The 55,716-nt window shown below is 46.5% G+C and carries 65 protein-coding genes and 1 pseudogene (1 of these 66 cut by a window edge); 28 read left to right on the top strand and 38 right to left on the bottom strand.

Annotated elements, in window-relative coordinates; genetic code table 11:
- Positions 1-291 precede the first annotated feature (291 nt).
- The 5 genes and pseudogenes from NFHSH190041_RS03040 to NFHSH190041_RS03060 all read left to right on the top strand — a co-directional run bounded on the left by NFHSH190041_RS03040 (position 292) and on the right by NFHSH190041_RS03060 (position 4,568).
- A complete protein-coding gene (locus NFHSH190041_RS03040) occupies positions 292-1,014 on the top strand; it encodes a DMT family transporter (protein WP_261925017.1) in 723 nt (240 codons plus the stop codon).
- A 17-nt stretch (positions 1,015-1,031) separates the two neighbouring features.
- Positions 1,032-1,805: a creatininase gene (locus tag NFHSH190041_RS03045; protein WP_261923847.1), complete on the top strand. Its 774-nt coding sequence runs from the start codon at positions 1,032-1,034 to the stop codon at positions 1,803-1,805.
- A 73-nt stretch (positions 1,806-1,878) separates the two neighbouring features.
- Positions 1,879-2,271, top strand: coding sequence for a BCCT family transporter (locus NFHSH190041_RS03050; protein WP_261923848.1), 393 nt, complete (start codon positions 1,879-1,881; stop codon positions 2,269-2,271).
- 68 nt (positions 2,272-2,339) lie between these two features.
- Entirely contained in the window at positions 2,340-3,290 is a 951-nt protein-coding gene (locus NFHSH190041_RS03055; protein WP_261921717.1) for an IS30 family transposase, read from the top strand.
- A 24-nt stretch (positions 3,291-3,314) separates the two neighbouring features.
- Positions 3,315-4,568: pseudogene (locus tag NFHSH190041_RS03060) on the top strand (BCCT family transporter).
- A gap of 116 nt (positions 4,569-4,684) precedes the next feature.
- Here NFHSH190041_RS03060 and NFHSH190041_RS03065 read toward each other — a convergent pair.
- Together NFHSH190041_RS03065 and NFHSH190041_RS03070 are read right to left on the bottom strand one after the other, a co-directional pair.
- Positions 4,685-4,984, bottom strand: a complete 300-nt coding sequence (locus NFHSH190041_RS03065; protein ID WP_261923849.1) for a hypothetical protein — start codon at positions 4,982-4,984, stop codon at positions 4,685-4,687.
- A 281-nt stretch (positions 4,985-5,265) separates the two neighbouring features.
- Entirely contained in the window at positions 5,266-5,517 is a 252-nt protein-coding gene (locus NFHSH190041_RS03070; protein WP_261923850.1) for a DUF4282 domain-containing protein, read from the bottom strand.
- Positions 5,518-5,890: 373 nt separating this feature from the next.
- Here NFHSH190041_RS03070 and NFHSH190041_RS03075 point away from each other — a divergent pair, with 373 nt between their 5' ends.
- From NFHSH190041_RS03075 to NFHSH190041_RS03100, 5 genes are all read left to right on the top strand, one after another.
- Positions 5,891-6,616 (top strand): basic amino acid ABC transporter substrate-binding protein, encoded by a 726-nt coding sequence (locus NFHSH190041_RS03075; RefSeq protein WP_261923851.1) that lies wholly within the window; start codon positions 5,891-5,893, stop codon positions 6,614-6,616.
- Positions 6,617-6,748: 132 nt separating this feature from the next.
- On the top strand, positions 6,749-7,426 hold the full coding sequence (locus NFHSH190041_RS03080) for an amino acid ABC transporter permease (RefSeq protein ID WP_410010847.1): 678 nt from the start codon (positions 6,749-6,751) through the stop codon (positions 7,424-7,426).
- A complete protein-coding gene (locus NFHSH190041_RS03085) occupies positions 7,419-8,144 on the top strand; it encodes an amino acid ABC transporter ATP-binding protein (RefSeq protein ID WP_261923852.1) in 726 nt (241 codons plus the stop codon). Before NFHSH190041_RS03080 ends, NFHSH190041_RS03085 begins: the two co-directional genes overlap by 8 nt.
- A 1,148-nt stretch (positions 8,145-9,292) precedes the next feature.
- Positions 9,293-10,576, top strand: a complete 1,284-nt coding sequence (locus NFHSH190041_RS03095; protein WP_261923853.1) for a DUF3137 domain-containing protein — start codon at positions 9,293-9,295, stop codon at positions 10,574-10,576.
- Between the two features lie 6 nt (positions 10,577-10,582).
- Positions 10,583-11,149, top strand: coding sequence for a LemA family protein (locus tag NFHSH190041_RS03100; protein WP_261923854.1), 567 nt, complete (start codon positions 10,583-10,585; stop codon positions 11,147-11,149).
- Positions 11,150-11,152: 3 nt separating this feature from the next.
- On the opposite strand, the gene NFHSH190041_RS03105 is transcribed toward NFHSH190041_RS03100, so the two are convergent.
- Positions 11,153-12,001 (bottom strand): patatin family protein, encoded by an 849-nt coding sequence (locus tag NFHSH190041_RS03105; protein ID WP_261923855.1) that lies wholly within the window; start codon positions 11,999-12,001, stop codon positions 11,153-11,155.
- A 201-nt stretch (positions 12,002-12,202) separates the two neighbouring features.
- Here NFHSH190041_RS03105 and NFHSH190041_RS03110 point away from each other — a divergent pair, with 201 nt between their 5' ends.
- Entirely contained in the window at positions 12,203-12,559 is a 357-nt protein-coding gene (locus NFHSH190041_RS03110; RefSeq protein ID WP_261923856.1) for a hypothetical protein, read from the top strand.
- A 139-nt stretch (positions 12,560-12,698) separates the two neighbouring features.
- Here NFHSH190041_RS03110 and NFHSH190041_RS03115 read toward each other — a convergent pair whose 3' ends face one another.
- The 4 genes from NFHSH190041_RS03115 to NFHSH190041_RS03130 form a co-directional block, all read right to left on the bottom strand.
- Positions 12,699-13,910 (bottom strand): MFS transporter, encoded by a 1,212-nt coding sequence (locus NFHSH190041_RS03115; protein ID WP_261923857.1) that lies wholly within the window; start codon positions 13,908-13,910, stop codon positions 12,699-12,701.
- A 149-nt stretch (positions 13,911-14,059) separates the two neighbouring features.
- Complete coding sequence (locus tag NFHSH190041_RS03120) at positions 14,060-14,782, bottom strand: LytR/AlgR family response regulator transcription factor (RefSeq protein WP_261923858.1); 723 nt, start codon at positions 14,780-14,782, stop codon at positions 14,060-14,062.
- Positions 14,776-16,437: a sensor histidine kinase gene (locus NFHSH190041_RS03125; RefSeq protein WP_315972963.1), complete on the bottom strand. Its 1,662-nt coding sequence runs from the start codon at positions 16,435-16,437 to the stop codon at positions 14,776-14,778. The genes NFHSH190041_RS03120 and NFHSH190041_RS03125 overlap by 7 nt, the downstream gene beginning before the upstream one ends.
- A 244-nt stretch (positions 16,438-16,681) precedes the next feature.
- Positions 16,682-16,993, bottom strand: coding sequence for a cation diffusion facilitator family transporter (locus tag NFHSH190041_RS03130; protein ID WP_261923859.1), 312 nt, complete (start codon positions 16,991-16,993; stop codon positions 16,682-16,684).
- 414 nt (positions 16,994-17,407) lie between these two features.
- Between NFHSH190041_RS03130 and NFHSH190041_RS03135 the strand changes: the two genes are divergently transcribed.
- Positions 17,408-18,130: a YebC/PmpR family DNA-binding transcriptional regulator gene (locus NFHSH190041_RS03135; RefSeq protein WP_261923860.1), complete on the top strand. Its 723-nt coding sequence runs from the start codon at positions 17,408-17,410 to the stop codon at positions 18,128-18,130.
- Between the two features lie 92 nt (positions 18,131-18,222).
- Here NFHSH190041_RS03135 and NFHSH190041_RS03140 read toward each other — a convergent pair whose 3' ends face one another.
- Both NFHSH190041_RS03140 and dmeF read right to left on the bottom strand, forming a co-directional pair.
- Positions 18,223-18,648 carry a MarR family winged helix-turn-helix transcriptional regulator gene (locus NFHSH190041_RS03140; RefSeq protein ID WP_261923861.1) on the bottom strand — a complete coding sequence of 142 codons (426 nt, stop codon included), beginning with the start codon at positions 18,646-18,648 and terminating at the stop codon, positions 18,223-18,225.
- Positions 18,645-19,673: a CDF family Co(II)/Ni(II) efflux transporter DmeF gene (gene dmeF, locus NFHSH190041_RS03145; RefSeq protein ID WP_261923862.1), complete on the bottom strand. Its 1,029-nt coding sequence runs from the start codon at positions 19,671-19,673 to the stop codon at positions 18,645-18,647. The genes NFHSH190041_RS03140 and dmeF overlap by 4 nt, the downstream gene beginning before the upstream one ends.
- Before the next feature lie 179 nt (positions 19,674-19,852).
- Here dmeF and mnmD point away from each other — a divergent pair, with 179 nt between their 5' ends.
- A complete protein-coding gene (gene mnmD, locus NFHSH190041_RS03150) occupies positions 19,853-20,533 on the top strand; it encodes a tRNA (5-methylaminomethyl-2-thiouridine)(34)-methyltransferase MnmD (protein ID WP_261923863.1) in 681 nt (226 codons plus the stop codon).
- A 47-nt stretch (positions 20,534-20,580) separates the two neighbouring features.
- Here mnmD and rarD read toward each other — a convergent pair whose 3' ends face one another.
- The gene (gene rarD / locus NFHSH190041_RS03155) at positions 20,581-21,486 is read right to left on the bottom strand and encodes an EamA family transporter RarD (protein WP_261923864.1); all 906 of its coding nucleotides are present in this window, start codon (positions 21,484-21,486) and stop codon (positions 20,581-20,583) included.
- A 383-nt stretch (positions 21,487-21,869) separates the two neighbouring features.
- Between rarD and NFHSH190041_RS03160 the strand changes: the two genes are divergently transcribed.
- Positions 21,870-22,538, top strand: coding sequence for an OmpA family protein (locus NFHSH190041_RS03160; protein WP_261923865.1), 669 nt, complete (start codon positions 21,870-21,872; stop codon positions 22,536-22,538).
- 98 nt (positions 22,539-22,636) lie between these two features.
- Here the strand turns inward: NFHSH190041_RS03160 and NFHSH190041_RS03165 are convergent, their stop codons facing one another.
- From NFHSH190041_RS03165 to NFHSH190041_RS03215, 11 genes are all read right to left on the bottom strand, one after another.
- On the bottom strand, positions 22,637-22,909 hold the full coding sequence (locus tag NFHSH190041_RS03165; protein WP_261923866.1) for an HPr family phosphocarrier protein: 273 nt from the start codon (positions 22,907-22,909) through the stop codon (positions 22,637-22,639).
- On the bottom strand, positions 22,899-23,750 hold the full coding sequence (gene rapZ, locus NFHSH190041_RS03170; protein WP_261923867.1) for an RNase adapter RapZ: 852 nt from the start codon (positions 23,748-23,750) through the stop codon (positions 22,899-22,901). The genes NFHSH190041_RS03165 and rapZ overlap by 11 nt, the downstream gene beginning before the upstream one ends.
- The gene (ptsN, locus tag NFHSH190041_RS03175; protein ID WP_261923868.1) at positions 23,747-24,190 is read right to left on the bottom strand and encodes a PTS IIA-like nitrogen regulatory protein PtsN; all 444 of its coding nucleotides are present in this window, start codon (positions 24,188-24,190) and stop codon (positions 23,747-23,749) included. The genes rapZ and ptsN overlap by 4 nt, the downstream gene beginning before the upstream one ends.
- 2 nt (positions 24,191-24,192) lie before the next feature.
- Positions 24,193-24,480 (bottom strand): ribosome hibernation promoting factor, encoded by a 288-nt coding sequence (gene hpf, locus NFHSH190041_RS03180; RefSeq protein ID WP_261923869.1) that lies wholly within the window; start codon positions 24,478-24,480, stop codon positions 24,193-24,195.
- A 29-nt stretch (positions 24,481-24,509) separates the two neighbouring features.
- Entirely contained in the window at positions 24,510-25,973 is a 1,464-nt protein-coding gene (locus tag NFHSH190041_RS03185; protein WP_261923870.1) for an RNA polymerase factor sigma-54, read from the bottom strand.
- A gap of 109 nt (positions 25,974-26,082) precedes the next feature.
- Positions 26,083-26,814: an LPS export ABC transporter ATP-binding protein gene (gene lptB, locus NFHSH190041_RS03190; protein ID WP_261923871.1), complete on the bottom strand. Its 732-nt coding sequence runs from the start codon at positions 26,812-26,814 to the stop codon at positions 26,083-26,085.
- Positions 26,814-27,368, bottom strand: a complete 555-nt coding sequence (lptA, locus tag NFHSH190041_RS03195; RefSeq protein ID WP_261923872.1) for a lipopolysaccharide transport periplasmic protein LptA — start codon at positions 27,366-27,368, stop codon at positions 26,814-26,816. The genes lptB and lptA overlap by 1 nt, the downstream gene beginning before the upstream one ends.
- A complete protein-coding gene (lptC, locus tag NFHSH190041_RS03200; RefSeq protein ID WP_261923873.1) occupies positions 27,355-27,915 on the bottom strand; it encodes an LPS export ABC transporter periplasmic protein LptC in 561 nt (186 codons plus the stop codon). Before lptC ends, lptA begins: the two co-directional genes overlap by 14 nt.
- Positions 27,912-28,463, bottom strand: a complete 552-nt coding sequence (gene kdsC, locus NFHSH190041_RS03205) for a 3-deoxy-manno-octulosonate-8-phosphatase KdsC (protein WP_261923874.1) — start codon at positions 28,461-28,463, stop codon at positions 27,912-27,914. The genes lptC and kdsC overlap by 4 nt, the downstream gene beginning before the upstream one ends.
- A gap of 1 nt (position 28,464) precedes the next feature.
- Entirely contained in the window at positions 28,465-29,442 is a 978-nt protein-coding gene (locus tag NFHSH190041_RS03210; RefSeq protein ID WP_261923875.1) for a KpsF/GutQ family sugar-phosphate isomerase, read from the bottom strand.
- Positions 29,443-29,469: 27 nt separating this feature from the next.
- Positions 29,470-30,432: a calcium/sodium antiporter gene (locus NFHSH190041_RS03215; RefSeq protein ID WP_261923876.1), complete on the bottom strand. Its 963-nt coding sequence runs from the start codon at positions 30,430-30,432 to the stop codon at positions 29,470-29,472.
- Between the two features lie 215 nt (positions 30,433-30,647).
- Between NFHSH190041_RS03215 and mlaF the strand changes: the two genes are divergently transcribed.
- The 8 genes from mlaF to NFHSH190041_RS03255 all read left to right on the top strand — a co-directional run bounded on the left by mlaF (position 30,648) and on the right by NFHSH190041_RS03255 (position 35,703).
- Positions 30,648-31,460, top strand: a complete 813-nt coding sequence (gene mlaF / locus NFHSH190041_RS03220; protein ID WP_261923877.1) for a phospholipid ABC transporter ATP-binding protein MlaF — start codon at positions 30,648-30,650, stop codon at positions 31,458-31,460.
- A complete protein-coding gene (gene mlaE / locus NFHSH190041_RS03225) occupies positions 31,450-32,229 on the top strand; it encodes a lipid asymmetry maintenance ABC transporter permease subunit MlaE (RefSeq protein WP_261923878.1) in 780 nt (259 codons plus the stop codon). Before mlaF ends, mlaE begins: the two co-directional genes overlap by 11 nt.
- 33 nt (positions 32,230-32,262) lie before the next feature.
- Positions 32,263-32,733, top strand: a complete 471-nt coding sequence (gene mlaD / locus NFHSH190041_RS03230; protein ID WP_261923879.1) for an outer membrane lipid asymmetry maintenance protein MlaD — start codon at positions 32,263-32,265, stop codon at positions 32,731-32,733.
- Positions 32,734-32,742: 9 nt separating this feature from the next.
- Complete coding sequence (locus NFHSH190041_RS03235) at positions 32,743-33,402, top strand: phospholipid-binding protein MlaC (protein ID WP_261923880.1); 660 nt, start codon at positions 32,743-32,745, stop codon at positions 33,400-33,402.
- Positions 33,399-33,689, top strand: a complete 291-nt coding sequence (locus NFHSH190041_RS03240) for a lipid asymmetry maintenance protein MlaB (protein ID WP_261923881.1) — start codon at positions 33,399-33,401, stop codon at positions 33,687-33,689. The genes NFHSH190041_RS03235 and NFHSH190041_RS03240 overlap by 4 nt, the downstream gene beginning before the upstream one ends.
- Before the next feature lie 107 nt (positions 33,690-33,796).
- Positions 33,797-34,054, top strand: a complete 258-nt coding sequence (locus NFHSH190041_RS03245) for a BolA family protein (protein WP_261923882.1) — start codon at positions 33,797-33,799, stop codon at positions 34,052-34,054.
- A gap of 9 nt (positions 34,055-34,063) precedes the next feature.
- Positions 34,064-35,332 carry a UDP-N-acetylglucosamine 1-carboxyvinyltransferase gene (gene murA, locus NFHSH190041_RS03250; protein WP_261923883.1) on the top strand — a complete coding sequence of 423 codons (1,269 nt, stop codon included), beginning with the start codon at positions 34,064-34,066 and terminating at the stop codon, positions 35,330-35,332.
- Between the two features lie 233 nt (positions 35,333-35,565).
- Complete coding sequence (locus NFHSH190041_RS03255) at positions 35,566-35,703, top strand: hypothetical protein (protein ID WP_261923884.1); 138 nt, start codon at positions 35,566-35,568, stop codon at positions 35,701-35,703.
- Between the two features lie 224 nt (positions 35,704-35,927).
- On the opposite strand, the gene rraB is transcribed toward NFHSH190041_RS03255, so the two are convergent.
- The 6 genes from rraB to NFHSH190041_RS03285 all read right to left on the bottom strand — a co-directional run bounded on the left by rraB (position 35,928) and on the right by NFHSH190041_RS03285 (position 40,471).
- A complete protein-coding gene (gene rraB / locus NFHSH190041_RS03260; RefSeq protein WP_261923885.1) occupies positions 35,928-36,317 on the bottom strand; it encodes a ribonuclease E inhibitor RraB in 390 nt (129 codons plus the stop codon).
- A gap of 34 nt (positions 36,318-36,351) precedes the next feature.
- Positions 36,352-37,086, bottom strand: a complete 735-nt coding sequence (locus NFHSH190041_RS03265) for a 1-acylglycerol-3-phosphate O-acyltransferase (protein WP_261923886.1) — start codon at positions 37,084-37,086, stop codon at positions 36,352-36,354.
- Between the two features lie 103 nt (positions 37,087-37,189).
- Entirely contained in the window at positions 37,190-37,966 is a 777-nt protein-coding gene (locus tag NFHSH190041_RS03270) for a metal ABC transporter permease (RefSeq protein ID WP_261923887.1), read from the bottom strand.
- Positions 37,963-38,874: a metal ABC transporter solute-binding protein, Zn/Mn family gene (locus NFHSH190041_RS03275; RefSeq protein ID WP_261923888.1), complete on the bottom strand. Its 912-nt coding sequence runs from the start codon at positions 38,872-38,874 to the stop codon at positions 37,963-37,965. Before NFHSH190041_RS03275 ends, NFHSH190041_RS03270 begins: the two co-directional genes overlap by 4 nt.
- Positions 38,858-40,102, bottom strand: coding sequence for a hypothetical protein (locus NFHSH190041_RS03280; protein WP_261923889.1), 1,245 nt, complete (start codon positions 40,100-40,102; stop codon positions 38,858-38,860). The genes NFHSH190041_RS03275 and NFHSH190041_RS03280 overlap by 17 nt, the downstream gene beginning before the upstream one ends.
- A 72-nt stretch (positions 40,103-40,174) precedes the next feature.
- Positions 40,175-40,471, bottom strand: coding sequence for a hypothetical protein (locus NFHSH190041_RS03285; RefSeq protein ID WP_261923890.1), 297 nt, complete (start codon positions 40,469-40,471; stop codon positions 40,175-40,177).
- A 227-nt stretch (positions 40,472-40,698) separates the two neighbouring features.
- Here NFHSH190041_RS03285 and NFHSH190041_RS03290 point away from each other — a divergent pair, with 227 nt between their 5' ends.
- A complete protein-coding gene (locus NFHSH190041_RS03290; protein ID WP_261923891.1) occupies positions 40,699-40,824 on the top strand; it encodes a hypothetical protein in 126 nt (41 codons plus the stop codon).
- A gap of 10 nt (positions 40,825-40,834) precedes the next feature.
- On the opposite strand, the gene NFHSH190041_RS03295 is transcribed toward NFHSH190041_RS03290, so the two are convergent.
- The 3 genes from NFHSH190041_RS03295 to NFHSH190041_RS03305 all read right to left on the bottom strand — a co-directional run bounded on the left by NFHSH190041_RS03295 (position 40,835) and on the right by NFHSH190041_RS03305 (position 44,031).
- Positions 40,835-41,164 (bottom strand): hypothetical protein, encoded by a 330-nt coding sequence (locus tag NFHSH190041_RS03295; protein WP_261923892.1) that lies wholly within the window; start codon positions 41,162-41,164, stop codon positions 40,835-40,837.
- A 100-nt stretch (positions 41,165-41,264) separates the two neighbouring features.
- Positions 41,265-42,977, bottom strand: coding sequence for a formate--tetrahydrofolate ligase (locus NFHSH190041_RS03300; RefSeq protein WP_261925020.1), 1,713 nt, complete (start codon positions 42,975-42,977; stop codon positions 41,265-41,267).
- A 196-nt stretch (positions 42,978-43,173) separates the two neighbouring features.
- Positions 43,174-44,031, bottom strand: a complete 858-nt coding sequence (locus tag NFHSH190041_RS03305; RefSeq protein WP_261925021.1) for a MaoC family dehydratase — start codon at positions 44,029-44,031, stop codon at positions 43,174-43,176.
- A 226-nt stretch (positions 44,032-44,257) separates the two neighbouring features.
- Between NFHSH190041_RS03305 and NFHSH190041_RS03310 the strand changes: the two genes are divergently transcribed.
- Positions 44,258-45,025: a methyltransferase domain-containing protein gene (locus tag NFHSH190041_RS03310; RefSeq protein ID WP_261923893.1), complete on the top strand. Its 768-nt coding sequence runs from the start codon at positions 44,258-44,260 to the stop codon at positions 45,023-45,025.
- A gap of 11 nt (positions 45,026-45,036) precedes the next feature.
- Here the strand turns inward: NFHSH190041_RS03310 and cheD are convergent, their stop codons facing one another.
- Together cheD and NFHSH190041_RS03320 are read right to left on the bottom strand one after the other, a co-directional pair.
- Positions 45,037-45,669 carry a chemoreceptor glutamine deamidase CheD gene (gene cheD, locus NFHSH190041_RS03315; RefSeq protein ID WP_261923894.1) on the bottom strand — a complete coding sequence of 211 codons (633 nt, stop codon included), beginning with the start codon at positions 45,667-45,669 and terminating at the stop codon, positions 45,037-45,039.
- A gap of 98 nt (positions 45,670-45,767) precedes the next feature.
- Positions 45,768-46,637 (bottom strand): TraB/GumN family protein, encoded by an 870-nt coding sequence (locus NFHSH190041_RS03320; protein WP_261923895.1) that lies wholly within the window; start codon positions 46,635-46,637, stop codon positions 45,768-45,770.
- A gap of 49 nt (positions 46,638-46,686) precedes the next feature.
- On the opposite strand from NFHSH190041_RS03320, the gene NFHSH190041_RS03325 reads away from it, so the two are divergent.
- Complete coding sequence (locus NFHSH190041_RS03325; protein ID WP_261923896.1) at positions 46,687-46,992, top strand: prephenate dehydrogenase; 306 nt, start codon at positions 46,687-46,689, stop codon at positions 46,990-46,992.
- 104 nt (positions 46,993-47,096) lie between these two features.
- On the opposite strand, the gene NFHSH190041_RS03330 is transcribed toward NFHSH190041_RS03325, so the two are convergent.
- The gene (locus NFHSH190041_RS03330; protein ID WP_261923897.1) at positions 47,097-47,636 is read right to left on the bottom strand and encodes a DUF3016 domain-containing protein; all 540 of its coding nucleotides are present in this window, start codon (positions 47,634-47,636) and stop codon (positions 47,097-47,099) included.
- A 340-nt stretch (positions 47,637-47,976) separates the two neighbouring features.
- The gene (locus tag NFHSH190041_RS03335; protein ID WP_261925022.1) at positions 47,977-48,486 is read right to left on the bottom strand and encodes a DUF4240 domain-containing protein; all 510 of its coding nucleotides are present in this window, start codon (positions 48,484-48,486) and stop codon (positions 47,977-47,979) included.
- 249 nt (positions 48,487-48,735) lie between these two features.
- On the opposite strand from NFHSH190041_RS03335, the gene NFHSH190041_RS03340 reads away from it, so the two are divergent.
- The 3 genes from NFHSH190041_RS03340 (at position 48,736) to NFHSH190041_RS03350 (ending at position 51,686) form a co-directional block, all read left to right on the top strand.
- A complete protein-coding gene (locus NFHSH190041_RS03340; protein ID WP_261923898.1) occupies positions 48,736-49,533 on the top strand; it encodes a response regulator in 798 nt (265 codons plus the stop codon).
- A 390-nt stretch (positions 49,534-49,923) separates the two neighbouring features.
- On the top strand, positions 49,924-50,103 hold the full coding sequence (locus NFHSH190041_RS03345) for a YhfL family protein (protein ID WP_261923899.1): 180 nt from the start codon (positions 49,924-49,926) through the stop codon (positions 50,101-50,103).
- A 422-nt stretch (positions 50,104-50,525) separates the two neighbouring features.
- Positions 50,526-51,686, top strand: coding sequence for a sugar transporter (locus tag NFHSH190041_RS03350; RefSeq protein WP_261923900.1), 1,161 nt, complete (start codon positions 50,526-50,528; stop codon positions 51,684-51,686).
- A gap of 56 nt (positions 51,687-51,742) precedes the next feature.
- Here NFHSH190041_RS03350 and NFHSH190041_RS03355 read toward each other — a convergent pair whose 3' ends face one another.
- From NFHSH190041_RS03355 to NFHSH190041_RS03370, 4 genes are all read right to left on the bottom strand, one after another.
- Complete coding sequence (locus tag NFHSH190041_RS03355; RefSeq protein ID WP_261923901.1) at positions 51,743-52,348, bottom strand: HAD family hydrolase; 606 nt, start codon at positions 52,346-52,348, stop codon at positions 51,743-51,745.
- A 326-nt stretch (positions 52,349-52,674) separates the two neighbouring features.
- Positions 52,675-53,193 (bottom strand): hypothetical protein, encoded by a 519-nt coding sequence (locus NFHSH190041_RS03360; RefSeq protein ID WP_261923902.1) that lies wholly within the window; start codon positions 53,191-53,193, stop codon positions 52,675-52,677.
- 63 nt (positions 53,194-53,256) lie between these two features.
- Complete coding sequence (locus tag NFHSH190041_RS03365) at positions 53,257-54,000, bottom strand: fumarate reductase iron-sulfur subunit (protein WP_261923903.1); 744 nt, start codon at positions 53,998-54,000, stop codon at positions 53,257-53,259.
- Positions 53,997-55,716, bottom strand: partial view of a fumarate reductase flavoprotein subunit gene (locus NFHSH190041_RS03370; RefSeq protein ID WP_261923904.1) — the 3' portion only. 278 nt of this gene lie beyond the right edge of the window; the window shows 1,720 of its 1,998 coding nt (coding positions 279-1,998); the start codon falls outside the window, past its right edge; the stop codon is at positions 53,997-53,999. The genes NFHSH190041_RS03365 and NFHSH190041_RS03370 overlap by 4 nt, the downstream gene beginning before the upstream one ends.

Raw genomic sequence — 55,716 nt, forward strand, 5'->3', positions numbered from 1 at the left:
TACTGCTTTTTGGGACAAAAATGAGATACTTATAATAAAAATTAGAGTGTAATACCTCTAAAAAGGAGGTTGCCATGCAATACAATTGTACGAAGTTAAAGGGCTTTGCCTTTATGTTCTTATCCTCCAGTTTGATGGGGGGGATTGGTGCATTTGCAAGGTACATTAATACCAGTGGTGATGTTATTTCATTCTTTAGAAACTTTCTTGGATTTGTTTGTATCTCATTAATTATTATGTCGATGGGGAATATTAAGAAAGTAAAATCAATTAAAAATTTCTCCTGCAATTATTTTTTCTGGGATATTTTTGGGTTTGTTATCGATGCTATATGTGATTTCAACTCAAAAAACAACATTGTCAAATGCTGCTTTCTTAATTTACACCGGCCCAATTTACTCAACAGTATTAGCTTCATTATTCTTAAAAGAACCATTTACTAAAGTTACCTTTTTTATGTTGTTATCAGTATTTATTGGTTGTTTACTGATTATTGGTGTGGTGGTTTATGATCCGGCTACCTTAATTGCAGTGAATCTTGAGTTAGACCCTCAATATGCAACGGGAAATTTTATCGCTCTGATGTCTGGGGTTGCATATGGTTTATTCTTGTTTGCCAGCCGCTTCAGAACAGATGTAGATGGTGATGTGCGCTCTTTTTATAACTTTACCTTTGCCTCATTAACGATTGGGGTATATTTGGCGATTTCAATTCCAGATTTATCAGCGATGGATACAAGCTCTTGGGGCTGGTTAATTGCTGCTGCAGTGATTACCGGTTTTGGCGCGTTTTTCCTGTTGACCATTGCAGCTAAATACCTGCTTGCCAGTGAATTAGCCTGTATTTCTTATCAAGAAACCGTTATGGCAACTCTACTTGGCGTCATGCTGTTCAGCGAGCCAATTACATTAATGCAATCTATTGGTGGATGTTTGATCATTTTCAGTGGATTAGGACAAGTGCTTTTCAGTACCAGAAAATCAAAAATTGCGACAGAACCAGTACCCAATTAGTCATTTTGGAGGTAAGTATGCCTAATAGTGTTCACATTGCCGAACTAGACAGTTTTACTTATAAAAATCTGATTCAGGGAGACGTTGAGGTGTTATTAATTCCCGTTGGTGCGGTAGAGCAACACGGTCCTCACATGTCTATGAATGTTGATATTTTGCTACCGACCAAAATGGCTGAACTCGTCGCTAAGAAAATAAATGCCTTGGTGGCGCCTGCCATTAGCTATGGTTATAAATCGCAGCAACGTTCTGGTGGTGGAAACCATTTGATTGGTACCGCTAGTCTGGATGGAATAACCTTGATTGAGTTGGCAAAAACTATCATCAAAGAGTACTGTTCCCACGGATTTAAAAAAATTGTTTTTGTTAATGGCCATTATGAGAACAATTACTTCCTTATTGAAGGGATTGATTTGGCGCTTCGAGAGTTGAAATGGTCCAATATTGATGATGTCCGAATTATGAGTTTATCTTATTGGGATTTTGTCGATCAGATTGCTATCGATAAGATTTATCCGGATGGTTTTCCTGGCTGGGATATAGAGCATGGTGGTGTGCTGGAAACATCAATGATGCTATATTTTTATCCTGAGTTAGTACATATGGATAAAGTTGTTGATATTGAACCTGCGAAAATTAGACCTTATGACATTTATCCTGAAGTGAAAGAATATACGCCTGATTCAGGTTGCCTATCTTCGGCAAAAGCATCGACAGCTGAAAAGGGCTCAATTTTAGCTGAAGTTGCAGTTGCTGGGATCGTGAATGCTGTAAATGCCGAATTAAGATAAAAAAATTAAGCACTGCTTAGGCAGTGCTTATTTTTTCAAGACGGCAAATTCAACCGATACAAGGATGGACAGTATGAATGGGAAAAATAATGCCTCTTCCGGAGATTCTGGTCCCTCGAGAGATAAATCATCAATTATTATTCTAATTATTTCAACATCATTGGTTATTTTAATTTTGTCTGGGATTTTATTTTATCGAGATGAACTTTTTGTGATTACAGATAAAATCCGAGACTGGATTACCTTTAACCTTAATTGGTATTATGTTTTCTTTTCATTGCTTTGTGTTTGTTCTTGTATTTACTTGCATTTCGGGCGTTATAAAGATATTAGAATTGGCGGGAAAAATGCAAGGCCAAAATATACTGATTTTTCATGGTATTCGATGTTATTTGCCTGCGGACAGGGGGTCGGATTAATCTTTTGGTGCTTGAATTCAGATAATAAGTGCACCACTCATGGTTAAACGGTAAGAAGAGATCAACTGCCTGTAGGTGGTACTCTATCGTCGCCAAACAAATAGAAGTCATTACCATGAGTTACAAGCAGTTGATCGAAGGGCAACGATACCAGATCGAAGCCTACCTACGCGAGGGCTTCAGCTATCGAGCAATCGGCAAACGCTTAAAAGTGAGCCACAGCACGGTGAGTAGAGAGGTTCGTCGTAACCGTATTCGTGACAATCATTATTTGCCTGAAGTTGCACAGGCCAAGACAGTTAAGCGCCGCTGCCAGGCTGCCAAAAATCGAGTGTCTGTAACGACCGTCACTTTCGTTGAGTTCGGACTGAAGCAAAAGTGGAGTCCAGAACAAATCGCGGGCGTAGGTCAACTTATCGGTTACCCTGTCAGTCATGCATGGATTTATGGCTTTGTTCAGCAGGACAAGCAGCGTGGCGGAAAGCTCTATAAAGCGCTGAGACGCGGTCATCGTAAATACCGCAAAGGCTGTCGTGCGAAACGGGTTATCATTCCAAATCGCATAGGTATTGAACACCGGCCGGCAGTTGTCGACGAAAAAGCACGATTAGGTGATTGGGAAGCCGATACGGTGTTGGGAAAACAAGGCACTGGCGCTATAGTCAGTTTGGTTGAACGCAAAAGCAAACTGTATCTAATCCGTAAAGTGCCCGCCAAAAGCGCAGCCGATGTGAGCCGAGCCATGATAGGCATGCTTTGGCGGTATCGCAGTCACGTTCACACTATCACAGCGGACAATGGCAGCGAGTTCTGTGACCATCAAAAGGTTGCACAAGCACTGAAGGTAGATATCTATTTCGCCAACCCATACTCATCATGGGAACGTGGGTTGAATGAGAATTTCAATGGTCTGTTGCGGCAGTATATCCGCAAGGGAACTGATTTACGCACGGTAACGGATAAGCAAATTGCTGACATCGAACGAGCACTTAACTCACGTCCGAGAAAGTGCCTTGGTTTCAAACAGCCTGCTGTAGTATTCGATGAATTACGAAAAGCAGCTTAATGAAGCGAGTGGTGCACTTCGGGGTTGAATGCGCGGTGTGTATCTGAACCTATCTTGTTGAGTCAAAATAATAATGGACTGACGATTTCAGATAATCCAGCCGTTAACGCATTAGGTGTCAGTTATTTTCATTGGGCGATTAATGCTTGGTCTATCTACTGCATTTTGGCATTAGCTTTAGCTTTTTTGCATTTTAATACTAAAAAGCCATTAAGTGTACACAGTGCTTTTATTTCTGATATAAATCAGACAGGGCGATTTTCTATCCCTACCGTTGTGCAGGTATTTACGATTATTGCAACAGTATTTGGTTTAGTCACATCATTTGGTTTTGCAGCTTCTCAGACAGGTTCTGGTTTAAACTATATTTTTTCAATGCTAGCAATAGATAGCGATATTGTTGAATTGGGTGTTGTTGGCGTTATTTTTATTATTACATGCTTTTCCCTTGCTCGAGGTGTCAGCAGAGGTATGCGACGGGTAAGTGAATTGAATTCTATTTTGAGTATTTTTATTTTGGTATGTTTTATTTTATTCGGTCCGTTGAATTATATATTGAACATATTTTTAGAAAGTGTATGAGTCTATATTTCTGGTTTTGTGACGAGTAATTTTTGGACCGATGGTGATCAGTTTCTGAGTCAATCTACAGAGTGGGAACAATCCTGGAATGGTATTTGGACAATATTTATTTGTAGTTGGTGTATTTCGTTTTCGGCTTTTGTTGCTACATTTATTGCGGGGATATCTTATGGCAGGACCATTAAACAGTTTATTTTTGGTGTTGTCATGATTCCATCACTTATTGTTATATTGTGGATTGGGATTATCGGTGGTGCTGCATTAAGTTATGATATTAATTCTGGTGGTGTAATTTATGATGCTGCGGTAATGGATCCTGCTAATGGAATCTTTTCTATGATAGGGCTTATGCCAGGAACTGTATTACCTTTATTATTATTTTCACTGACGTCTATATTAATTGTGACTTATTATGTCACATCGCTAAATTCTGGGATTCATGCAATATCTAACTTTATCTTTTCTTCCGAGCATAAATTAATACTTAAAGTAGAGTTACTGTATGCTATGTTAATATCTTTGACAACCATATCATTAATCATAATAGGGGGGGAGGCATTATTATCATTAATTCAGACTGGGGTGATTATTTGTTCATTGCCTTTTTCTATGATATTCATTGCTGTGGTTGTGATTTTTATTAAGAAGCTAAGACAAACTTACCACAAACAGGACCACAGTATTAGTAAGTCGTGAAATAGCGGCACGGGAAGCAAGCTACCGTGCCAATTCATTTATTCATTATCTGTTAGGGTATAAGTTGATGAGTATCAGTGAATCATTATTAATATGGTTCTGATGTTTAATTAATATTAACTCTGTTTTCCCAATACAGAGGTTTTGAATGCATCAGAGATGTCTTGCGGTGTGAACTCTTTAGACTGATATTGTCTATGAAAAAACACAGCGCGCTTTTCTGGTCTATGTGTCTGATTATTATATATTATTTTCTTTCCAGTCTTTAATTCAACTTCATAATTCGGCAGCTTATTTTCTTTAGCCTGTTCAAATCGGATATAAACAGTGTTATCACATAGGTTTTTCTTGACACCAGACAAGAAGTGAAAATGTAGTAAAGATAACTTTTCTATACTGTCAATTTGTATTTTCATTTTTTCCTTTTTATACATATCCAAAAAGCTGTTTGTTCAGAATTAAATAAATTGGTCTACATATAAAGCGTCCAAGAAGCTTAAAAAATTTAATTTTTATATAAATTTTATTCTCGGGTTTAACTTTGATTTCTGATTAACACGAAAATCACTCTAGTGACGTTTGTACTTGTGTTTCTGTTGATGGCTTGGGGGAAAGCCTATTTTTCCACTTGGCAAGTGGGAGCGTTGGGGGAGGAATTGGCCATCACATAGTGGATGGCCCAAGCCGTTAGGTAAGATTACTCTACGTTTTTGTCGGCTATTTTTTGTAGGTTTTCATTAATTTTGAATAGCACAATCATCAGTTCACACCAGATTCTGGCAATGATACTGCCGCCGATGATAGCACCTATGCCATAGAAAAAATTATGGAATAACTGACTGATCCCGCCAATCACTGTTATCGCTAGCAATAGCCAATAGATAGCGATGATCAATTTTGGGGTCAGCATGGCATTAAAAAAGAAAATAGATTTTAGATTTATATTCACCAAGGGCTCAATCAAATACATTGTTTAGTGATACGTATATTAACTTATTGTTTCAAATGGATAGGTGACTGCAGTCAAAATTACCGCAAAATGAGTTACTTTGTTCAAATGATGGCTTATCTACGCGTTTGCGTAATCTCGGTGTAACACAGCATTACCGCAATGATTACTGAATATTCATACAATTTTTGCTCTATTGAGATTTACGTTTCATTAATTTAACCATGACTTAATAGACATTCTTGAGAGTTGTATAGGTCGATACTTTCGCGATGATTAAAAATGCACTTAAAGTGAATTTATATTGACAGTGCTTTTTGTGTGGGTTTATAGTCGCCGACAGAGAGATTATTCCGAATTCACAGAGCAGATTATGAAAAAAATCATTACAGTATTGAGCCTCGCTTTAGTGTGTTTGTCAGGTTGCGGTAAACAAGCGAATGAATTGGTCGTTGGTACTAACGCGACCTTCCCGCCATTCGAATATATGGGGGGGACCGGCGGGGATGAAGTGAAAGGGTTTGATATTGATATTGCCCGCCAGATTGCGAAGGATGCGGGGAAGACATTAAGGGTGGAGAATATGAATTTTGATGCCCTGATCGTGGCATTAAACAGCGGTAAAATCGATATGATTGCTGCGGGCATGACGATTACCCCTGAGCGGGAAAAAACGGTCAGTTTTTCGACGCCATACTATGAAGCTACTCAGGTGGTGATTACCCGCAAAGACGATAACCGTATTACACAGATTTCTGATCTAAAAGATAAAAAAATTGCGGTGCAATTGGGCACCACGGGCGATGTAATGGCTAAGGATTTTAGCCAGCAAGTGGTGGCGTTTAATTCTGGTTTTGAAGCATTGATGGAGCTGAAAAATGGCCGGGTAGATCTGGTGTTGTTTGACAGTGCGCCAGCGGCTCATCATCTGGCAAAAAATCGCCAATTGAAAATGCAACAAATGGATTTTAAGCCGGAATATTATGGCCTGGCTATGGCCAAAGGGAATGATGCATTAGTGCGGCAAGTCGATGCTTCGCTGGCCAAAATGCAGGCCGATGGGCAGTTAGATACCCTGTTAGATAAATATATGAAATAACGACTTCTCTAGGGGCTGATAAGCCGCGATTAACATGCTTTTGTCCCGAACAAAATTTCATCATAACAAGTGAATAGGCTCTAGGCAGATTATGCGGCCTAGCCTAACTGATACAGAAAAGAGAAGTGGATTATGCACGCCATTATTGATTCATTATTTACCCCCATCGGTGACGATGGAATGATTGGCATATTGCTGATTTTAAATGGCTTAAAAGTTACTTTGTTCGTGACCTTTTTTGCCGTTATCCTCGGCGCTGTGCTGGGGATTTGCACCACGCTGATGAAAATGTCTGGTCGTTGGTATTTGACTTGGCCTGCCCATATTTATGTCAGTGTGATCCGCGGTACACCCGTTGTCGTGCAGTTGGTCATTCTTTACTTCATCGTGCTATCAGCACTCGATGTAGACAAAATTACCGCTGCGGTGATTGCGTTTGGGCTCAATAGCGGTGCGTATATCTCGGAAATTATCCGTGCTGGGATCCAAGCTGTGGATAAGGGGCAGTTGGAGGCGGCCAGATCGCTAGGTCTGTCACAGGGGCAGGCAATGAAAGAGGTCATTTTGCCGCAAGCGGTGAAAAATATTCTGCCGGCATTAGGTAACGAATTTATTGTACTGCTGAAAGAGACGGCCGTTATTGGCTTTATCGGTGGGGTTGATTTAATGCGGGCTGGTGAGATTATCCGTAGCAGAACTTTTGAAGATGTGGTGCCCCTGTTTACCTGTGCAGTGATATATCTGTTGCTGACCTATAGCTTTACCCTGCTGTTGTCCAGATTTGAAAAGAGGCTGAAACAAAGTGATTGATATCCGGGATTTGCATAAAAATTATGGTGATGTCGAGGTACTTAAAGGTATCAGCGAACATATTAATGCCGGGGAAGTGGTCAGTGTGATAGGACCATCTGGTAGTGGTAAAAGTACTTTCCTGCGTTGCCTTAATCTGCTGGAAACCCCGAGCAGTGGCGAAATTGATATTGATGGGGAAGCCATTACGGCTCCGGGAGCCAATATTGATAAGTTGCGGCGTAAAGTGGGAATGGTATTTCAAAATTTTAACCTGTTTCCCCATAAGACAGTGCAGCAAAATATTACCTTAGCACCGGTAAAGTTGGGTCTTATGAGTCAAACTGAGGCAGATGAAAAAGCCCTGACTTTGTTGGCACAAGTGGGATTAGCAGATAAGGCCTCGGTATATCCATCCAGCTTATCCGGTGGGCAGAAACAGCGGGTGGCGATTGCTCGGGCATTGGCGATGGAACCGGAGCTGATGTTATTTGATGAGCCTACTTCGGCGTTGGATCCGGAAATGGTTGGTGATGTACTGGATGTGATGAAGTCATTGGCGCAGAAGGGGATGACCATGGTGATTGTGACCCATGAAATGGGGTTTGCAAGGGAAGTGTCTGACCGAGTGTTATTTATTGATGGTGGCGAGGTGGTGGAAAGTGGCGCGCCGGAGCAGATTTTTACTGCACCAAACCATAAAAGAACCCGTTCATTTCTTAGTAAAGTGCTGCGCTAAATTTATAGGTATTCATAGTTTTATAGTTGGCGTTGAGCTTTTTGCTGATGTGACGGCTCCTTACGGAACTTGATAATTGACCTTGATGAGTTATTTAAGGTGAAGGCATAGAAAAATCGTTAAGCGCCAGTATGCGAAGACCTGCGACTGGCGCTTAATTATTGTAGGGTTAATTTTATTGTCAGTATCTTGCTCACGCCTGTGCTATTGAAGGGCATCAAGCTCTGACTCATTGATATTTTTTATGTTATTTCGGCAATATGACCTTCTTTGATACCTTGCAAGCCTCTTTTTCATCCCGCACCCGATTGCGCTCTTTAGTCAGCGTCTTTTGACCTTTCAAATTTGTTTTTGCAGCGAATTGAGGATGCTTTATACAAGGCAGAGGTTTTGATTAGGTAGTGTTGTGCTGCTTGATAAGCCGATAATGCAGTAGAAAGGCATCTCAAACGCCGCCCACTCGCTGCGATTAAAACGCTTTTATCTCAAACAAAATTTAACAGCGAAAGGTCAACAGATCCTACTCGTTGCCTGGAAATACAGGTCATTTTACGCTTTTCCCCCGAATAAAGCCGATTCGACCCTAAACAGGTCAAAACTCAGGCTTGAGATGACTAATACTGTGTATTTAATGCGGAGTTTATTGTTTAGGTGCTGTTTTATTGTTCTTAACTCGGGTAAGTCTGTTGGGGCATCTGTCTAGGGTTTGTTGACCTTTCAAGTTTGTTTTTGCAGCGATTTGAGGGTTCTTTATACAAGGCAGAGGCTTTGATAGCTAGTGCGCTACCTGATAAGCCGATAACGCCGTAGAAAGGTGCCTCAAACGCTGCCCGCAGGGTTCGGCTAAAAGTGTTTTACGCTTTGTTGAGTGGTTCTTGCTTAGCATAACTAGACGACAAACCACTCGTCGCGATTAAAACGCTTTTATCTCGAACAAAATTTAATCACGAAACGTCAACAGACCCTAGGTATATTGAGTATTTATTGCACTGCGGAAGTGATATCTGCCTGATTTTAGCGATTATTGTGTAAGGCATTATGTAAATGCTATCCAAGGGTCGTTTTACATAACAAAGTATTTCTGCAGGTGTCATAGGTGGTCTGAGTCACGGCATGACTGCAGGAAAAATCCAAGGGAGCCATAAAAGATGATGTCTTATAACGCTCGGGTGGCTAAAAATATTGCCCGGATCCGACAGCAGGTTGATGACTGTTGCTCTCAGGATGAGCTGGTTGCTCTGATTGAGCAGATAGCAACAACCAAAGAACCGTTGGATTATCGTGATAAGCCATATTGGTGTTTTTGCGGGCTATCTATCCTACTGGGCATTGTGGCGCTTTGGTGTGGTGGTTGGGGCAATAGCTTGTCACCATTTTGGTTATCCCTGGGTAATAGGCTGCTTGAAAGCAGTGGTTACTGGTACCCGGCATTGGTGTTGCTTACGCTAGGGTGTTGGTTGGCCGATCATCATTTGGTTCCTCCACTACCGGGCCGTGGGTGGTTGCAACGGGCGATATGGCTGATTGCTGGGGCTGGAATTGGCTTGCTTCCTATGTGGCAACATTTTTATTGGCAGGGGTATTTTGCTTTTATTGGCAATTTATTACCTATTCCAGGTCCTTTGTTAGGTATGGCTGCGCATAATTTTCTGTTAGGTGGTGGGGTATTATTCTGGTTAATGCAGCGGCTAGGCTGGCGTGATGCTGTTTCTCAGCAAATTTTTATCCGGGATGCACTGCTTAATAATCAATTAACCCCGGTTGGTAATGAGCATTATGCTGATTTATATCAGGCGCTAGCAGCAGATTTTGTTGATTTTGAACGGGGTAATGATGTCCGGGAAATTTGTGCCCTGTACCATGGTCAATATCAAGGACGTTGTCATCATTTTGATTATCAACTGTATAAATTCCATTATGTGGTGAAAAAGACAGTTACGACTAAAGACAGTGAGGGGAATGAAACCAGTCGGACACAACGGCGTGATTATTACCGTTATGGCATAGTGTTGGATTTTCCCTATCGTACCAATTTGTGTTTGAAAGCGTGTGCTGATATCAGCCCTAAAGGAAAACGTTACCGCGGCAGCAGTAATGACTTTAATCATATCTTTACTGTCTATACAGCAAATTTGAATGAGGCGGCCCGGCTGTTATCTCCGGTGTTGGAAGAAAGATTGACACAGCTAGGGCAGTATTTTCGTTCTATGGTGTTGCAAATAAATGGTGCCGGTCGATTATGTTTGGCCGTGGATAATGATCTGCTACAGGCTAAACGTCAGCATAGTTTGAAAAATCCAACTGAATTTGCCGCAGAAATTGCCGGCCACACAGATTTTGCTTTGTTGTCAGCCTTGCTTGATACCGTGCATGAGATGAAACGTTTTTGTGATAATAATTTTGCCGTTAAGACGGCATCCCATGATGAGTAAAAATAGATGACTACAGGTATGATTGTACTGGTTTTGTTTGGCTTGCTGATCGTCGGCACCATTGTTAGCTATAACGGTATTATTAGCCGTTTTAATGCGGTAGACCGGGCTTGGGCTTCGGTACTGAGTCAGGAGCGGCAAAAGAATAATATTATTCCTCATATTGAGAAATTAGTTGCGGGTTATCAAGGGCATGAAAACGAAGTGCTAACTCGGGTTACTGCGTTGCGTCAAACTCTGGGACAGATGGGGAGCGAGATCGATGCGGATGCGCTCAGCCGCGCAGAACAGCAAACCGCTCATGTGCTTCAGGGGCTGCAGATGACCGTGGAGGCTTACCCGGATTTAAAAGCATCTGAAGTTTATATGTCGTTAATGGCTGAAATTTCGGAACAACAAGAACAAATTGGTGCGGCAATCCGTATTTTTAATGCCAATGTGGAAGATTTTAATAATGCCATTGAAACGTTTCCCGGAGTCCTGGTAAACAATGTATTGGCCCATAAACGCAGGATCCACAGTTTTACTGATGCCCAAGCTCAAACTGAGTTTGACTATCAACCTAATATGTAACGGTTATCCCTGTTGCCAGCGTGCGATTGCGGCTGCACCGGCTCGATAGCCTGTTTGATAAGCGTTTTCCATGCTGGCAGGGGTATTGCCTAGCCGTTTGATGTGAAGGTCCGTTGGCGGGTAAATTTGTATAATGCGTACCCCCTGTGGAGGAGATGCCATTAATGCCAGCGTTTGGTTATATCTGCTATGGCGGGTAAGCATTAATGGTATTAAGGCCGGGGTCTCCTTCATCATGGCTTGGAACAGACAAGGACAAGGGGTTGCTGATTTTCGGTAATCGGCTGGGCGGCTGCGTAGCACCATAATTTGTGTTGCGCCGCGGCGGATAGCCTCTGCGACAGGAATCGCATCACTGACCCCGCCATCAACATAGTCTTGTCCGGCCAGTGTGACGCCATTACGATAGACTATTGGTACGGCGCTGGAGGCTTTCATGGTGTCAATTAGCCTGTCGACTGTCGGGCAGTGATATTCCGCTTGCCCACTTTGCCTATGTGTTACCCCGAGGAAAAAAGGCCGTTTTTCAGCTTGCAACGCCTCGATATCCATCCCCAGTTCATGCAAGGTGATCTGCCACATCCAGTCCAGATCCATCAGATTGCCACCGCGCAGAAATTGCCATGGGGTTATAAAGTTGCCCCGACAACTATAGTCAGTGTAAATCTGCCGGTTACGGCGTGGCATTTTAGCCAGAAAGGCCGCTAGGTTGCTGGCGCCGGCTGAGACGCCCCAGAAACTGTCAAAGGGGCTAAAGTCATGATCCAGAAAGTAATCCAGTATGCCGCAGGAGTAGACGCCGCGCATGGCGCCACCTTCTACAATCAGGGCTGAGGGGCCGATATTTTCCATCTGTCAGACTGGGTTATAGACACATTGATAAAGATTGTATCTTGCCTGTTGGTTTGTGCCTATATGTCGGCTCTTGTCAATTTTATCTTTTATATATCTTGGTTTGTCAGTGGAACAATATTTTCTGTAACGGGAGGTGAGGCGGCAGAGGTTATGCAGAATATGGTATAACAGCGCATCTTTTTTCTGGGGAAATGGCAATTGTCCAAAGTAAAACAATTTGTTGCCGGTTATTTGTCACGGCATAAAACCGGTCTTATCTTGCTGCTGGTTGCATTTGTGCTGGGAGCATATGCTGCCCACTGGTGCAGTCAGACTTTTTTTCATGAAAATCGCTATCCCTTGTATCAAGAGCTGGATGTGATTTATGGCTGTGCCCATGCAGGTAATGCCGTCATTGCGCAAAACTCAGATAAAGAGCGGACTCGTATTTGTGCTTGTGCTTTACATGAAAGTCAGCGGCATGTGGATTACCGCACTTATCAAAATAATTATGGTGTGTTTAATCAGTATTTTGGTCCGGCGTTGCAACGCTGTGCTAAGGATGCAGGCTTCTGATTGACTGCTGTAGGTGTGAAATACAAACAGTTGAGGCTTTTGCTTTAGCAATAAAAAAGACCGCTGTTAAGCGGTCTTTTTTATTGCTGTTAACTGACGAAAAGCTCGGAATGGTCAGTTAGATAAATGCACTGTGGATTTATGCCTGAGACAGTTTGGCACCGCGGGCAGATTCAGTGCCAGGCATGCGTATGGTCAGAATAATGGCCATAGAAACAATCAGCAAAGCTAGCATCAGGTAGAAGGTGGCGCTGAAGCCGCCGAACAGTGAGGCAACAATCGAGCCGATAAAGCTGCCAAAACCAAAGTTCAGGTAAATCAGACCATAGTTTTTAGTCAGGTTATTCAGGCCGAAGAAATCACTGACCAGTGATGGGAATACGGTAATGGTGCCACCGAAACAGAAGGCGACACAGCCAATTGCCGCATAGAAACTGAGCGCGTTAAGGTGGGCGAACAACAAGGCGCAAACACCGACTAGACAAACGGCCAGAGCGATAGCCAGCACTTTGGTACGGGCGATTTTATCGGACAGTACCCCAAGTACCAGACGGCCACTTAAGTTGGCAACGGCAATCACAGCCACGGCAGATGCTGCACTGGCAACTGACAGGTGGACATAACTTTGGCCGATATCTTTGGCTACCCCGATAACATATAGGCCACTCATACAGACGGTCAGGAATACCAGTGCCAGCATCCAGAACTGTGGTTGGCGAACGGCTTCTGCCAAGGTGTAATCACGGTTACTGCTGGTGGCATTGCTCTGGGCTTGCTGCACTGGTGCATCTTGCATCAGCATCCCACCGAAGATCACCATACCCATGGCAATCAGTCCCCAGATATCAAAGGCATGTTCCAGCCCTGTGTGGGTCAGCAGATACATATTGATATATTTAAAGCCCAAGCTACCTAAACCATATGCTCCGATAGCACAGGCTGAAACCAGCCCTTTACGGTTGGGGAACAGTTTTACACAGTTAGATAGGGTCATCAGATAGCCGGTACCGTCAGCAAACCCGATCAGTAGACCGGCAAACACATACAGTAGCATCAGATTTGAAGCGTGAGCGGTCAGTAGCAAACTGGCACCTAACAGTACCCCGGCGGCCATGGTCACTTTACGAACGCCAAACCTTTCTTGCATTTTGCCGGATAGCGATGACGCCACCGCCAGTGCCAAGCTCATGATCCCGAAGGAGAAGGCCACTTTACTGACGGGTTGCTCCAGCTTGTCAGCCAATTGGGCATTAAATAAGCTCCAGGTGTAAACGGAACCCAGGGCAAACTGGGTGATCACTGTGCCGATGAGGGTGAGCATGCGGCTGCGGTTGGATAACTGGGTAGCCATAGTAAACTCCTTGGGAGTGAATACAAACGGCGTCTTTCGACGTCCTCATGGCACCCACCATACCCCCTGTATGCGCTGCTACAAGGGGGTTACGGGATTATAAAATGAGATGCAGCTTGGAGGCATGAAATGCAATATGCCGGCATGAATTACAACTGCATCAACTCGCGAAAGGTTTTTAAATTAGAGCGGCTGACCGGGATCTCCCCGGGCACATCTTTTAGTTTCAGCAGATAAGTTGAGTTAACCCACGGAATGATTTCGCGGATTTGTGCCAGTTGCACACAGTAAGAGCGGTGACAGCGAAAAAAATCATTGGCGGGCAGGCGTTCAGTCAGTTCACTGATGGTGAGTGGCAGGGTGAATTCACCTGCCGCGGTAAAGACTCGGGTAATCTTTTCATCTGCCTGCGCGTAGCAAAGCTGTGTAACAGGGGTGATATGGATGCGGCCATCCCGTTGCAGATTGAGCTGCAGTGGCGGCGCGCTCGTCTGTATCGCAGCTTGTGGCTCGGCAGAGGCTGTCAGTTTATCCAATAGGCTGTTAATGCGACTTTCGCTGATCGGCTTAAGGAGATAATCAAAGGCTTCCAGCTCAAAAGCATCAACGGCAAATTCCTTGTATGCCGTGGTGAAGACAATGCGCGGTGGTTGACGAAATTGATGGATATTGCGTGCCAGCAGCATGCCATCAATCGATGGGATCTGAATGTCGAGAAACACAATATCAACACTATGGTTTTGCAGGTATTTAAAGGCTTCCAGCCCATCATCAAAGCTGGCGACAATATCAATATTACCGTGTTTGCCAATGAGATAAGCCAGCTCCTCCCTCGCCAGATATTCATCTTCCACTATCATGGCTTTTAGCATGATTCCTGCTCCTTATTGACATAAAAACTGATTTCAGTGCCTTGACTGAGTTGCTTAATATGCAAGCCCTCGCCATAGAGCATTATCAGGCGGCGGTGGACATTTTGCAGCCCGATATGGTTGCTTTCCATCGTACCTTGCTGCAGTTTCGCCAGCACTTCATCACTGATCCCGACCCCGGTATCCCGGATGGTGATTTTTATCTGTTGCTCCTGTTGTTTTACCTGAATAGTGACTTGTCCCGGCCCCCGTGCCTTTTGGATACCATGGATAATGGCATTTTCCACTAATGGTTGGATCAGTAAGGTAGGGATACGGGGGTGGACAGGATCAATATCGAAAATCACCGTCAGTTTATCGCCAAATCGGGCCTGCTCAATGGCGACATAATCATGTACCTGTTTCAATTCTTCTTGAATATCAATCAGGTCATCATCCCGTTGTAGGCTATAACGCATAAAATCAGCCAGATTGGCGATCAATTCCCGGGCTCGACCGGGGTTGATCCGCACTAGGGTGGAGATGGCATTAAGGGCATTGAACAGGAAATGTGGATTGATTTTGGCCTGTAGAGCCGAAAATTCTGCTTTGGCCGCCATGTCTTTGAGCTGATCAACCCGGGACACTTCCATTTGGGTGGAGATCAATTGCGACAGACCGATAGCCATCTCTTTAAGTGCTGCGCGAACTTTATCCGGCTCACGGTAAAAGATTTTCAGGGTACCGGTGACAGTGCCGTTTTCCCGCAGCGGGATAATCAGCAACGAATGAAAATCATGAATATTGAGGTTGTTACTGATGATTTGCTCACCGGTTTCCACCGCTCTGCGGGTCATATTGCTGATCTTATGGTAAGCGTCGAGGAAGTTTTCCTCTCCCACCCCGACATAGGCAAGTACATCCCGAGTATCGGTAATGGAGACGGCATCGGCATGAGTTTCACTGCGAATAATACTGCAAACCCGGTTAAGGGCCGCGCGGTTATTCTGGCGGAAATAGGGCAGGGTTTTATTGGCGATATCCAGTGCCTGTTTAGCTTGTCTGGCGGCTACTAAATCTTTTTCATCATCCAGATTTTGTACCAGCTTGATGATCAGACCGATACTGAGAGTGCCAAGTATCATCGGCAGAGCAATATGACGGACAATCTCCAGTGCCAGCGCTTGATCCCGCCCTAGCAGCAAGATAAGCGCCATGGTCAGACATTCACAGAACATACCGGCCATAATGCCGTAACGGACATAGTCCTGTTTATGGCAGCGAAAGTGGATCAAGGTTGCAAGTAGACCAGCAGTGACACTGGTAATTAAACAGGGTAAGGAGGTTGGGCCATCAATATCAATCAGGTATCTGTGTAGCCCTGATAATACTCCGGCTGGAATGCCCACCCAGGGGCCAAAAATAATGCCGCCGGACAAAATGGCAATAATCCGCACATTGACCAAACTGCCATCGACTTTAATACCTGTATAGGTACTGAAAATTGCAAAGAAAATAAACAGCATGGAAATCATGGCGGTTTCCAGTGGTCGGCGGTGCTGTTTTTTGAAGATATGCTGAAATTTGCGGTTGTGAGTCAGTAGAAACAGGGTCATCAGCATCATAGCTGCCCGTTCAAATACGGCCAACAGCATAGTGAACTGTTCGGTATACACAGAAACTCCGACAGGGGGGTATTGCTGCATTATACGCTGAGTTACTTATATAACGCCTGTCTTAACGGGTGAATGCTGCATATATATTGATGACTTGGCTGTATTCATGCAGAGAGCTGCACGGCTGCCAATGATGTTGGCGGTATCCAGTGCGGAAGAAAATAAATGTCAGTGAGGAGTAAGATGATTTGCAGCCGCCAGGCCGGACGTTACCCGGCCCGCGGTTATGCAGGGTACAGCAGATTTAATGATGGGCTGTTTTATGATGTTCCCGGCTGTGTTCTTTGTGATCGTGCTCTTTGACCTTATGGTGTTTATGTTCGTCATGCTCATGACGTTCATGGGTCTGAACTGGATGTTTATGGCCTTCAGGATCGCCACCGTGCTGAGTATGTGGATGGCTTTTTTCATGGTCACGCATATCGTGATGGTCTTTATCATGTTTATGTTCATGACCGTCATCGTAGCGGCGTTCCATTTTATCGTGCTCAAATTCAGCAGTGTGTTGTACACCGTGGCAAGTTTGTTTGTGTTGTCCGTCGTGAGTTTTATGCATTTTCTAATACCTTGTAATTGTTCCTGTTTTCTACGTTAGCGCACCGGGTAAATAAAAATGTGACGCAGATCACCTAAAAATCCTTGGTGAAATGAAATATCCCTCATTTGTCAGCAGGTTATAGCTTCATACTTTTCAGTGTAACAATATGATTTATTTGTTTATTTATATTTTTCGCTGTTGCATTTTCAGCCCGGTAACGGGTTAATCTGGTGATCTTGACGGTGGGATGCTGTGCTTCGTTGCGGCACAGCGCTGGTGAAAAAAAATACATTCAGAGTGCTTTTTTGCTGGAAATTTACCGATAGTGACACAGAGCACAGTCGGGCTGCTGGTGGGGTAATTCGCTTTTTCTGCCTTAAAGCTGTTAAAATCACCGCTTAATTTTGACCTAGAGACTAGTCAGAGACAGATATGGGAAGAGCGTATCAAAACCGCAAAGAATCCATGGCAAAAACAGCCGGTCAGAAGACCCGCCTGTATTCTCGCTATGGTAAAGAGCTCTACGTTTGCGCCAAAAACGGTGGGGTAGAGCCTGAAGGCAACCTGGCACTGCGTCGTATGATCGATCGTGCAAAGAAGGAGCAGGTACCAGCTCACGTGATTGAGCGTGCCATTGAAAAAGCCAAGGGCGGCGGCGGTGAAGATTACGAAGTAGCCCGTTATGAGGGCTTCGGTCCTGGTAACTGTATGGTTATCGTTGACTGTCTGACCGACAATGTGAAGCGTACCTTCACTGAAGTGCGTCAGGCATTCGTGAAAAACGATGCCAAGCTGGGTGGTCCAGGTACTGTTGGTCATATGTTTGATCATCAGGCTGTTTTCGTCTTCAAGGGCGATGATGATGAAGCCATTCTGGAATTGCTGATGATGGCGGATGTTGATGTGACTGATGTGGAGCTGGAAGACGGTATGATTTCCGTATTTGCACCTATCACTGAATTCAACAATGCACGTACCGCGCTGGTTGATGCGATGCCTGATATCCATTTTGAAATGGAAGAAATTTCTTTTGTGCCACAGACAATGACTGAAGTCAGCGGTGAAGATGTGGAGGTGTTCGATAAGTTCATCGCCGCACTGGAAGACTGTGATGATGTACAGAAGGTTTATCACAACGCAGAAATTAATGAATAATTTTGCCTGTGATAAAAAAACCGCCTAAGGGCGGTTTTTTTATTTCTACTATTTAGCTTTTAACTGACGCAAGTGTGGGTATGCTTCAGGGCTTAAAAGTGCTGATTCATCCGTTGAAAAAGTGCCAGCAGTTGCTGGCATTCTGCGGAGGAAAAATCTGCGGTTAGCTCCTGGGTCAGCTCACTGTGATGGTCACTGTGTTGCTGAAACAATCGATGACCTTCATCGGTGAGGGTGACTAAAATGGAGCGCCGGTCGCTGGCGTGAGGCTGACGTTTAACTAAGCCCGTACTGACCAGTTTTTCAATCTGTACCGTTAACGTACCTGTGGTGACGCCAATTTTTTCTGCTAATTCTTTCATCCGCATCGCACCATGAAAACCAAGGGTTTCCAAGGTATGGATATGGGCAAGGCTGATACCTAAATCCCTGACAATGGCATGTTCCCATGACGAGAGTTTGTCATAAAACTCTATGATGGCATGGTTCAGGGCCGCATCTGTCTGTGTTGTGGTCAAAATGTGCCTCCGGGGCAGTGTGCTGGCTCACAGGTATGGGTTTCAATGGTGATGTGGGCAAGCCAGGGTAAATCTGTCAGCAGTTGCCGGTAAGCGTCGCTGGATTTAGGCTGATGGCTAACCAGCGACAACATCAGGGCATATTGATCCGCGTTGAGTCGCCACAGGTGCAGATCTGCGATGCCGTGATCCGCTAATGGAGCCAGCCGTTGGCGGATAAGCTGCTGTTTTGCTAAATCTGGGTCGGCATCTAGCAGTACTGGGCTAGTTTGGCGGATAAGTCCCCATGCCCAGCGGCCAATAATAATGGCACCGACAATTCCCATTAGCGGATCTAGCCAGTTAAGCCCTGCATATTTTGCCAGTAACAGTGCCGCTATCGCCAGTACTGAAGTGAGGGCATCAGCCAGTACATGCATATAAGCTGCCGTTAGGTTGTGATCATGGTGATGTTGTGGCTGATGATGCTGATGCTCATGTGCATGATGGTTTTTCGGCGTATCTGTCTGCTTAGGTATATGTTGATGAGTATGGTGATGGCTATGTTCATGGTGATGATCTTTTAGTAGCCAAGCACTGAGGAGATTGATGCTCAGGCCGATAATCGCCACCAGAATGGATTGATCATAATGTATCTGCGCCGGTGAAAGCAGGCGGATGGCGGACTCCCCCAACATAAACAACGCGACCAGACCTAATAAGATGGCACTGGTATAGCCGCCTAATACACTGACTTTCCCCGTCCCGAATGCAAATGCTGGGTTATCTGCGTGTTTTCTGGCGTAATAGTAAGTAAACAGTGTCAGCAGGAATGCGGCGGCATGGGTACCCATATGCCAACCATCAGCTAATAACGCCATCGAGCCATATAGGCTACCTGTGGTAATTTCTGCCACCATGGTGACTAACGTGAGTATGAGGACTAGCTTAGTGTTGCGCTCACCTGTGTGATTGATGGCTGAAAATCGGTGAGGATGTTGCCAGCGGTTGATAGGGTGTCGGGCGGTTTGGGGTTCAGTGTGCATGGTGATCCGTTATTATTGTTTGAAACTCAAAATACTTGTGTATCGAATTATTTGGTTTTCGAATAAAAATAGCAAGCACTGAGTTTTTGTCGTGATGGCATCACTGAGATTGGCAGTACTCGCATCCAGATCTCTGTGAGGTATAATTCTCGGCTCTGCAAAAAATGAGAGTTGTGAGCATGAATCACGTGGAACTGCAATTGACCGGGGATGGCTCCCATACCCTATTTAATGCTGAAATTAATGAAACTTACCATAGTCATAAAGGCGCGTTGGCTGAGTCCCGCTATGTGTTTATCCATGCTGGAATGGATGCCATGTTGGAGCAAACCCAGGAGCTGTCTATTTTAGAAGTGGGCTTTGGTACTGGCTTAAATGCATTGATGACTCTGCTGCGGACCCGTGAATTTTCCCGGGTACAACATATCAAAGTACGTTATACCACCATTGAACCTTTTCCGTTGGCGCAGGAACTTATCGACGGGTTGAATTATAAGGCGTTACTGCCTGAAGATGCTGCTCCGATATTTGATGCGCTGCATCAAGCGCCTTGGGATCAAGATGTGGAAGTATTGCCAGGCTTTATATTGCGTAAAGTGCATGGACGACTGGAAGATTTTCAGGGGCAAACTGATTCCGTTAATCTGATTTTTTATGATGCGTTTGCGCCGAGCAAGCAGCCGGATGTATGGGCGCTGGATAATTTCCGTAAATGCTTCGCCCTGCTGCAAAGTGGCGGTATGTTGGTATCCTACTGCGCTAACGGGCAGTTTAAACGGGATTTAAAGGCTGCTGGATTTAGTGTTAAACCCTATCCCGGGGCATTAGGCAAGCGGGAGATGACCCGGGCCTGGAAATAGCACCGGGCATCTCAGGCAGCCCCGGCAGAATATGACGGGGCAAGCCGCTAGTGGGCATGATGACGATGGCGATACCGGTAGCGTCTGTACCAGGGCAAGATTTCCAGAGTGCAGAGCAACAAGCCTAACCAGATCAGGGAAAAGCTGATAAGTTTGGTTTGATCAAAGGCTTCGCCAAACAGGATCACTGCCAGTAAAAATTGCAGGGATGGCTCAATATACTGCATTAAGCCAATATTGGTCAGTGTGGTATAAGGGATGGCCATGGCAAAGAACACCAAAGGTGCCAGAGTAACAGGTGCTGAGCCGATATAGAGTAATACTCCCTGCCAATTGCCGGCCATCGCCATACTTTGGCCGGAAAGCGTCAGATATACCAGATAGATCAATGCTAGTGGCGCCAGCCAGATAGCTTCCACTGTGACGGCTACCAGAGGATCATAGCGGATAAACTTTTTGGTCAGACCATAAAAGGCAAAAAATCCCCCCATCACTAATGCCAGCCAGGGCAATTGGCCAATAACATGCACCTGATAGGCTATGCCGATGATAGCCAGCAGTACTGCAATTCCCTGAGCATGACTGAGTTTATCTTTAAGAAAAATCACGCCAAGTGAAATAGCAAACAGGGGATTGATAAAAAATCCCAGACTAGCCGCCAACACATCACCATGGGTCATAGCCCAAGTAAAGGTATACCAAGAAATACACATTATTAAACTGGCGATAAGCGCTATAAATAAAGATCGTCTGTCAGCCATAATGGCTTTCACATCGAATCGTCGCCCCAATAATGACAGCATTAGAAACATAAAGGGGACAGAAAATAAAATTCGGTATGCCAGTAGTTCATTGATATCCGCATCGGGCAGAAACTGATAATACAAAGGTAAGATGCCCCACAGCACAAAAGAAAAGGCTGCCAGCAAATTACCCTGAGTCGTGGTTTTCATAGGGATAAAAAGTGGTTTGTGTTTTGATTTATTATCTCACTGAAGCTCAGAGGCAAGAAGAGTGTGACGGATTAATTTAACATTTTTTTTTGTTATTTGTCAGCGTGACAGCTGGTGAGAAACTGTTTATGGCCTGATTTTACCCACAGGGTGATATATCTTTAATATGTGGTCATTACCTTGTAAGTTGTTCTGCTCTATCACTGTACACCAGTGTAAGTTGCTGAGAAAGGCAGCAGTTATAGCGACTAAGGGTTGAAATTTATGCAAAAACCATTGAAATTATTGCCTGTCTGATTTCCGGCTCTATACTGTGTGCCACTTTCTACCTGCCAACGGTGGGTATGATTCGCTAATTTTTTAATGAGGTCCGGTTTATGACCATGACGAAAAGACTGTCACTGATGGTGGCAATTCCCCTGACTCTGAGCCTGGTAACAGGTTGTAGTACAGTGAATCCATACACCAATGAACAGCAGTCCGCCAAATCCACTAATGGTTCTATCATTGGTGCTCTGGCCGGTGCAGCCATTGGTGCTGTATCATCCAGTAAGGGTGATCGAGGCAAGGGCATTTTGATTGGTGCTGCATCTGGCGCTGCTCTGGGCGGTGGTATCGGCTACTACATGGATGTGCAGGAAGCGAAGTTAAGAGAACAGCTGAAATCTACTGGTGTTAGCGTGACCCGTCACGGTAATAATATCACCCTGAATATGCCTAATGAAGTGACCTTTGGTGTTGATCAGGCACATCTGAGCACTCCGGCTAAGCGAGTATTGAACTCTGTTGCTCTGGTTGCGAAAGAGTACCCTAAAACAACATTAAATGTACTAGGTTACACTGATAGCACTGGTTCTGCTGCTTACAATTTGCGTCTGTCACAGGTTCGTGCTGCTGAAGTGAGTGGTTATTTGACTGATTTAGGTGTTGCTGCAAAGCGTTTGACCGCCCAAGGTATGGGTGAAAAAAATCCTATCGCGTCTAATCAGACCAAACAGGGTCGGGCACAAAACCGCCGGGTTGAGATTGTGTTGACACCTATTCAACAGTAATCTGCGAGTCAATATTTTAAAGGCTGCTTAATGCAGCCTTTTTTATGGGCGGAATTATTTGTAACGGGCGAGTTGAAATATTCTGCCTGAACTTGCTATTAGCATTGTTCATCAAACTTGGCAGCTATCAATGCGGAGATGGCTTCAATGGCTGCGGGGGCATCTTGACCTTCGGCCGAAAGAGTAACCACTTTACCTTGGCTGGATTCCAGCAATAATAAGCCCAGTACACTAGCAGCACTGACTGATTTATTATTGCAACTGAGGGTGACTTCAGCTTGAAATTGTCCGGCTAACACCGCTAATTTGGTGGCTGCACGAGCGTGCAGCCCCAATTGATTACAGATGGTAATCTGTTTCTCAAGCTTCATCGCCAAGTTCTCTGTGACGGATACGCACTGAGTGATGGCATGATGCAAAGCGTTTGGCTAATTGTTCGGCAATATACACGGAGCGATGTTGTCCCCCGGTACAACCGATGGCAATAGTGAGATAGCTGCGGTTATTACGCTCCAAATGGGGCAGCCAAGTCTCGAGTAAGTTTTCGATTTGCCAGATAAATTTATTTACCAGTGGTTGACGGCTTAGAAACTCTTGCACAGGCTGATCTCGACCGGTAAATGGGCGTAATTCAGGCTCCCAGTGTGGGTTAGGTAAAAAACGCACATCAAACATAAAATCAGCTTCTGCGGGCATACCATGTTTAAAACCAAATGATTCAAAGGTGATCACCAGTTCTTTTTCTACATGCCCTAACAGTATGTGTCGAACGCGATCACTGAGTTCATAAATATTCAAACTTGAGGTATCGATAAAGTGATCCATCACGCTGGACAGTGGTGCCAATAACTGTCCTTCAAGTTTGATTGCTTCTTGCAGTGATGCTTGATTTTTGGATAAAGGGTGTAGCCGACGGGTTTCACTATAGCGCTTGAGTAAAACCTCATCGGTCGAATACAGGTAAAAACTGGTAATCTCAATGTTATTTGGCAAGCCGCTTAGTTGTTGCTCTAGCAGTTTGTCTTGCTCTGGTAGATTGCGCACATCAACACTGATAGCGACTTGTTCATTGCTATTTTTCAACTGTTCAAGCAAGCTGCCAATCAAAGCTAATGGTAGGTTATCAACACAGTAATAACCTAAGTCTTCCAATACCCGAAGCGCTACAGATTTTCCTGAGCCGCTGCGGCCTGAGACGATAACGAGTTTCATCCGGCAATCACCTGGTAAAGTTCAGTTTCATCCTGAGTTTTACGTAACTGTTTTACGATTTGTTTATCGCTGAGTTTCTCTGCCATTGCTGAGAGTGTGGCTAAGTGCTCCTGACATTGGGCTTCCGGTACCAAGAGGGCGAATAAAATATCCACCGGTTGATTATCTATGGCATCGAAAGGAATTGGCTCGGTGCATTTCACCAATACGGCGATAGGTTGTTCTATGTTAGCGAGACGGCCATGGGGAATCGCAATACCATTTCCTATACCTGTGCTCCCCATTTTTTCCCTTGCAAGAAGACTTTCAAAGACTTCCTGAGCGGAAAGGGTGGGGTACTGGGCGGCGACTAGGTCGCTAATCAGCTCCAGTACCTTTTTCTTACTGCCCGGAGTGGCACAGGTCGTGCATTCCGGCTGCAGGATGGTACTGAGTTCCATCGTTAGTGTTTAGTCAACTTCTCTTTGTGTTTAATGACCTGACGATCGAGTTTATCTATCAGGGTGTCAATGGCGGCATACATGTCCGCGTGTTCGGATGTGGCAAAAATCTCACCGCCATTAAGGTGTAATTTTGCTTCTGCTTTCTGTTGCATTTTCTCAACATTCAGCACAACGTGGACATTATTGATCTGTTCGAAATGGCGTTCAAGCTTTGTAAATTTGCTCTCTACATACTCACGCAATGAGTCGGTGATCTCGATGTGATGCCCCGTCAGGTTGATTTGCATAGATATCTACCTCCATTGTCCCAGTGGTTTTATAAACTCTTACGTTGATTGGAAGGCGGGATTAACATCGCTTCTCGATATTTTGCGATGGTCCGTCTTGCCACGTTTATTCCTTGTTCGGCCAGAAGCTGTGCCATTTTACTGTCGCTTAATGGCTTCTTCTGGTTCTCTGCAGCCACCAGTTTTTTGATAAAGGCTCTGATGGCAGTTGAAGAGCATTCTCCGCCATCTTCGGTTCCGACGTGGCTAGAGAAAAAATATTTCAGTTCAAAAATGCCCCGAGGGGTGTGCATGTATTTTTGGGTTGTTACCCGAGAAATCGTGGATTCATGCATTTCCACCGCTTCAGCAATATCATTGAGTACCATGGGTTTCATGGCTTCGTCGCCGAATTCAAAAAAGCCTTGTTGAAACTGTACAATACAATTGGCCACTTTTAACAGGGTATCATTGCGGCTCTCGAGACTTTTGATAAACCATTTAGCCTCTTGTAGGTGCCCTCGGATAAATTGACTATCAGATTGATTTTTGCTGCTGCGTGCAATTGCTGCATATTGCTGATTAACACTGAGTTTTGGCATGCAATCAGGGTTTAACTCTACAACCCAACGGCCATTTTTCTTACTGACAGAAACATCGGGAATGACATATTCGTCGGACTCTCGACTGATCAGCAATCCAGGGCGTGGATTAAGTTGCTGGATTAAATTGATGGCATCGCGCAAGTCATCTTCTTTCAGTTTAGTCTTGCGCATTAAAGTGCGAAAATCCCGCCCGGCAATCAGCTCCAGATAATCTTTAATCAGTAATCGTGCGTTGTCGATATGTGGCGTTTCAGAGGGAAACTGGGCTAATTGGATTAGCAAGCATTCACTGAGATCCCGGGCACCAACGCCAATAGGATCAAAATGCTGAATACGTTTTAGAACAGCCTCAACTTCGTCCAACTCGGTTTCATCATCGCCTAATGCTTCGAGAATCTCTGCTGTGGTTTGAGTCAGATAGCCGCGTTCATCAATGGCTTCAATAATGGCGGTGGCAATAGCATTGTCATTATCAGAAAATGGGGTCAGGTTCTTCTGCCACTCCAGATGTTCATAAAGCCCTTCACTGGTTTCCCCTTGAAATGGCATATCGTCATCACGTCCAGCAGCACCTGAGGATACTGGTGAAGCGGTATAGACTTCATCCCAAGTGGTATCCATGGGAAGTTCGTCGGGCATTGACTCCTGAGTGACAGCATCAGCGGTATCGACAGTTGAACTATCCGGCGTCTCGGTACGGTATTGTTCTTCGTCTGATATGGCGTCCTGTTCTTTTGTGTCTGCTTCGTATTGCTCTTCATCCATCTCCAGCAGCGGATTTGCATCCAATGCCTGCTGGATTTCTTGTTGTAGCTCGAGAGATGAAAGTTGCAGTAATCTGATCGCCTGTTGCAACTGAGGCGTCATGGTTAACTGCTGACCCAGTTTGAGCTGGAGTGACGCTTTCATATAACCGCAAATCCCTGTTTAGAATATTTGTGATGGAAAATACTGGTGAGCAGCGGAAAGGTTCCTGATAAGAGCCGCTCAGCGCCATGTCTGAAGGCGTTAAACCTAACTATAGCCTGAATTGTTCGCCTAAGTACACTGTGCGCACCTGTTGGTTATCTAGAATCTCAGCAGGAGTTCCTTCCGCAATCAAGTTACCGTGACTGACAATGTAGGCGTGTTCACAGACATCGAGGGTTTCGCGCACATTGTGGTCGGTGATCAGTACGCCTAAGCCCCTATCCCTCAGTTGCTCAATAATTTTTTTGATATCGATAACTGAAATAGGGTCTACACCGGCAAATGGTTCATCTAAAAGAATAAATTTAGGATTTGCCGCTAATGCTCGGGCAATTTCAACCCGGCGGCGTTCCCCGCCGGATAGGGCCATCCCCATGGAATCACGGATATGGGTAATGTTGAACTCTTCTAACAGATGCTCCAGCTGCTCTTCACGCTGATCCCGGGTGAGATCTTTGCGGGTCTGCAGTACTGCCATAATATTGTCCCGTACGGATAATTTACGGAAAATACTGGCTTCCTGAGGCAAGTAACCAATGCCTTTGCGTGCCCGCATATGCATGGGATCCAGTGTCAGGTCTTCATCATTGATAAAAATCTGTCCCCGGTCACTCTTAACCAAGCCAACGACCATATAAAAGGTGGTGGTTTTACCTGCCCCGTTAGGCCCCAGTAGACCGACGATCTGCCCGGTTTTGACTTCCAGACTGACGTCTTTAACCACATTACGACTTTTATAGCTTTTTGCCAGATGCGCGGCTTTCAAAGTTAGTTGCGTCATCAGTTTTGCTGCTCTTGCTGAAGATGTTGAGTCGGCGTTTGAGACGGTGCTTTTTTACCATCGTCCTGGAAGTTTTCCGGTTTGATAATGGTGATAACACGGTCTGCCGGGTTTTTACTGCCCTCAGCTTTCATTTGCTGTTTCTGGATGTCGTATACGATGCGCTCGGCGGTTACCTGGCTGCCATCTTGTTCAATTGCAGCGTCTCCGATCAGGGTCAGAGTGCGTTTATTAATGTTGTACTGGATCTCTTTGGCACTGGCGGTGGCCAGTTTGCCATTATCCATCCGCTGCGAATAAGTCGCAGGTTTGCCCCGAGCAATTAAGATGGTGATGCCTTTTTTCTGATCTGCACTTAATTCGCTGGCCTTGATCTTGATGCTACCTTGGGTAACAACCACAGGCCCATGATAGACGACCAGCTTATTTTTGATGTCGGCAAATTGGCTTGCTGCATCGATATGAACATCCTGGGTTAAATCGTCCATGGCGGCTAAAGCACCGAAACTTAGGGTGCATAATAGTGCCGCAATAATGGGTTTAATCGGGTTCATAAATTCCTGTAACCTCGTGTAATAATTCAACGGTCTGCTTGTTTAGTTCGGCATGCAGACCTTGTCCCCGGATAGTGAAATCATTGCCTTGTATATGAATTTCCTTATCAGATGTCATCACCATGGTCTTTAAATTCAGGCTGACATAGCTGGTGCTAATGTGCTGAATTGGCTCATTGGGACTGATGGCGTCAATGATAACATTGTTTTGTAACACGACTTTATTGCTGTTTTTATCCAATGTGGCTTCACTGGCCTGAATGCGCCACTGCGCCTGTCCATTGGCGGGATACAGCAAATAAACAGGTTGAGTGAATGTGGTTTGATTGGATGCATCAAAATGCTCCATATGTGCAGCAGACAGCCGACTTTCGACTTCGCCGGCATCATTGAAGCTAACTGAAGTCAGGTTGTCTGCAACGAAATCAGGTTGAATAACATGACTTTGCGGAGTGTTTTCTGCTGCATTTTTTTTAACATAGGCCTGCCAATACAGGCCCAGCGCCACGGAAAAAAATAACACAATAGCCAGTGTTACCCGGTTCATACACTCATCCCGTGGGCGGCATCCAACTTATTTTGGCTCTGGAGCAATAAGTCGGCGAGTTCACGCACGGCCCCAAAGCCCCCATTGGTATAGGTGACTAAATGGGCATGTTGTTTGACGGCAGGGTGTCCATCAGCGACGCAAACCGCGAGGCCGACATTCCGCATCACTGGTAGATCAACAATATCATCACCGATATAGGCCACTTCTTCTGGTTGGAGATTATACTTTGTGAGTAGCGCGGTAAAAGGCTGTAATTTGTCATCCACCCCCTGAAAAATCTCACTCACGCCCAAGGCGGTCATACGGTTTTCCACTAATTGAGATTGGCGACCAGTAATAATGGCGATATTAAATCCGGTCGACAGTAGCGAACGGATGCCATACCCATCCCGGGTATGAAATGCTTTTAATTCTTCTCCGCTGTTACTGAGGTAGATGCGACCATCAGAAAAGACACCATCCACATCACAGATCAGCAGTTTAATTTTCGATGCCTTGTGCCAGACATCCGCGGCAACAGGACCATAGAACCCCTGTTTTTGCATGTTACATCACTCCTGCTTTAACCATATCCAGCATATTTAACGCGCCGACGGGGTGTTTTTGTTCATCAACGATGATAAGTCCATTGATGTTTTTTTCATCCATCACTTTGAGCGCTTGGGCTGCCAGTACATTGCTGCCAAGAGTAACACAATTTTTTGTCATCACTCGGGCTATTGGTGTGCTGCGTAGGTCGACTTCGGCATCAATAACCCGGCGTAGGTCTCCATCGGTGAAAATACCGGCAAGCTGCCCTTGATTATCAATTACTGCGGTCATGCCGAGCCCTTTGCGGGAAATTTCATACAGGGCATCGGTAATGCAGATATCATCCTGTACCAGAGGCAGTTCCTCTCCACAGTGCATAATGTCATTGACTTTGAGTAACAGCTTGCGTCCTAAACTGCCTCCTGGGTGGGAAAGGGCAAAATCATCCCGGGTAAATCCTTTGGCCTGTAATAGGGCCACAGCCAGCGCATCGCCCATGACCAAAGTGGCCGTGGTGCTTGAGGTCGGGGCCAATCCCAGCGGACAAGCTTCTTCTGGTACCTGAATACAAAGATGTAACTGTGAGTGACGCGCCATATTGGATTCGGGTTTACCGGTAATGGCGATCATCTTGATGCCTCGTCGTTTAATCACCGGCATCAGAGTAAGTATTTCGCTGGATTCACCTGAGTTGGAAATGGCTAAAACCACGTCATTTTCAGAAATCATCCCCAGATCGCCGTGGCTTGCTTCACCCGGATGAACAAAAAAAGCAGGGGTTCCGGTGCTGGCCAGTGTAGCGGCAATTTTATTGCCGACATGCCCTGATTTACCCATGCCCATTACGATAATTTTACCACTGCAGGCCAGCATCATTTCACAGGCATCGGCAAATGCTTCGCTGTCGACAAACTGATAAAGATTATCCAGTGCATGTTTTTCGGTATCGATCACTTTGCGCCCCCATTGGCGCAACTGTTGTCTGTCATTCATTTCAGGATCTCTCTGGGTTTTCAGTGATTACACTGACTGAAACAGCATGAATTGATAAGCGGCAAAAGTGATAAGTAATAACGCCCCATGCCAGCGTTTAAGTTCCCGCCTTCTGCCACTGAGCAGCACTAACAGCGCCAGCGAGCTGCTGGTTGCCAGCACCATATAAAAATCTCGGCTACCGGCTTGGGCATCAATTGTACCGGGCGCCAGCAGTCCTGGGATAGCCAATACCGCAAGAATATTGAACAGATTAGAACCGACAATATTGCCGATCGCCAGATCGTCTTCTTTCTTCAACACACCAGCGATGCATGCCGCTAATTCTGGCAAACTGGTGCCCACAGCAATAATGGTCAGGCCGATGACTAAGTCGGATAAACCAAATGCTTGGGCGATACCTACAGCACCGTCCACCATATAATCCGCTGACAGTGGCAGCAGAATAATACCGACAACGAGCCAGAATAAGGCTCTTGTAGTGGGCACATCCCGCGGAACTTCACTGTCAGTTTCATCAGCAAAGGCATCTTGCTGTTTATTGGTCAGGGCATGCCAAATAAAGTATCCCATTAACAAGATAAATACGCCCAGTAGCAGTATGCCATCGAGCCGGGACAATACTCCGTCATGGAGCAGATAACCGGCAAGGATAGTGGCCGCCAACATAATAGGGATTTCACGGATCAGCGTCTGAGAGCTAACGGCAATGGCACCTAACAGGGCGGTAACGCCGAGTATCAGGGTAATATTGGCAATATTTGAGCCCAAAACATTACCAATCGCTGTATCTGTCATGCCATTTAATGATGCACTGGCGGCGACAAACATTTCCGGCGCGCTGCTGCCCATGGCAACAATGGTTAGCCCTATCAACATAGGGGGTAGGCCAAGATTGCGGGCGAATGCCGCTGCACCGTAGACAAATTTATCCGCACTCCATACCAGTACGGCTAATCCAGCAACCAACAGGAAAATGTTAAACAACATGACGAGGGGTAATTATTATGAGTTCTGAGGCGCATTTTCGCCGTATTCAGGGCAAATTGAAAGTATTGCCGTCCCAGAGTGTTGATTGTGTTGTTTATAGTGGTTTGATTACGTACAATTTCACGCTTCGTACCGGTGTCCTGAACCGGTTGAGGAATACGCAATCAGAAAGGCATTTTTCTTGTTTTTCTGTATCACAATGGTCGGAATGAAACATGACCCAGAATTCAGCACCCCTAGTGGAAGTCCGTAATCTTGGATTTCGGCGGGGCGACAGAGTCATTTATGACGATATCAGTCTGACAATCCCCCGGGGTAAAGTGACGGCTATTATGGGCCCCAGCGGCATCGGTAAAACGACGCTGCTGAAATTAATTGGCGGCCAGTTAACACCGGATAGTGGTGAGATACTGTTTGATGGTGAAAATGTGCATCAAGCCAGTCGTAAGTCATTATTTGCTATGCGTAAACGGATGAGCATGCTGTTTCAGAGCGGCGCACTGTTTACCGATATGAATGTGTTTGACAATGTGGCATTTGCGCTGCGGGAACACACCAAATTGCCTGAACCCTTAATCCGCACTCTGGTGCTGATGAAGCTGGAAGCTGTAGGGCTACGCGGCGCAGCGCAGTTGATGCCGAATGAGTTATCCGGTGGGATGCAACGCCGGGCAGCCCTTGCCCGGGCGATTGCCATGGAGCCGGAGATGGTAATGTATGATGAGCCATTTGCTGGGCAGGACCCGATTTCTATGGGGGTATTGGTTAAGCTTATCCGTGAATTATCCCATGCATTAAATCTCACCTCGATTGTGGTTTCACATGATGTGGCAGAGGTGATGAGTATTGCTGATTACGTCTATGTTCTGGCTGGGAAAAAACTGATAGCACAGGGTACACCGCAGGCCCTGTATCAAGCCGAAGATAATGCTGAGCTACAGCAGTTTTTGCGCGGTGAGCCAGATGGCCCGGTGCCTTTTCATTATCCGGCAAAAGAGTTTGTACAGGAGTTACGTCATGGTGCTTGATGCCGTTGCTGCGCTGGGTCGCAGTGCCATCGAGACGGTAGCCGGTTTGGGCCGGGCTGGATTGATGTTGTGGGGTGCGGTGTGCCGTGTGCCTAATCCACGCAAGGGGCTGCCATTACTGATAAAACAGATTTATGTCGTTGGGGTGCAATCCATGGTGATTGTGCTGGTCTCCGGTCTGTTTATCGGCATGGTGCTGGCGCTACAGGGATACACCATTTTGGTGGATTTTGGCACAGAAGAAAGTCTTGGCCCCATGGTGGCACTGAGCCTGCTGCGGGAACTCGGTCCTGTAGTAACGGCGCTGCTATTTGCTGGGCGGGCAGGTAGTGCACTGACGGCTGAAATTGGACTGATGAAAAGTACCGAGCAGTTATCCAGCCTTGAGATGATGGCTATCGATCCCCTGAGGCAGATTATCGCTCCAAGGTTTTGGGCAGGGGTGATCAGTATGCCGCTATTGGCGGTGATGTTTACCGCAGTGGGGATCCTCGGTGGCCATTTGGTTGGGGTTGAATGGAAAGGAATTGATCAGGGCACCTTCTGGTCTATTTTGCAGGCGTCGGTCGAGTGGCGGCAAGATATCGTTAACTGCCTGATTAAGAGTGGTGTGTTTGCCGTGGTTGTGACTTGGATTGCCCTATATCGGGGCTATCAGGTGGTGCCGAATCCGGAAGGGATCAGTAAAGCCACAACCCAGACTGTGGTGCAGTCTAGCCTAGCTGTATTAGCGCTGGATTTTCTGCTGACAGCCATGATGTTTGGCTAAGTGCGCAGCATAGATAAGAACAGGTAATAAAGTATGTTGAGTCGGAAAATTGAAATTATGGTCGGGGGCTTTTTGCTCGCGGGCCTGGCTGCATTTTTAGTATTGGTATTTAAAGTCGCGAATGTGGATATGCAGTCTGCTGATCAGGCCTATACCCTGAAAGCCACCTTTACCAACATTGGTGGGCTGAAAGTGCGCTCACCGGTGAAGGTCGGTGGTGTGGTTGTGGGCAGGGTCAGCAGCATCACGTTGGATCCCGTCAGACTAGAGCCGGTGGTGACCATGAGCATTGAAAAGCGTTATAACCAGTTTCCGGATACCAGTAGTATTGCTATTTTGACTTCAGGGCTGCTTGGTGAGCAATTTTTGGGACTGACGCCGGGATTTGTGGATGAGGATGTTTCCATGCTGGGTAATGGTGACACGATTGAAGATACCCATGGCGCATTGGTACTGGAAGACTTAATCGGTCAGTTTCTTTACAGTATGGGCAAAGATAAATAGGAGTACCCCATGTGGAAAGGTATGTTAAGCGGCCTACTAGGCCTGTGTTTGGCAGCGGTAGCTTGTGTTAGTCAGGCTCAGACGCAAATTGATACGCATAATCCTTATGCCATGATGAAGGCGGTAGCAAATCAAACCTTTGCGCGTTTCCATGCCGACAAGACCAAAATTGATGCGGATAAAAACTACTTGAAGGTGATTGTTGCCCAAGAGCTCATGCCGTATGTTGACTATAAATATGCGGCACTTAAGGCCATGGGGCGCTATGTTCGCAGTGCCACACCGCAGCAGCGTCAGGCATTTGCTGATGCTTTTGAAGGGTATTTGGTCACCACTTATGCCCAGGCATTTACTGCTTATACCAATCAAACTGTGGAGTTTGATCCTGGTCGGGGATACGCCGATCAAAAACAGTTGCAAGTTGATGTACGGATTATTGAAGCGGGGCGGCCAGATATCAAAGTCGCTTTCAAGGTGCGCCGTCTAAAAGATGGTAGCTGGAAAGCGTTTGATATGATTGCCGAAGGCGTTAGTTTATTGCGCTCTAAAACTTCAGAATTTGATGTGTTGATCCGTCAGCAAGGGTTAGATGCTGTTATCAAGCTGCTAAAAGAAAAAGCGGCTGATAGTATTACGGAAAAATCTTCCGCCCATGAGCAGGCCGCATGATAACACTTCGGCATAATGGTGAGACTTGTTATATCAGTGGTAGTTTGCAACTGGAGGATATTGCTGGTTTGTGGCCAAGGCACCAACAGCTATTAACGGCAGAAACACGTTACCTTGATTTGTCTGAGCTAAATTACAGTGATAGTGCTGGATTGGCATTTTTGCTGCAGCTTTGGCAACAAACTACCGCAACAGATACCCAAGTGCGGTTAATTGCACCATCAGAGCAATTATGCCGTTTGATCGCGCTTTATAACCTACAGGCATTTTTTAGTAGTCATCATTGATGACTACCGTGGATGCCGGGGTGATAAACTTGCCGCAAGGCAAGATACACCGGACGGAATACCGGTGATTTTACAATAGGTAATCTTCAAACTTAAGGTAATCAATCATGGAATGTAAAGATATCGAAAAGATGCTGATTGACGCGTTGTCTCTGGAAGAGGCGCACATCAGCACTGATGGCAGTCATTTCAAGGTGATTGCTGTTGGCGAATGTTTCGACGGCCTGAGCCGCATTAAACAGCAACAGGCTGTGTATGGTCCGTTGATGGAACACATCACCAGCGGTCAGTTGCATGCTGTAACCATTAAAACTTTCACGCCGACTCAATGGAAACGCGAAAAAGTTTTCAACATGCCAATGTAGAGAGGCTACGTGGATAAATTAAAAATTCAGGCTAATGGGGCTTTAGCCGGTAATGTTGTGATTTCCGGTGCTAAAAATGCCGCCTTACCAATTCTGATGGCCGGGGTACTGGCTGAAACTGAATTTGTACTGACCAATGTTCCCCAGTTGCGTGATGTCAGCACCAGTTGCAAACTGCTGCGCTGTCTTGGCGCTGAGGTGACTGAATCCGGCCAGGGTGAGATCCGGATCAATACCCATTCACTGAATGAATTTTGTGCGCCATATGATTTGGTTAAAACCATGCGCGCCTCCATTCTTATTTTAGGTCCTCTGTTAGCCCGTTACGGTAAAGCTGATGTTTCCCTGCCGGGTGGTTGTGCTATTGGTGCCCGTCCGGTGAACCTGCATCTGCAGGGATTGGAGCAAATGGGTGCCCAAATTGAGGTTAAAGAAGGCTATATTCAGGCTCGGGTCGACGGCCGCTTGAAAGGCGCACATATCTTTATGGATATGGTCAGTGTTGGGGCGACGGAAAACCTGCTGATGGCCGCAGCGCTTGCTGACGGTGAGACTGTGATTGAGAATGCCGCCCGGGAGCCCGAAGTGATTGATCTGGCAAACTGCCTGATCGCCATGGGTGCCAAAATTGAAGGTGCGGGTACCGCGACAGTGCGTATTCAAGGGGTTGAAAAGCTCAATGGCTGTCATTATCGGGTGATGCCGGATCGGATTGAAACCGGTAGCTTCTTGGTCGCGGCAGCTGTGACCCGTGGACGTATCCGTTGTCTTGATGCTGATCCTGCTTCTTTGGAAGCTGTGTTAGCCAAGTTGGAAGACGCTGGGGCGAAAATCACCACAGGGGCAGATTGGATTGAGCTGGATATGCAGGGGCAGCGTCCTCGCGCAGTGAATATTAAGACAGTACCTTATCCAGGCTTTCCCACCGATATGCAGGCGCAGTTTTGCGTATTGAATGCCTTAGCCGAAGGTACGGCAACCATTACTGAAACCATTTTTGAAAACCGCTTTATGCATGTTCCTGAATTACTCCGTATGGGAGCTGATATGGAGCTGGAAGGCAATACCTGTATTATTCATGGGGTTGAGCGTTTAAGCGGGGCTCAGGTAATGGCAACTGATTTGCGCGCTTCTGCTAGCTTGGTGATTGCGGGTTTGATGGCTGACGGTATCACCATTGTGGATCGTATCTATCACCTTGATCGTGGTTATGAGCATATTGAAGACAAGTTCAAAGGTTTAAATGGCACTGTGGAACGGATCCACAGCGAAGCTTGAACCTAATTGTCTGAGTGAAAGGCACTGTTATCAGTGCCTTTTTTGTGACTTCAGCACATTGCCATCAGATTTGTTTCAGGAGTAAACTAATCGAAGGTAACAAAGGGTTACCACAACTGGCAACTTCTCTCTCGCTGCATTCGCAGCCCCAGACCAGTCTCCAGCTGTTTGTGAATATTGCTAGACTTGATGCGCTGTTAATGCTGCTGCATAACAGGCAACGGAGAATACTTATGAGCAAAGAGCACCATTCAAGTAAGAACGTCAAAAAACAACCTCAACACAGTTTGAAAGAGAAACGTGCTGCTAAAGCCGCGAAAAAGCAGGCCAGAATGACAGCTGGCAACACTGTTGAGGGCACTACCAAGTAGTTTTGATGTGTATCCTGGGGCACCGCACTGTGCTCCGGGTATACTTTATTGAATATCTATTCCTTCCATTTTTGTTGTGATTTTATTCTGATATTTTCCTGTATCCATCTGTGTTTCCTTCAGCAAACAGGTAGTCATACCACATATGAGTTAGCTGGAAAGTGAGACAACATCAGATAAGAAAAAACCCGCACAGGGCGGGTTTTTAATCATAGCGCTGCAGATTAATGCAGTGTCTCATCATCATCTTCAGGCAGCTCATCACCGATAAAATAGGTGCCCCAGCCGTCATAATCCACTTTATGTTTGGCTGCCAGTGCAATCAGTTGCTCACAGGCCTGATCCAATAATGGCAGTTTTAATGCATGGTTGGCGATGGCGTCAAAACAGTAGATTACACCACCATCTTCTAGTTCCATCTCTTCTGCATCATTGACTTCAAAACCCAGTTTGAAAGCATCAACCGCGGCTTTTTCCAGTCGGTCGAAATTGGTGCAGCAGAAATGGTGCTCGATGGTGTATTCCGCATCCGGATCAGAACCGTCGTCTAACAGCGCCTGTACGATATCGCGGTTTTCTTCCAGCTGCTCCTGCAGCAAACGTTCAATTGACATGGGTATCTCCAAAATAGTCAGCAGCGGGAGTATATCAGACCGCAGCGGGTTTCCCCATCATGCTGCCAGCCTCGTGATCCAGTTCTGCCAGTTTGTCCGCCATCAAGCTGTGTACCTTAGCCGATAGGGGCTTTACATCTTCTTTACTCAGTCCCTCTGTGGAAATTGGTGCCATGACCTCGATAATAACCACCCCATTATTCCAGCGATTAAGGTGGATATTACTTTGGTTTGAAGCAACAACAGGCACAATGGGGACGCCAGCTGCAATCGCGGTATGAAACGCACCAGCCTTAAAGGGCAGCAATCCTTTCCCTCTGCTGCGGGTTCCTTCTGGAAAGATCCAGACCGACAGACACTTTTCTTTAATTTTCCGAGCCGTATCCGCCATGGTGCTAAAGGCTTTGTGCCGGTTATTACGGTCGATCAAAATATTACCAGACAGCCAGTAAATCTGGCCAAATAGTGGCATCCACACAATACTTTTTTTCCCCAGACTGACAGTGCCTTTAGGTACTGCGGCAGTATGGGTAAACATATCGTAATTATTTTGGTGATTAGCCAGATAAATACAGGGTGAAGGTGAAGGCGTTTGAGGCTGACGGACAATGACCTTAATACCTAACACGGGTGCCACAGCTGAAAATAGCTTGGCGAACATATGTACATTATCTCTGTGTCTGGGTCTGAACAGGCAATACAGGCCCCCAAAAACGAAAGCCAGCATCAGCATGATGGCCAGCAGCAGACTTCTGACGATTAATAGCACGACAGTCTCCGGCGAAAAAATTGGCGACAGTATAGCCAGCATTGTTCTGTCGCTCAATCCTTTGGTAACGGGTGTACGCTTAATTAATGTCCATCCTTAAAAATCAGTTAGTTAACCTTTTCCTCTGTTGGCTGAAAATCATCTCAATGGCGGCGTAGAGTAGTGCAATTATGGCCAGTGCAACGACGATTGTTGCCCCGGAAGGCAGATCCCACAGTGCAGAGCATACTAATCCGACAAGGTAGCCTAAAACGCCTATCAGGTAGCAATGTAACAATTGATACCGGCCAGCGCGGTGTTGTATGGCCAGTGCTGGCATAATCAGGCTGCTAAAGACCAAATAGACGCCAACTAGACTAACGGATTGGGTGATCAGCAGGGCGAACAGCAGGTAAAACCAGCGCCCCTGTAATAGCGCGGGATAGCGCCATAACAACAGGAGTAATCCGGCACTGAATAGGGTCGGTACCATGAGTTGTGACCAAGACAGCCAGAGTATTTGGCCATCGAGCATCCGAGTCAGAATTTCAGCGCCATGGGGATCTTGTGCTAGCAATAGCACTGCCATGGCTGCCGCTAACACATAGAGACAACCAATAATGGCTTCCAGTTGTTGCGACAAGTGTTTTTCCAACCAAGCGATCAATGCGGCTGCGCCTAAGGCGGCCAGCGTGGGTAATAGGAGCGTAATACCCGGCAGAAGCGGCTCTGGTAGCAAATGCATGATTACCGAGCCTAATGCCGCGACTTGGGCAATGGCTAAATCTATAAAGATAATGCCGCGCCTCAGCACCTGACGACCCAATAGCACATGGGTCGTTAGGATCAGCAGTCCGGCTGCCAAGGCTGGCAATAAGATGGTCAACAGCTCAGTGGTCATTGCAACACCTTTATCAGCCTTGTAATTAGACTGTCGTACAAGGCAAAAAGGTTTTGACTTTGCTTATCTCCGCCAATAGAAATCGGCAGTACCGCCTGAGGTAAGTTGGTTTTGTCGGCCAACCAGTTGGCGCCGATTTGGTCCTGATAGCTCGCGGTGATAATGGCATCAATATCGCCCTGTTTGGCCCGGCTAAGCAGGGTTGCCAGATGGGACGATGATGGCGGTAGCCCAGGTTTGGGCTCTAAATCTGCCACCTGATTAATCCCCAGCCAATGGTACAGATAGCGAAAACTGCTGTGGTAACCGATGACTTGCTTGCCGTGCAGGGGCTTTGCTAACTGTTGCCAGCGGGTAATACTCTGCTGCCAACGTTGAGCAAAATGGTCAAATTGCTGTTGATAAAAAGCCGTTTTTGCCGGCTCCAATTGCTTAAGGCGTACTGTCAGTGCTTGGGCTATTTGCAGTAGCCGGTGAGGATCAAGATGGACATGGGGATTGCCCCCGGCGTGAACATCCCCCATGGCCGCATCAATCCGGGTTGGTTTATCTAGGGTTTCCACTTGCTCTGCGGCATAAAATAACCCCGGCTGCCCCGGTTGCACTGCAGGGTTAGCGGCTTTTTGTTGCAACATGGGCAGCCAGCCAACTTCCAGCTCTGCACCAGCACAGATGACTAAATCCGCGCGGCGCATTTGGGCGATCAAACTGGGTCTGGCTTGGATCTGATGGGGGTCTTGCAGAGCCGTGGTTGCACTGTAGACATTGGCATCCGGTGCCAGTTCTTGCGCTAAGGCGGCATATTCCGGCTCACAGGCAAACACATTGAGTGCCGCCTGAGCCGGGGGCATTATCCAGATGACACTGAGCAATATGACGGCTTGCAACGCGTTAGAATTGATGTGCACTGTGGGCCCCCAGAGTCATAACATATTGCAAAGTGACAAGATTATCGTCTTCAATTCCTTGTAAATTTTGCCCTTGCTGGTGACTGTACTGCAGTCTAACGGTGGAAAAATGGCTGTGGTGCCAGGCCAGCATCATTTCAGTTTCTTTGAGCTGCTGAGTGTCGGCATGCTCACCATGCAAAGTCAGCATATCAGCCTGGCCATAGCGCACGCCTGTCGACCACTGAGGAGCAAACTGATAGACGGCACTGACATACCAGCCTTGCTGGCTGTCACTGCTATGGCTGTGCTCAGTGTTTTCTATCGTGCTTTCATGATGCTCATCTTCTGGCTCGTGGTGTGAGTCTTGGGCGGGTAAAAAACCATCAACATAGAAAAACTCCCCGCTGAGACTGAGGTGGCGGTATTTATAATTGCCCTGAGGCGCCCACTTGTAGACTAAATCCACACCATAGATGTGACGCCCAGTATAGGCTGCAGTATGGCTGTGGCCATGGTCATCGGGCTGACTGAGTGGCTCGCCGTGGTTATGTTCATCAAACATGCCTTGACCATTACGGTTATGCAGATAACTCAGCCCTAACTGCCAGGAAGATGAATCACTGATATCGCCGCCGAATTTGCTAAAGGCGGTATACACTCCGACACTGGCATAATCCCTATTTCCTTCTGTGTCAGCAGCACGTAAATTGCGGCCTGAAAAGGCTTCTGCACCCAGTTGCCAGTAAAGCGCTGTGGGGGCGAGATAACTTAATCTCAATCCATCATCAAAGTAATGGCTGGCAAAAAAAGCCCGGTACAGAGCTGGACGATCAACAAAGTTATCGGTATGAAGATGTTGATTATTCAGGTAACCGATATCAGATAAAAAGCGCCCGCCTCGCAGTGCGAAACCGGCAGGTAATGCCAGCGTTTGGATAAATGCTTCTTCTAATTCCAGTTCGGTATCACCATCACCTACTGCCAGTACAGTGGTGATTTTGCCATAAAATAGATCATCGATATTGGCACTGATAGCCAGCTCGGTTTCCCCCAACCCAAAACCATCGTTCCGGCCATTCAGTATGCGGTTTCCCTGCTGATAATAACCATCCAATACGGCGCTGATATTTGGATTGGTTAAGCTGGCATTTTGCGCTTGAGCGCTAAAGCTAAGTAGCAACACTGGGCAAACTGTACTTAAGACAAGATGGCGCGTAAGGGGCAGTATTGATGTGCATAATTCCATAATAAATACTCCATATAAACCCGAGCCCACCGGCATGCCGGCAGGCAAAAAAGACATTACTGTGGTCGGTGTTTAATGGTGCTGTGGCGGTGCGCGACTGGCGTAATGGAATTGCGGCGTTGAAGCGTAACTCCGAAGTTGTAAACAAGGGGCGATGACGGTTGTGGCAACTTGAGGTAACTGTGGCTGTTGGCTAAGACAAGCATGTTGCAGCTGGGATTGCTGCTGACACCAGTGGCACTGGTGCAAAGATGTGTCAGTCTCTTGTAGATGGGACAGACTGTGTGCTGGCGCAGCAATAAAAGGTCCTGCCCAGCTGATCAGCAGGCACAAACATAACCAGATTGTTGCTGCAGAAAATCGTTTCACATTCAGTTCCATTGCCAAAACAGGCCAATTGTCGACAAAATGGCCGATAAATACCAGTAAAATTTACACCACAGTTACCTTTTTAGTGATTTCTGACGCGAAAAGATTACTGAATGCTTACATAAAGGGGGCATTTAAGACTGACTTAAGTTAGCCCGCCTAGAGTGGACGTCAGGAAAGTGTAAACGTAAATATATTCAATTGGTTAATGCTAGATGGGGTGACTTATGTTGGCGTTTTTACGGGCAAATTTGGGGCTGATCGTTTTTGTTATCCTGTTCCTGGCCGTTATCTTGGGGGGGATCTGGTGGGTTGAAGCGACATTAGCCGGTCAAGAACAGGTGATTAATTAATCTTGATTGTTTAGCGGTATTTCTGTCGTTGCTCACTGTCGTCTTTAGGCTCAGGAACTTGGGTCACTTTAAGCTGATCCATCAGATGACTGACCAATAATAAGATCAACGCCATAATGGCAACGGGGATACCAAAATGTCGGGTATGGGGCCAGATCCAGGTCACAATTGCCATAATGACGGCGAGATAAAACCCTAAGATTTTAAAGCGCATCAATAATGCAGTGCGCCCGAGCCAAGCTTGGCAATGCGGGCATTGAAATTCAGCATGCAGTCCCTTGCCGCGCTGGGCCTGGATTTGAGTGACGGAAATGGCTTTATTGCAGTTGGGACATATCATCTTTAGCTGTCCTGACGGGATAAAGATGCCATTCTACCTTAATTGTGCCGATGAATATCCCCTGCGGCGGCATTAGGGGATAGCATCAGTTTTATCCGGGTTATGACAATCCTTGGATATTGCCATCTTCATCAATGTCGATTTGCAAATAAGCGGGTTTTATCCCTAATCCTGGCATGGTCATCACACTGCCCATCAGTACGGTAATAAATCCAGCACCGGCATTGAGTTTCAGCTCAGTTACCGGGATAACAAATCTACTTGGCACCCCTTTTAGCTTGGCATCATGGCTGATAGACATGGGGGTTTTTGCCATACACAAGGGGAGGTGACCATACCCTTGTGCCTCAAGTTGAGCCAGTTGGCGCTGTGCTTTTTCACTTAGGCTAACGCCTTCAGCACCATAGCCTTTTTGTGCCAATTGGGTCAGTTTGTCTGTTAATGGCTGCTGGGTGTCGTACAAATAGTGGAAATTTGCCTCAGTTTGGGTCGCGCTCACAATGGTTTGGGCAAGCGCTGTGGCGCCATCAGCACCCAGGGCAAAAGCTTGGCTGATTTCACAGCCAAAAGCGCCATTAGCCAGTACTTGCTGTTTCAGCCAGTCAAGTTCTTCCTGGGTATCAGTGGGGAATTGGTTTATGGCAACCACCACAGGGATGCCGTATTGCTGCACATTGGCAATATGCCAGGCCAGATTAGCAAACCCTGCCTGTAATCTTTCTGTGTCTGGGGCCGTGATTGGCAGTGCCGACTTAATGCCTGAATTGGCCTTTAATGCTTTAAGCGTAGTGACCAGTACCGCAGCATCGGGGGTATGACCTGAAGCTCTGGTTTTGATATTACAGAATTTTTCAAACCCCATATCTGAGCCAAAACCACCCTCTGTGACCACAAAATCTGCCAATCGCAGGGCTATATCATCGGCAATTATGGATGAATTACCATGGGCGATATTGGCAAAGGGGCCGGCATGCACGAGACAAGGGGCGCCGGAAAGTGTTTGCATCAAGGTGGGTTTAATCGCCTCAGCCATAATGGCGCTCATGGCGCCTGCTACCCCTAACATTTCAGCGGTAATGGCTTGCCCTTGGCGATCATAAGCCAGTACCACAGCGCCAATACGCTGGCGCATATCGCTCAGTGAGCGACTTAGCGCCAGAATTGCCATCAGTTCAGAAGCTGCACTGATATCAAAGCTAGATTCATGGGCGGGGCCATTATTGGCTCCCAACCCTACCGTAATGGTACGCAAACTGCGCTCATTATTGTCTAACACCCGGTGCCAGCAGATTTGCTCAGGATCAATATTCAGTGGTGTCAGTCCGGTTTGCGCGGCAAAGACTTCGGCACCTAATTGAGTTTCATGAAATAGCCGAGCATCCAATGCCGCTGCCGCCAGATTATGGGCGCTGGTAACAGCATGAATATCGCCGGTTAGGTGCAGGTTCATCTCTTCCATGGGCACGACTTGGGCATAACCGCCCCCCGCCGCGCCGCCTTTAACACCAAATACTGGCCCCATACTGGGTTGACGGATACAGGCACAGACCTGTTTGCCAATTGCTTGCAAAGATTGGGTTAGCCCTAAGGTGGTCACGGTTTTTCCCTCTCCATATGGGGTCGGGGTCACCGCAGTTACAATAATCAGTTTACCCTTAGTGGCTTGAGGCAAACGCTTGAGGACGCTGAGATTGACCTTAGCTTTGGTATGACCAAATAGGGTCAGCTCATTGGGTTGCAAGCCAAGGTTGGTGGCAATTTGACTGATGTCGGCCAGCGTGGCCTGACGGGAAATTTCAATATCACTGAGCATGGTGATGGCATCTCTTATAAAAGGGCAAAAGGGCAGACCTATCCGCTGTAGCGGATATCTGCTCATATTAGGTGAATGGCCTGCGGGCTATACCGTTACGGTGAAAAAGTGTGATAAAACACACAGTTCATATAGTCGGCAATATAGGGTAGCCCGGGGCTATCAACTATTTGATATGCCCAATAGCGCGGCAGGGTTAATCTTGCTGGGGCTGAGACTCCAAAAAGGTTAATTCACCGCTGAGATGGGCGCGGCGACCACGGCCATCACGCAGTTCAAAGCGGATGGCATCATCTCCATTGGCTTCTGCTGCAAAGGTGACTTCAGCAGGCATAAACAGTGGTAGTTTAAATGCCACATCGACACAGCAGGGTCGGTGGGAAATTGCCGGCATCATTTCAGCGATGCAGCGAGCTTTGGACCACATACCGTGTATCAAAACTCGATCAAATCCGAAGCGTTTAGACAGCAATGGATGCAGGTGGATCAGGTTATAGTCGCCGGACGCTTTGGCGTATCGACGTCCCAGATCTTCACTTAGCTGCCACCGAACCGGTTTATCCCAGTCCATCGGCATGGCTTTGGGTGGTCTGGCTCGCCGGCCAGTTTTCTCGATTCGATACAGATAGGTTGAGGTGGATTCCCACACCAGTTCATCGGCAACAAATGCTTTGGATATCAGTGCGAACTCCAATCCAGAGTCTGTCTCTGTGCTGCTTTGTAACTGACATTCTAGGCGGTATGTCTCATCCACATTCAGGGTACGATAACTACTGATAGTGTTACGTAGATGGATCATCCCCAATAACGGGAATGTAATGCCGGGGTGAATGAAGATATAAGCCTGCAGCCGGAATGCCTGTACATGCAGGTAAGTGACTGGTAGACGTTTACCGTCAAAGTCGAAGCCACACACTTTGGCGTACTGGGCAACATTGGCTACGGACAGGTGAATATTATCGCAGCTGACCTTGATATGCGGCAGGGGCTGTCCGTCCCACCCGGGTTTGCGGCCAAAGAAAATTTTGCGATATAGAGAGAACAGCGATGGCATCGTGTTCAATTCAACACAATATTGCATAGTCTTGTCTGGGTTACCTGTGGTGATACCAAAACGCGGAGTATATCTCATCCCGGCCCAGTATGGGTATCCTTGGCGGATTAAGCCCTGTTTAGCTCAACTGTAAATCAATGGGTTAGCTGTTTTGTCGTTGTTGATATCGTCAAATTTCAGTTGATATGACACACTAGCGCCCCTTTTACTTCTTTGTGTTACCTCTGTGCAGGATAAAAATTTTGACAAATTGGCGCGAAAATTCGCCAAAAATATCTACGGCACCCCTAAAGGTGAGATCCGGGCAGCAGTGCTATGGCGTGATTTGATGGAAACCTGCCCGGCATTGACTGAGCGCAAACTGCGGATTTTGGATGCTGGTGGTGGGTTTGGTTATCTGAGTCAGAAATTAGCCGCATTGGGGCATGAAGTGGTGCTGTGTGATATTTCTGAAGAGATGTTGGCTTTGGCTCAAGAGCAGATTAGCGCTGCCGAGACGACATTGGATATCCGTTTGATCCATTGTGCTATTCAGCAGTTGCCGTCATTGGCATTAGGGGAGTTTGATCTGATCCTATGTCACGCGGTTGCTGAGTGGCTAGCGGATGCTGAGCAGACATTGGCGGGATTATTGCCATTGCTGCGACGTGGCGGGGCGTTATCACTGATGTTTTATAATCTTGAAGCGATGCGTTTTCATGCCTTGGTATCAGGCAATTTTGATTATGTTAAAGCTGATTTTAAGATCAAGAAAAAGGTGCGCTTAACGCCAACGCATCCTTTGTATATTAAGCAGGTTGAACAATGGTTTGCATGCTGGCAACTGGAGCTTGCCTGCCGCTCTGGTGTGCGGGTAATCCATGATTATCTGAAAAAAAGTCAGCCAGCTGATTTTGATCATCAAGCGCTGTTGGAGATGGAGTTAGCCTATTCGCGTCAGGAACCCTATCTACAGCTGGGACGTTATGTTCATTTTATTGGTCGAAAAGCTTAACTTTTTAGTATTTAGTCACCAAACAGTTCGACATTGCTGTCCCCTTGATGCTGAGCTACACCTTCAAGGTAGGCACGTTCCTGTTTGATGGTGCTTTCCACCGGTTCAGAAGCCAGCCGTTTTACCAGTACTCGGCCGCTTTGAGGATGAAACATCACCTTGCGCGGCCAGTGACCACCGACATCTTCGGCAATAACTTCAATCCCTTCTGTAGCAAGGTATTGCCGTACAAAGGCAATGTTTGACTCGCCGACGTTGATAACGGACATAGAGCCTAATTTGGCGCCGCCAAAAATTTTAGCCTGTAGTCTGTCGCGCTGGCCGCCAGCAGATTGAATGCCATTAATTAGCTGCTCCATTGCCCAGTTACCGTAACGGCAGGAATAACTGGTGAGTTGGTGCCAGTCATCATGTATTTTGCGTTCTGGTAACAGGAAATGGTTCAGACCCCCAATGCCCATTAAAGGATCCCAGATACATGCGGCAATACAGGATCCAAGCCGGGTAAAGATCAACTCATCTTGGCTGCTAAGGTAGTATTCACCTGGGTCCACCCGAGCCACCATGCTGTTATGGTGATTGTTCCAATAGCGGGGGATGGCCTCAAAGCCTGGGTAGATAATGTCTGATACTGGTGCTGGCATTTGGCCTCCTTGCGCTTACCATCCAACCAGTATAGTCAGAGTTTGACCCGTGGCAGATTATTTCCCCTACTTAGATTGTGGTATTTAACTTGAGGGGGTTACTGTAGTGTCTTTACCGAAACACCGCTTTGTCGTAATGATTGAACCACACTGTGATTGCCCAGCAGATGGCCAGCACCAATGATAATAAATAATGGCTGATGATTGCTCTGCTGTTGCAGCAGGGTGATAATACTGTCCGCCATGGTGTGATTGCGTTGCCAGAGTAGTTTATCTGTCAGGGCATATTGCACCGGATCAGAAATGTCCCCTTCAATTAGCTTGGTTAATGCGGAATCCTTACCTTGACGCCAATCATGAATTAGCGCCAGCATCTCGCTATCTGGCGTGGTGATCGCATCTTGTAGCATCTGCCACTGGCTCTGGGTTGATAAACTGCCGAGAAGTTGGTATTGCATTGCCATGCTTTCTAATTGGTAGAGCGGGCGTTGGCCTCTACGCTGCATAAAATATTGATCAACGCCGTATTGCGGGCTATAGCCCATTGCTTGGTAACGATGCAGGTTGATTTGCACTGCCTGCAGCCAAGGTGAAAAGGCGCTAAGTGGTGCACAGAAGTGCATTTTATCGTGACAAAATGATGCTATTACCTGCTGTTGTTTAGCTGAAAAGGTCACTGGCTGCATACCGTATTGACGCAATAACGGTATGGCATCTGCGCGGTCAGTATCGGCTTCCACTACCAGTGCCGCGGCTTGGGAGAATGCCTGTTCAATCATATCTGACATCGGATAAAAATCGGCGCGACCAAGATGAACTGAGCCCAGCAGCCAGGCAGAGTGCCCTTGATAGCTTAGATGGAAAAATGGGGGGTGATCCTGCGGCTGTGCCTTAACATTAATACTGAAAATAGTGCACAGGACTAATAGTCCTATTAGCAGCTTTCGGCCTGTGTTGCTTGTTGCCACAGTCTCGTCTCCTTATAATTCATGCTTAATTTCTGTAAGTGGAGTGGTTATGCCATATACCAAGGTGCTGGGGCAACTGAAGGAGAACCTGCAGTTGGCTTACCGTCAGGCCATTGATGCCGATGCCAAGTTAAATGCACTGCAGCAGGCCGGGCATGGCAAGTTTAAAAATGTGTTTGCTGATAGTTTAGGGTTTCTAACCCAGAGCAACCGTTTTTTACCTTATGTAAAAGAGCTGGCAGCTGAATTGGATGAAATGCAATCTGATGATACCGGCCCTGAAGAGTTAGAGTTAATGGTTAAGCGGTTAGGTATCTTGCTGCAGACCTTGCAAGCATTTAAAAAACGCGCCTAATTATTGCTCAGTGACTGTGGCATTCGCAGTGATAAATATAACAAGCCCGCGACAGATACTTCTGCAGCGGGCTTGTTACTGTTGTTTGAAAAGTCGCAGAGAATTTATTTGGGGGGCACTCCTTCGCGGCGTGGGGCAATAGTTTGATTGAACCAGTGCTTGAGTAATTCACCTTCATACATGGCTACAGTGTCGCGCAGAGGGCGGATCCCACCGAGAAAGTTTAAATCGGTCAGTTTTTCTTCGCCGTGCATGAGCACATTTTTCCCTCGTATCACTTTATAACTGAATGATATTTTGGGTGGATAGATACTTTTGACGATCCGAAGATCGCTGCTGGTCGCACCGAAGGTGGGTCTGACATCACCGGCTAAATCCACATTGGTTACAGTCAATTGTAATTGCTCACCTTTTTGTAGCACCTTTTCTGCACTTTGAGCCAATGTTTGGGTGAGTTGTTTAAACACTCGTTGTTCAAAGCGTGACTGTAACTCCCCGTTGGCTTCAATATCAGTGTATTTGTCCGGGGTTTGCCAAGTGATTGTAACTGGCTCTTGTGTCGTGACTGGATTGAGCAGGTGCTCTGCGGCACTTATCGGGCTAAATACCACCAGAGTTGCTAATACAGTGGAAGGTAATTTCATCTTCTCTCTCCTTATAACAGGCCCCGGCCGTAACCGGAACGGCTGTGAGATTACCCAGGCTGCTTTATCCGCCACGTACTACAGGGCTGCTGTCTGAGGCGTGTACTCGGAACTGCGTCGTTATCGGTACATATGGATTGTATGAAATTTAACCTGAACTATGGCTTAACACAATTGCAGCGTTCGTTTGGGTATCTATCGCGTTGCATGCGCTATGGGCGTTATGGGGCAATGGCGCGATGACAACGGGAGTCACGGATAGGCAATGAGGTTTATTTTCGGTTATCTCATGTCAAGGCTATTCCAACCCTGCAATACCGAGGGCTGGAACGAAGTCGCATCAGAATGGAAAGCGAGTGCAAAGCTGTGGGTAGGCTTTTTTTAGCATTTTCGGGCGGTCGTCAAACTTTTTGCCTGCAGGTGCATTTTTTCCAGAAGGGACAAATGGTAATTCATGCCCACAGCGGTCTTCATACAATTGACCGGCAACCAGATCGTACTCTTCCAGAAATGGGTAAGGGTAGCCATCTTTTAAGACAAACTCTGGCAACTGGGCCAGATCATCCGGATTTGCTAGGACTTTTTCAAACCATTCTTGACCAAGTGAAATCAGATAACTGCGAAACTCGGCAAAGCCATAATCTGAGTCGATTCCGGTCAGCACATAAGCCGCACCCCAAACGGTCCAGAGATAACTGCGGCGCATTTGTTTGGCAAAGTGTTTGTCGAACTCAGCCAGCTGTGCTGGGGTTAATGGCGTTAGGCGCTCGGTAAGTTGCGCCATCAGTTCCGTATCCGATTGTGTCAGCCTATTACGGGTCACCAAATGCCAAAATTCGGCCTCTGTCATTACTGTATCAGTCAAGTTATTGTTCCGTCAGTGTGTCGGTATGAGGGCGCTATTGTAATGCCTGTTATGGTGGGATGCTATCCTACAGGACTCAGGTGAGCAGGCTTCTTTTGTTGATGAGCGCGATGTTCGTCCGGGCCAAGGGACTGATAACCACAGGGCTCTGCTACGCTTATATAGCGTCAATAATGTGATTAGCAGTTAACTGAACACAACTGAGATTTTGCGGCTGTGCGCATAGGATGGATTATGGAACATCTGAATATTGCTGAATTGTCGATTTTGCTGGTGGAGCCATCACAAGCGCAACAAAAGATAATCTGTCAGCAGTTGGTCAATGAAGGAGTCAGTACCATTACTACGGCGGTAAATCTGGCCGAAGCCAAAGCCAGTGCGGCGCAGTTTGCACCAGATTTAATGGTCAGTGCCATGCATTTTGTGGATGGAACCGCATTGGAGTTGTTGGCCCATGTAAAAACCTGCGATAGTCTGCAAGACACCCAATTTATGTTGGTATCCAGTGAAGAAAGTCACGCTAGACTGGAGGTATTCCGTCAAGCAGGAGTGGTTGCGATTTTGCCTAAACCCTTTGATTTAGCGCACTTTCATTCGGCCTTATCAGCTGCAGCACAACTGTTCTGCGTAGAGGAATTGGAACTTGATTGCTTTGATGCTGAGGATGTTCGGGTGTTGCTGGTGGATGACTCTACCTTATCTCGGGGCATTATCCGCCGGACGCTCAATAATTTGGGTATTCAGCAAATCGTTGAGGCCTCTGACGGCAAGCAGGCCATATTTATTTTACAGGAGCAGGAATTTGATTTGGTCATTACGGATTACAATATGCCAGAAGTAGATGGGTGTAAATTAACCCGCTATATTCGTCGTCATAGTGAACAATCACATATTCCGGTTTTGATGGTGTCATCGAATGCAGGTTCGGCTCAGTTGGCTAATGTGACCCAATATGGGGTGAATGCATTGTGTGATAAACCGTTTGAACCCCAGTTAGTAAAACATTTATTGCAGCAGTTATTGGGAGAATAACCAATTGTCGAGGTTAATGAAGTCGTAATAAAATTAATTATTATTGACTCGTTTGACGTTATTTAATGTAAATCTATTGTTCTATTATATTTTGTTAGGTTACGTGTATTGTCTGCGGGAGATATTCATCAGATTAAATAATAAGAATGCGTTAAGTTGCTAGTCAATTTGGGGAGGCATAGATTTATTTTGTGTTAAAAAATAATAATTAGATATTTTTTATACTAAATCAAAAGCATTTCATTTTTTAAAAATATAAAAAGTTCACTGAAGCTGTAAATTTTGTGATCGCTATCTATATTTAAATATAGACCTAAAAACTTGAATAAGTCATTATGCAGCGGGAGAATTTTTCTAACCCATATCTCTTATTACAGGAATAAAATTCACATGAAATTAGCTACTGTTAAACTGGCTATCGTTGCCGCTGCCGTTTCTATCCTTGCTGGCTGTACCGGTACTACTTACAACAAAGATAAGTCTTGCTCTACTGACTATCTGCTGGTTCCTGCTATTTCTGTTTCTGCAGCTCTGGGCGCATGTGATTCACAAAACGCTACTAACAAGTAATTGCTGATTTAATTTATTAAAATTAAAAAACTATTACTGAATTGAGTAATTAGTATTACTTGATTGAAAATGGCTCAATGGTTGTTCGTCAATCATTGAGTCATTTTTGTTTTTATATGCAATGAAATGTTATCTGCTTGCATGCGAGTGGTTATTGCGGCGATTAAAGAAAGTATTGGGCTGATTGTTTTCAATGTTACAGTCTGAGCGGTTATTCTTATCGAGAATAATCATGATCATCTTGTGGTGACCATGAAATTGTATCAAATGACAATCTGTGAACATTCTGGATATGATTTCAAAAGCTTGGGGCCGGAGCATTGGCTTGAGACAGGGTAAATACATTACTCAGTGAGATATTCGGTACTTACTTTACTGACATGCTGGTTTACAATGCCGGCTTTTTTGCGGGCGTATTATTTATGGCTGGTTCTTCTGCCACATCTCGAAGTTGGTTTAACGTTGTGTTGATGGCGCTGTCCGCGTTCGTTTTTAATACCACTGAATTTGTGCCTGTTGGTTTGCTGGCTGATTTAGGACGCAGTTTTTCCATGACAGCAGCGCAAATCGGCCCCATGTTAACCATTTATGCTTGGGTGGTAGCACTGGTTTCACTGCCAGCGATGCTGTTGCTGGCAAATACTGAGCGACGGCGCTTATTACTCGCGGTATTTGCCCTGTTTGTTGTCAGTCATATGCTCTCGGCAGTAGCGGGAAGTTATGCGGTATTGTTGTGCTCCCGTATCGGTATTGCACTGGCGCATTGTGTGTTTTGGTCTATCACTGCGGCTATGGCAGTGCGACTGGCACCCGAGGGGCGGGCATCTCAGGCACTAAGTCTGCTTGCTACCGGCACAGTACTCGCTATGGTGTTGGGGATCCCGCTGGGACGGGTTATCGGTGAGACCTTTGGTTGGCGGGTGACTTTTGCGGCGATTGGCGCTGTGGCGTTATTGATCATGCTAGCTTTATGGCGTTGGTTGCCGCCAATGCCTGTGGTAAATAGCGGTGATTTACGCAGCCTGCCAGCTATTATTGGGAATCGCCCTTTATGCTGGCTGTATCTGCTAACTGTGGTGACGGTCACAGGTCAGTTTACTGGTTATACCTATCTTGAACCTCTTATCCAGCAAGCCCTGCATTTCTCTGCAGAAGTGACCACGATTACCCTGCTGGTATTCGGTGCGGCTGGTATATTGGGCAGCTATCTATTTAGCCGTTATCAAAATCGGCATCCCAATAGTTTGTTATTAAATGCCATTGCCGGGTTGGCAATTTGTCTAGGCGTATTGTCATGGTCCGGTCTGTCGTTTTGGTCGTTGCAGGGGCTGGTGTTGTATTGGGGAGTAGCTATGATGCTGACTTGCCTAGCATTACAAGCTCGAGTATTGACCCTTGCCGCAGGGGAGACGGATATAGCTATGGCTATTTATTCCGGCATTTTTAATATAGGTATCGGCGGTGGCGCTTTACTGGGGAGTCAAGTGGCCATTCGACTCGGGGTTGAGCATAACGGCACCGTTGGCTGTATGGTATTGCTGTTAACATTATTGCCGCTATGGCAACTGTTAAGGCGCCGGTAACATTGCGGCAGTTTGGTCGTGATGGCTGAGTGTTAGCGCCCTGACTGTCGAGATCATCAAGTAAAACTGTGTATTGTGCTTGGGCTTATCCAATAAGGATCAGTTGCAAGTGCCAGCATTTCGGTATCTTCTGTTGTATCACCGTAGGCATAAATACGCCCGTAGTCAGCAAGATTAAATTGCTCCTGAATACGGCGAGCCTTTTCTGCGTTGCAGCAGTCCGCTCCAAGGTGTTGCCCGGTTAGCCGTTGTTGCTGAATGGCTAATTCGGCGCACAGTAACATGACCCCCATCTGTGCGCACCAAGGGGCAAGATAGGTGTTTAAAGATGCTGAAACGACTACAACTGTATCACCTTGGGCTTGATGCCAACGTAATTGCGTCAGGGTATCGTTCCTGAGTAGTGCAGGAATCACCGTGGTGGCAAAGTGCTGGCCTAGGCGCCAATAATGCTCACTATCCATCCCTTTTAAACCTAAATAGACGGCGTTTGCACGGCCTTGTTTCGGGGTGAGTAATCCCATTTTGTAGCCCAGTTGGCTGCCTAGAAGCGGCAGGGCATATCTGAGTTTCCGTGGCCAAGGAACCGCGTAGTGCATAAAGCGGCTGAAACTGTCTTGGTGAGTCAGGGTTCCGTCAAAGTCGAACAGGGCAAGATTCATCTGCTGGCCGTTGCATCATAGAATATGGTGGCATGTTATCAGTCGGTTAATTCAGCGCAAGAGAAATCAGCCACAGTTATCTGTGGAGGGTAGCTGCAGGGTTATTGCCCGCTTAATAAATTTGGGCGAGTGATTTGCGCCCTGGTCATGCTAAGTAAGGCCGCTCAACAAAGGGTTAAATGTTTTTAGCTGAGCGCTTAGCTGCGTTTGGGGTGTTTTTTACTGCGTTTTCGGCTTATCAGATAGCATAACTACCTATCAAAGCCTCAGCCTTGTATAAAGCTCCTCAAATCGCGGTAAAAACAAACTGAAAGGTTAACAGCCTCCTAATGACTTGAAGCATCGTCAGCAGTGGCGTGGGGTGTCAGTTGCTGGATAAGTGTAACGGTTTTATCTAAGCCCAGTGCGGTATTGTGAAATTCCGGGCTGAGACGGTAGGCCTGTTCGAGTGTGTATGGATGGCTTTTGTCTTTACGGTCTGTGTATTGGTAATGCAGTAAAAATCGGCACTGGCCTGAGAGTTGGCCTTGATGCTGGTATTGGGTAAGGCAGCGGTTGAGATAATGGCTGACCTCAGCCAGTAAGGCTTGTCGATAGTCAGTCACAGTGGCATTTTGTTGCACACTGTTGTCAAACACTTCACAAAATCCTTTATCTTCACCATTACAGCCAAAGCGAGAGATAAAGTCAGTACGCAGGGATTCAAAATAACGGGTGGCTATACGGTGATTGTCTCCGGGGGGGAGCTGCTGGGTCATGCCGTAGCGGTACAGGCCATAGTCAAACAGGCCAACCAGCACTATACCCAGAAGAATCACCCACCCCATTAATGTTCTGCGGGACATAACAGACTCCGGCTGACACAGGATACAGTAAGGGCTCTCCATGGGGAGAGCCCTGCTTTGATACTAGATATTTTTCACAAAAATGGTTTTAGCCATTTTGCGACGCAAGTATGCAATTTGCTCCATATGGGGCAGATCTTTTGGACAGTTGTCCTGACAACCCAGCAAGGTCATACAGCCAAATACACCGTCCTGGTTACCAATGATGTGGTAGTAATCATCGGCGCTGCGGGCATCGCGGCTGTCTTTTTCAAAGCGGGCTATTTTCATCAGGCCCACTGCCCCAACAAAGGTGTCACGCATCTGTTTGGTGGCACAGGAGGAGACGCAGATACCGCATTCTACACAGCGTTCCAATTCATACACTTTAGTGGCTTCTTCCGGTTCCATCGGCGCTTCCAGAGTATGGATATTGTGCTCGGTGGATTTTGGGTGCAGCCAAGTGCCCAGCCGTTCGGCCAGTTCGCGCATAAATTTACCTGTGTTGACTGACAGATCACCAATCAACTCAAACCCTGGCAGTGGCAGCAGTGTAATATTGCCATCGGCAAAGTTAGCGGTCAGGGTCCGGCAAGCTAAGGTTGGCTTACCGTTAATGACCATGGCGCAGCTACCGCAGATACCAGCACGGCATACAAAGTCAAACTGTAGTGATGGGTCTTGCTCTTCCCGCAGGCGGTTCAAGGCGATAAAGACTGTCATCCCGTTAGTTTCATTCAGGGTGAAACTCTGCATCTTAGGTTTGTCGTTAGGAACCTGAGGGTCGAAACGGAAAATATTGAAAGTTAATGTACGACCTTGACTCATTGTGCTTTCTCTTCTGATTGGTTAGCCAGGATGTCAGACAGACGTTGGTTTTTAGGACGCAGATGTTCCGGCAAATCGAATGGCATCAGCGCTTGCTGAATGGCATAGCGATCGGCGTTGTCCCCCAGTTTTGCCATAATTTCAGCAATTTCTGCTTCACGTTTGGCAGTATCCGGGTGGGTGATGGCATTATCGATACCATAGCCGCGATACCCAGGAGGCAGTTCCATTTCCATAATATCCAATGGTTCGTAATCCAAGCTGGGCGCTAGGGCATTTTCATCTGGCCAGCTGCACAGAGTCCGTTTCAGCCAGTCTTTATCGTTACGTTGTGGGAAGTCTTCGCGGGCGTGAGCACCACGGCTTTCTGTCCGGGCTGCCGCACCACAGGCGATGGTTAGCGCAACTTTCAGCATCCGGCGTAAACGCAGGGCCTCAACCAATTCAGGGTTGGCATGGCGTTTTTTGCAGGTTAAAGCAATATTGCGGCTGCGTTTAAGCAGGTCTTTGAGTTCATGCACGGATTTGTCCAATCCGGCCTGATCGCGGAAGATACCGACACCTTCCATCATGGTGCGCTGCATTTTTTTACGCAGTTCAAACACATTTTCGCCTTTGCTATTGGCTAGCAGTTGATCGATTTCATCTTTAACGTGTTTTTGATGCTGTTCGATCAGAGCGGTATCCATGACTAATTCATGGCTTTCACAGTAATCGGCCACATAAGAACCGATAATCATGCCGCCAACCACGGTTTCTGCCAGAGAGTTACCCCCCAAGCGGTTAAATCCGTGCATATCCCAGCAAGCGGCTTCCCCAACACTGAACAGGCCTGACAGTGATGGGCTTTCACCGGTTTCATTAGTGCGGATACCGCCCATAGAGTAGTGCTGAGTTGGGCGGACTGGGATCCACTCTTCAGCAGGGTCAATACCGAGGAAGTATTCACAGATTTCTTTAACTTCCCGCAGGTTAGTTTCGATGTGTTTGCGGCCCAGCAGGGTGATATCTAACCACAGGTGAGGTCCGTAAGGGGAGTCAACCCCTTTGCCTTTACGCATATGTTCTGTCATACGGCGAGATACCACGTCCCGGCTGGCCAGCTCTTTTTTCTCTGGTTCATAGTCGGGCATAAAGCGGTAGCCATCTTTGTCACGCAGCAAACCACCGTCCCCGCGGCAACCTTCTGTGGTCAAAATCCCAACCGGAACAATTGCGGTTGGGTGGAACTGTACCGCTTCCATATTCCCCAGTTTGGCGATCCCAGTTTCCAGTGCCAGCGCTTGGCCAACCCCTTCACAGATCACCGCGTTGGTGGACACTTCATAGATACGACCGTAACCACCGGTCGCAATTGTGGTGGACTTGGCGATATAAGCACGCAGCTCACCTGTGATCAGATCCCGGGCAATCACACCATGGCAGCGTTTGCCATCATGGATAAGGCGCAGGGCTTCAACCCGCTCATGGACTGGGATGCCTAACTCAATGGCTTTGTTGTCCGCTGCATACAATAGAGAGTGACCGGCACCATCTGAGGTGTAACAGGTACGCCATTTTTTAGTACCACCAAAGTCACGGGCGTTAATCAGGCCGTGGGCTTGCTCAGCTTCTTCAATGGTAACTTTTTGCGCATTTACGATAACCTGACGTGGGCCTTTGGTCACCCGGGTCCAAGGTACCCCCCAGTTATTCAGTTCACGCACAGCTTTCGGA

The organism is Shewanella sp. NFH-SH190041, from assembly GCF_024363255.1.
Lineage (GTDB): Bacteria > Pseudomonadota > Gammaproteobacteria > Enterobacterales > Shewanellaceae > Shewanella.

Coding starts and splice junctions, on each gene's coding strand:
- NFHSH190041_RS03045 (WP_261923847.1), top strand. CDS start 1,032: ATGCCTAATAGTGTTCACATTGCCGAACTAGACAGTTTTACTTATAAA.
- NFHSH190041_RS03050 (WP_261923848.1), top strand. CDS start 1,879: ATGAATGGGAAAAATAATGCCTCTTCCGGAGATTCTGGTCCCTCGAGA.
- NFHSH190041_RS03055 (WP_261921717.1), top strand. CDS start 2,340: ATGAGTTACAAGCAGTTGATCGAAGGGCAACGATACCAGATCGAAGCC.
- NFHSH190041_RS03065 (WP_261923849.1), bottom strand. CDS start 4,984: ATGAAAATACAAATTGACAGTATAGAAAAGTTATCTTTACTACATTTT.
- NFHSH190041_RS03075 (WP_261923851.1), top strand. CDS start 5,891: ATGAAAAAAATCATTACAGTATTGAGCCTCGCTTTAGTGTGTTTGTCA.
- NFHSH190041_RS03080 (WP_410010847.1), top strand. CDS start 6,749: ATGCACGCCATTATTGATTCATTATTTACCCCCATCGGTGACGATGGA.
- NFHSH190041_RS03095 (WP_261923853.1), top strand. CDS start 9,293: ATGATGTCTTATAACGCTCGGGTGGCTAAAAATATTGCCCGGATCCGA.
- NFHSH190041_RS03100 (WP_261923854.1), top strand. CDS start 10,583: ATGACTACAGGTATGATTGTACTGGTTTTGTTTGGCTTGCTGATCGTC.
- NFHSH190041_RS03105 (WP_261923855.1), bottom strand. CDS start 12,001: ATGGAAAATATCGGCCCCTCAGCCCTGATTGTAGAAGGTGGCGCCATG.
- NFHSH190041_RS03115 (WP_261923857.1), bottom strand. CDS start 13,910: ATGGCTACCCAGTTATCCAACCGCAGCCGCATGCTCACCCTCATCGGC.
- NFHSH190041_RS03120 (WP_261923858.1), bottom strand. CDS start 14,782: ATGCTAAAAGCCATGATAGTGGAAGATGAATATCTGGCGAGGGAGGAG.
- NFHSH190041_RS03130 (WP_261923859.1), bottom strand. CDS start 16,993: ATGCATAAAACTCACGACGGACAACACAAACAAACTTGCCACGGTGTA.
- NFHSH190041_RS03135 (WP_261923860.1), top strand. CDS start 17,408: ATGGGAAGAGCGTATCAAAACCGCAAAGAATCCATGGCAAAAACAGCC.
- dmeF (WP_261923862.1), bottom strand. CDS start 19,673: ATGCACACTGAACCCCAAACCGCCCGACACCCTATCAACCGCTGGCAA.
- mnmD (WP_261923863.1), top strand. CDS start 19,853: ATGAATCACGTGGAACTGCAATTGACCGGGGATGGCTCCCATACCCTA.
- rarD (WP_261923864.1), bottom strand. CDS start 21,486: ATGAAAACCACGACTCAGGGTAATTTGCTGGCAGCCTTTTCTTTTGTG.
- NFHSH190041_RS03160 (WP_261923865.1), top strand. CDS start 21,870: ATGACGAAAAGACTGTCACTGATGGTGGCAATTCCCCTGACTCTGAGC.
- NFHSH190041_RS03165 (WP_261923866.1), bottom strand. CDS start 22,909: ATGAAGCTTGAGAAACAGATTACCATCTGTAATCAATTGGGGCTGCAC.
- rapZ (WP_261923867.1), bottom strand. CDS start 23,750: ATGAAACTCGTTATCGTCTCAGGCCGCAGCGGCTCAGGAAAATCTGTA.
- ptsN (WP_261923868.1), bottom strand. CDS start 24,190: ATGGAACTCAGTACCATCCTGCAGCCGGAATGCACGACCTGTGCCACT.
- hpf (WP_261923869.1), bottom strand. CDS start 24,480: ATGCAAATCAACCTGACGGGGCATCACATCGAGATCACCGACTCATTG.
- NFHSH190041_RS03185 (WP_261923870.1), bottom strand. CDS start 25,973: ATGAAAGCGTCACTCCAGCTCAAACTGGGTCAGCAGTTAACCATGACG.
- lptB (WP_261923871.1), bottom strand. CDS start 26,814: ATGACGCAACTAACTTTGAAAGCCGCGCATCTGGCAAAAAGCTATAAA.
- lptA (WP_261923872.1), bottom strand. CDS start 27,368: ATGAACCCGATTAAACCCATTATTGCGGCACTATTATGCACCCTAAGT.
- lptC (WP_261923873.1), bottom strand. CDS start 27,915: ATGAACCGGGTAACACTGGCTATTGTGTTATTTTTTTCCGTGGCGCTG.
- kdsC (WP_261923874.1), bottom strand. CDS start 28,463: ATGCAAAAACAGGGGTTCTATGGTCCTGTTGCCGCGGATGTCTGGCAC.
- NFHSH190041_RS03210 (WP_261923875.1), bottom strand. CDS start 29,442: ATGAATGACAGACAACAGTTGCGCCAATGGGGGCGCAAAGTGATCGAT.
- NFHSH190041_RS03215 (WP_261923876.1), bottom strand. CDS start 30,432: ATGTTGTTTAACATTTTCCTGTTGGTTGCTGGATTAGCCGTACTGGTA.
- mlaF (WP_261923877.1), top strand. CDS start 30,648: ATGACCCAGAATTCAGCACCCCTAGTGGAAGTCCGTAATCTTGGATTT.
- mlaE (WP_261923878.1), top strand. CDS start 31,450: ATGGTGCTTGATGCCGTTGCTGCGCTGGGTCGCAGTGCCATCGAGACG.
- mlaD (WP_261923879.1), top strand. CDS start 32,263: ATGTTGAGTCGGAAAATTGAAATTATGGTCGGGGGCTTTTTGCTCGCG.
- NFHSH190041_RS03235 (WP_261923880.1), top strand. CDS start 32,743: ATGTGGAAAGGTATGTTAAGCGGCCTACTAGGCCTGTGTTTGGCAGCG.
- NFHSH190041_RS03240 (WP_261923881.1), top strand. CDS start 33,399: ATGATAACACTTCGGCATAATGGTGAGACTTGTTATATCAGTGGTAGT.
- NFHSH190041_RS03245 (WP_261923882.1), top strand. CDS start 33,797: ATGGAATGTAAAGATATCGAAAAGATGCTGATTGACGCGTTGTCTCTG.
- NFHSH190041_RS03255 (WP_261923884.1), top strand. CDS start 35,566: ATGAGCAAAGAGCACCATTCAAGTAAGAACGTCAAAAAACAACCTCAA.
- rraB (WP_261923885.1), bottom strand. CDS start 36,317: ATGTCAATTGAACGTTTGCTGCAGGAGCAGCTGGAAGAAAACCGCGAT.
- NFHSH190041_RS03270 (WP_261923887.1), bottom strand. CDS start 37,966: ATGACCACTGAGCTGTTGACCATCTTATTGCCAGCCTTGGCAGCCGGA.
- NFHSH190041_RS03280 (WP_261923889.1), bottom strand. CDS start 40,102: ATGGAATTATGCACATCAATACTGCCCCTTACGCGCCATCTTGTCTTA.
- NFHSH190041_RS03290 (WP_261923891.1), top strand. CDS start 40,699: ATGTTGGCGTTTTTACGGGCAAATTTGGGGCTGATCGTTTTTGTTATC.
- NFHSH190041_RS03295 (WP_261923892.1), bottom strand. CDS start 41,164: ATGATATGTCCCAACTGCAATAAAGCCATTTCCGTCACTCAAATCCAG.
- NFHSH190041_RS03300 (WP_261925020.1), bottom strand. CDS start 42,977: ATGCTCAGTGATATTGAAATTTCCCGTCAGGCCACGCTGGCCGACATC.
- NFHSH190041_RS03305 (WP_261925021.1), bottom strand. CDS start 44,031: ATGCCATCGCTGTTCTCTCTATATCGCAAAATTTTCTTTGGCCGCAAA.
- cheD (WP_261923894.1), bottom strand. CDS start 45,669: ATGCCAGCACCAGTATCAGACATTATCTACCCAGGCTTTGAGGCCATC.
- NFHSH190041_RS03325 (WP_261923896.1), top strand. CDS start 46,687: ATGCCATATACCAAGGTGCTGGGGCAACTGAAGGAGAACCTGCAGTTG.
- NFHSH190041_RS03330 (WP_261923897.1), bottom strand. CDS start 47,636: ATGAAATTACCTTCCACTGTATTAGCAACTCTGGTGGTATTTAGCCCG.
- NFHSH190041_RS03335 (WP_261925022.1), bottom strand. CDS start 48,486: ATGACAGAGGCCGAATTTTGGCATTTGGTGACCCGTAATAGGCTGACA.
- NFHSH190041_RS03340 (WP_261923898.1), top strand. CDS start 48,736: ATGGAACATCTGAATATTGCTGAATTGTCGATTTTGCTGGTGGAGCCA.
- NFHSH190041_RS03345 (WP_261923899.1), top strand. CDS start 49,924: ATGAAATTAGCTACTGTTAAACTGGCTATCGTTGCCGCTGCCGTTTCT.
- NFHSH190041_RS03350 (WP_261923900.1), top strand. CDS start 50,526: ATGGCTGGTTCTTCTGCCACATCTCGAAGTTGGTTTAACGTTGTGTTG.
- NFHSH190041_RS03355 (WP_261923901.1), bottom strand. CDS start 52,348: ATGAATCTTGCCCTGTTCGACTTTGACGGAACCCTGACTCACCAAGAC.
- NFHSH190041_RS03360 (WP_261923902.1), bottom strand. CDS start 53,193: ATGTCCCGCAGAACATTAATGGGGTGGGTGATTCTTCTGGGTATAGTG.
- NFHSH190041_RS03365 (WP_261923903.1), bottom strand. CDS start 54,000: ATGAGTCAAGGTCGTACATTAACTTTCAATATTTTCCGTTTCGACCCT.